Annotated in this window: 45 protein-coding genes (2 of these 45 only partly in view); 22 read left to right on the top strand and 23 right to left on the bottom strand. The window is 72.3% G+C overall.

From position 1 onward, the window contains the following. From ACGFW6_RS03080 to ACGFW6_RS03065, 4 genes are all read left to right on the top strand, one after another. Positions 1–1,564: the 3' portion of an acyl-CoA synthetase gene (locus tag ACGFW6_RS03080; RefSeq protein WP_393504062.1), read on the top strand. Its footprint begins 338 nt before the window's first position; only the last 1,564 of its 1,902 coding nucleotides appear in the window; its start codon lies beyond the left edge, outside the window; the stop codon is at positions 1,562–1,564. Between the two features lie 345 nt (positions 1,565–1,909). Next, the gene (locus tag ACGFW6_RS03075) at positions 1,910–3,181 is read left to right on the top strand and encodes an MFS transporter (RefSeq protein WP_393504060.1); all 1,272 of its coding nucleotides are present in this window, start codon (positions 1,910–1,912) and stop codon (positions 3,179–3,181) included. Positions 3,182–3,294: 113 nt separating this feature from the next. Continuing rightward, positions 3,295–6,567: a type I polyketide synthase gene (locus ACGFW6_RS03070; protein ID WP_393504059.1), complete on the top strand. Its 3,273-nt coding sequence runs from the start codon at positions 3,295–3,297 to the stop codon at positions 6,565–6,567. Positions 6,568–6,614: 47 nt separating this feature from the next. Further along, positions 6,615–13,826: a MupA/Atu3671 family FMN-dependent luciferase-like monooxygenase gene (locus tag ACGFW6_RS03065; protein WP_393505061.1), complete on the top strand. Its 7,212-nt coding sequence runs from the start codon at positions 6,615–6,617 to the stop codon at positions 13,824–13,826. A gap of 73 nt (positions 13,827–13,899) precedes the next feature. Here ACGFW6_RS03065 and ACGFW6_RS03060 read toward each other — a convergent pair whose 3' ends face one another. Together ACGFW6_RS03060 and ACGFW6_RS03055 are read right to left on the bottom strand one after the other, a co-directional pair. Beyond that, positions 13,900–14,250 carry a hypothetical protein gene (locus ACGFW6_RS03060; RefSeq protein WP_393504057.1) on the bottom strand — a complete coding sequence of 117 codons (351 nt, stop codon included), beginning with the start codon at positions 14,248–14,250 and terminating at the stop codon, positions 13,900–13,902. Between the two features lie 73 nt (positions 14,251–14,323). After that, entirely contained in the window at positions 14,324–15,331 is a 1,008-nt protein-coding gene (locus ACGFW6_RS03055; RefSeq protein ID WP_393504055.1) for a GlxA family transcriptional regulator, read from the bottom strand. Positions 15,332–15,545: 214 nt separating this feature from the next. Here ACGFW6_RS03055 and ACGFW6_RS03050 point away from each other — a divergent pair, with 214 nt between their 5' ends. Further along, a complete protein-coding gene (locus ACGFW6_RS03050; protein ID WP_393504054.1) occupies positions 15,546–16,007 on the top strand; it encodes a DUF2269 family protein in 462 nt (153 codons plus the stop codon). Positions 16,008–16,176: 169 nt separating this feature from the next. After that, a complete protein-coding gene (locus ACGFW6_RS03045; protein WP_393504052.1) occupies positions 16,177–16,392 on the top strand; it encodes a hypothetical protein in 216 nt (71 codons plus the stop codon). Positions 16,393–16,398: 6 nt separating this feature from the next. On the opposite strand, the gene tgmB is transcribed toward ACGFW6_RS03045, so the two are convergent. From tgmB to ACGFW6_RS02995, 10 genes are all read right to left on the bottom strand, one after another. After that, the gene (tgmB, locus tag ACGFW6_RS03040) at positions 16,399–17,373 is read right to left on the bottom strand and encodes an ATP-grasp ribosomal peptide maturase (RefSeq protein ID WP_393504050.1); all 975 of its coding nucleotides are present in this window, start codon (positions 17,371–17,373) and stop codon (positions 16,399–16,401) included. A 16-nt stretch (positions 17,374–17,389) separates the two neighbouring features. Next, positions 17,390–17,581: a putative ATP-grasp-modified RiPP gene (gene tgmA / locus ACGFW6_RS03035; protein WP_393504048.1), complete on the bottom strand. Its 192-nt coding sequence runs from the start codon at positions 17,579–17,581 to the stop codon at positions 17,390–17,392. Between the two features lie 117 nt (positions 17,582–17,698). Then, entirely contained in the window at positions 17,699–17,995 is a 297-nt protein-coding gene (locus tag ACGFW6_RS03030; RefSeq protein WP_393504046.1) for a DUF1232 domain-containing protein, read from the bottom strand. Between the two features lie 343 nt (positions 17,996–18,338). Next, complete coding sequence (locus ACGFW6_RS03025; RefSeq protein WP_393504044.1) at positions 18,339–19,502, bottom strand: hypothetical protein; 1,164 nt, start codon at positions 19,500–19,502, stop codon at positions 18,339–18,341. 220 nt (positions 19,503–19,722) lie between these two features. Beyond that, on the bottom strand, positions 19,723–20,217 hold the full coding sequence (locus tag ACGFW6_RS03020) for a lamin tail domain-containing protein (protein WP_393504043.1): 495 nt from the start codon (positions 20,215–20,217) through the stop codon (positions 19,723–19,725). Positions 20,218–20,319: 102 nt separating this feature from the next. Beyond that, a complete protein-coding gene (locus ACGFW6_RS03015) occupies positions 20,320–21,285 on the bottom strand; it encodes a DUF1152 domain-containing protein (RefSeq protein ID WP_393504041.1) in 966 nt (321 codons plus the stop codon). Between the two features lie 98 nt (positions 21,286–21,383). Next, on the bottom strand, positions 21,384–22,748 hold the full coding sequence (locus tag ACGFW6_RS03010; protein ID WP_393504039.1) for an FAD-dependent oxidoreductase: 1,365 nt from the start codon (positions 22,746–22,748) through the stop codon (positions 21,384–21,386). A 182-nt stretch (positions 22,749–22,930) separates the two neighbouring features. Then, positions 22,931–23,752, bottom strand: coding sequence for a chitosanase (locus tag ACGFW6_RS03005; RefSeq protein WP_393504037.1), 822 nt, complete (start codon positions 23,750–23,752; stop codon positions 22,931–22,933). A 143-nt stretch (positions 23,753–23,895) separates the two neighbouring features. Continuing rightward, entirely contained in the window at positions 23,896–26,592 is a 2,697-nt protein-coding gene (locus ACGFW6_RS03000; RefSeq protein ID WP_393504035.1) for a SpoIIE family protein phosphatase, read from the bottom strand. A gap of 278 nt (positions 26,593–26,870) precedes the next feature. After that, positions 26,871–29,396: a SpoIIE family protein phosphatase gene (locus ACGFW6_RS02995; RefSeq protein ID WP_393504033.1), complete on the bottom strand. Its 2,526-nt coding sequence runs from the start codon at positions 29,394–29,396 to the stop codon at positions 26,871–26,873. A gap of 344 nt (positions 29,397–29,740) precedes the next feature. Here ACGFW6_RS02995 and ACGFW6_RS02990 point away from each other — a divergent pair, with 344 nt between their 5' ends. Then, a complete protein-coding gene (locus ACGFW6_RS02990) occupies positions 29,741–31,423 on the top strand; it encodes a hypothetical protein (RefSeq protein WP_393504031.1) in 1,683 nt (560 codons plus the stop codon). Between the two features lie 31 nt (positions 31,424–31,454). Here ACGFW6_RS02990 and ACGFW6_RS02985 read toward each other — a convergent pair whose 3' ends face one another. The 3 genes from ACGFW6_RS02985 to ACGFW6_RS02975 form a co-directional block, all read right to left on the bottom strand. Beyond that, on the bottom strand, positions 31,455–33,320 hold the full coding sequence (locus ACGFW6_RS02985) for a SpoIIE family protein phosphatase (protein WP_393504029.1): 1,866 nt from the start codon (positions 33,318–33,320) through the stop codon (positions 31,455–31,457). Positions 33,321–33,375: 55 nt separating this feature from the next. After that, complete coding sequence (locus tag ACGFW6_RS02980; protein ID WP_393504027.1) at positions 33,376–34,065, bottom strand: class I SAM-dependent DNA methyltransferase; 690 nt, start codon at positions 34,063–34,065, stop codon at positions 33,376–33,378. A gap of 145 nt (positions 34,066–34,210) precedes the next feature. Next, positions 34,211–35,614, bottom strand: a complete 1,404-nt coding sequence (locus ACGFW6_RS02975; RefSeq protein ID WP_393504025.1) for an MFS transporter — start codon at positions 35,612–35,614, stop codon at positions 34,211–34,213. Between the two features lie 299 nt (positions 35,615–35,913). Here ACGFW6_RS02975 and ACGFW6_RS02970 point away from each other — a divergent pair, with 299 nt between their 5' ends. The 11 genes from ACGFW6_RS02970 to ACGFW6_RS02920 are packed head-to-tail and all read left to right on the top strand — an operon-like array spanning position 35,914 to position 45,939. After that, on the top strand, positions 35,914–37,401 hold the full coding sequence (locus tag ACGFW6_RS02970; RefSeq protein WP_393504022.1) for an aldehyde dehydrogenase family protein: 1,488 nt from the start codon (positions 35,914–35,916) through the stop codon (positions 37,399–37,401). Positions 37,402–37,425: 24 nt separating this feature from the next. Then, positions 37,426–38,370 carry a VOC family protein gene (locus ACGFW6_RS02965; RefSeq protein WP_393504019.1) on the top strand — a complete coding sequence of 315 codons (945 nt, stop codon included), beginning with the start codon at positions 37,426–37,428 and terminating at the stop codon, positions 38,368–38,370. Then, a complete protein-coding gene (locus ACGFW6_RS02960) occupies positions 38,367–39,170 on the top strand; it encodes an aspartate dehydrogenase domain-containing protein (RefSeq protein ID WP_393504016.1) in 804 nt (267 codons plus the stop codon). The genes ACGFW6_RS02965 and ACGFW6_RS02960 overlap by 4 nt, the downstream gene beginning before the upstream one ends. After that, positions 39,167–39,955, top strand: a complete 789-nt coding sequence (locus tag ACGFW6_RS02955) for an alpha/beta fold hydrolase (RefSeq protein ID WP_393504013.1) — start codon at positions 39,167–39,169, stop codon at positions 39,953–39,955. The genes ACGFW6_RS02960 and ACGFW6_RS02955 overlap by 4 nt, the downstream gene beginning before the upstream one ends. A 15-nt stretch (positions 39,956–39,970) precedes the next feature. Next, positions 39,971–40,492, top strand: a complete 522-nt coding sequence (locus ACGFW6_RS02950) for a cupin domain-containing protein (protein ID WP_393504010.1) — start codon at positions 39,971–39,973, stop codon at positions 40,490–40,492. Beyond that, positions 40,485–41,219 (top strand): SDR family oxidoreductase, encoded by a 735-nt coding sequence (locus ACGFW6_RS02945; protein ID WP_393504007.1) that lies wholly within the window; start codon positions 40,485–40,487, stop codon positions 41,217–41,219. Before ACGFW6_RS02950 ends, ACGFW6_RS02945 begins: the two co-directional genes overlap by 8 nt. A 50-nt stretch (positions 41,220–41,269) precedes the next feature. Beyond that, the gene (locus ACGFW6_RS02940; RefSeq protein ID WP_393504004.1) at positions 41,270–42,061 is read left to right on the top strand and encodes an SDR family oxidoreductase; all 792 of its coding nucleotides are present in this window, start codon (positions 41,270–41,272) and stop codon (positions 42,059–42,061) included. A gap of 11 nt (positions 42,062–42,072) precedes the next feature. Next, positions 42,073–43,698 (top strand): thiamine pyrophosphate-binding protein, encoded by a 1,626-nt coding sequence (locus ACGFW6_RS02935; RefSeq protein WP_393504001.1) that lies wholly within the window; start codon positions 42,073–42,075, stop codon positions 43,696–43,698. A 13-nt stretch (positions 43,699–43,711) separates the two neighbouring features. Further along, positions 43,712–44,656 carry a PDR/VanB family oxidoreductase gene (locus ACGFW6_RS02930; RefSeq protein WP_393503998.1) on the top strand — a complete coding sequence of 315 codons (945 nt, stop codon included), beginning with the start codon at positions 43,712–43,714 and terminating at the stop codon, positions 44,654–44,656. Positions 44,657–44,681: 25 nt separating this feature from the next. After that, the gene (locus ACGFW6_RS02925) at positions 44,682–44,912 is read left to right on the top strand and encodes a recombinase-like helix-turn-helix domain-containing protein (protein WP_393503995.1); all 231 of its coding nucleotides are present in this window, start codon (positions 44,682–44,684) and stop codon (positions 44,910–44,912) included. Position 44,913: 1 nt separating this feature from the next. Beyond that, positions 44,914–45,939, top strand: coding sequence for a Rieske 2Fe-2S domain-containing protein (locus ACGFW6_RS02920; RefSeq protein WP_393503992.1), 1,026 nt, complete (start codon positions 44,914–44,916; stop codon positions 45,937–45,939). Positions 45,940–45,964: 25 nt separating this feature from the next. On the opposite strand, the gene ACGFW6_RS02915 is transcribed toward ACGFW6_RS02920, so the two are convergent. The 3 genes from ACGFW6_RS02915 to ACGFW6_RS02905 form a co-directional block, all read right to left on the bottom strand. After that, a complete protein-coding gene (locus ACGFW6_RS02915; RefSeq protein WP_393503989.1) occupies positions 45,965–46,504 on the bottom strand; it encodes a MarR family winged helix-turn-helix transcriptional regulator in 540 nt (179 codons plus the stop codon). 134 nt (positions 46,505–46,638) lie between these two features. Further along, positions 46,639–48,111 carry an FAD-binding protein gene (locus ACGFW6_RS02910; protein WP_393503986.1) on the bottom strand — a complete coding sequence of 491 codons (1,473 nt, stop codon included), beginning with the start codon at positions 48,109–48,111 and terminating at the stop codon, positions 46,639–46,641. A gap of 247 nt (positions 48,112–48,358) precedes the next feature. Beyond that, complete coding sequence (locus ACGFW6_RS02905) at positions 48,359–50,173, bottom strand: ABC transporter ATP-binding protein (protein ID WP_393503983.1); 1,815 nt, start codon at positions 50,171–50,173, stop codon at positions 48,359–48,361. Between the two features lie 241 nt (positions 50,174–50,414). On the opposite strand from ACGFW6_RS02905, the gene ACGFW6_RS02900 reads away from it, so the two are divergent. Together ACGFW6_RS02900 and ACGFW6_RS02895 are read left to right on the top strand one after the other, a co-directional pair. Beyond that, positions 50,415–50,588, top strand: coding sequence for a hypothetical protein (locus ACGFW6_RS02900; protein ID WP_393503980.1), 174 nt, complete (start codon positions 50,415–50,417; stop codon positions 50,586–50,588). A gap of 114 nt (positions 50,589–50,702) precedes the next feature. Further along, on the top strand, positions 50,703–51,110 hold the full coding sequence (locus ACGFW6_RS02895; RefSeq protein ID WP_393505059.1) for a hypothetical protein: 408 nt from the start codon (positions 50,703–50,705) through the stop codon (positions 51,108–51,110). Between the two features lie 31 nt (positions 51,111–51,141). Here the strand turns inward: ACGFW6_RS02895 and ACGFW6_RS02890 are convergent, their stop codons facing one another. Together ACGFW6_RS02890 and ACGFW6_RS02885 are read right to left on the bottom strand one after the other, a co-directional pair. Next, on the bottom strand, positions 51,142–52,068 hold the full coding sequence (locus tag ACGFW6_RS02890; RefSeq protein WP_393503977.1) for a GNAT family N-acetyltransferase: 927 nt from the start codon (positions 52,066–52,068) through the stop codon (positions 51,142–51,144). An 85-nt stretch (positions 52,069–52,153) separates the two neighbouring features. Then, complete coding sequence (locus ACGFW6_RS02885; RefSeq protein ID WP_393503974.1) at positions 52,154–52,291, bottom strand: hypothetical protein; 138 nt, start codon at positions 52,289–52,291, stop codon at positions 52,154–52,156. Positions 52,292–52,469: 178 nt separating this feature from the next. Between ACGFW6_RS02885 and ACGFW6_RS02880 the strand changes: the two genes are divergently transcribed. Next, positions 52,470–53,288, top strand: a complete 819-nt coding sequence (locus tag ACGFW6_RS02880; RefSeq protein WP_393503971.1) for a DUF817 domain-containing protein — start codon at positions 52,470–52,472, stop codon at positions 53,286–53,288. 44 nt (positions 53,289–53,332) lie between these two features. On the opposite strand, the gene ACGFW6_RS02875 is transcribed toward ACGFW6_RS02880, so the two are convergent. The 3 genes from ACGFW6_RS02875 to mgrA all read right to left on the bottom strand — a co-directional run bounded on the left by ACGFW6_RS02875 (position 53,333) and on the right by mgrA (position 56,266). Further along, the gene (locus ACGFW6_RS02875; protein ID WP_030948149.1) at positions 53,333–53,659 is read right to left on the bottom strand and encodes an antibiotic biosynthesis monooxygenase; all 327 of its coding nucleotides are present in this window, start codon (positions 53,657–53,659) and stop codon (positions 53,333–53,335) included. Positions 53,660–53,785: 126 nt separating this feature from the next. Continuing rightward, the gene (locus ACGFW6_RS02870) at positions 53,786–54,946 is read right to left on the bottom strand and encodes a S1 family peptidase (RefSeq protein ID WP_393503968.1); all 1,161 of its coding nucleotides are present in this window, start codon (positions 54,944–54,946) and stop codon (positions 53,786–53,788) included. A gap of 276 nt (positions 54,947–55,222) precedes the next feature. Then, positions 55,223–56,266, bottom strand: a complete 1,044-nt coding sequence (gene mgrA, locus ACGFW6_RS02865) for an L-glyceraldehyde 3-phosphate reductase (RefSeq protein ID WP_393503965.1) — start codon at positions 56,264–56,266, stop codon at positions 55,223–55,225. A 375-nt stretch (positions 56,267–56,641) separates the two neighbouring features. Here mgrA and ACGFW6_RS02860 point away from each other — a divergent pair, with 375 nt between their 5' ends. Beyond that, positions 56,642–57,671 carry the 5' end (the start) of a glycoside hydrolase family 27 protein gene (locus ACGFW6_RS02860; protein WP_393503962.1) on the top strand. 1,088 nt of this gene lie beyond the right edge of the window, so only the first 1,030 of its 2,118 coding nucleotides appear in the window; the start codon lies at positions 56,642–56,644; its stop codon lies off the right edge, out of view.

Below are 57,671 nucleotides of genomic sequence, written 5' to 3'. Positions count from 1 at the left end.
CGCCGGTATCGCCACCCCCGTCAACCCGGCGCTCGCCCGTGACCACGTCGCCGAGCTGGTACGCCGCGCCGGCGCCCGCGTCGTCGTCACCGCCGCCCCGGAGCTGGACCCCGAGGCGTTCGCCACCGGTGCCGAACTGGCCCGGCGGGGCCTGGTGGACCATGTGCTCCTGCTGAGCCCCACCGGGGGCCCGGCCGCGCCGCTGCCGTCGGTGGAGAACGCCACCGTGGCCCGCCTCGCCGACATCGCGGCAGAGCGCCCGGCCGACCGCTTCCTCGGCGAGCCGCCCACGAGCACCGACCTCGCCGCGTTCTTCCACACGGGCGGCACCACCGGAGCGCCGAAACTCGCCGCGCACACGCATGCCAACGAGGTGTCCGACGCGTGGATGATCGCGGCCGACTCGGTACTGGACGACGACTCGGTCGTGTTCGCCGCGCTGCCGCTGTTCCACGTCAACGCCCTCGTCGTCACCCTGCTCGCACCGCTGTTCCGAGGCCGGCGAGTGGTGTGGGCGGGTCCGGCGGGCTACCGGGACATCACGCTGTACGCCGAGTTCTGGCGCATCGTCGAGCACTACCGGATCGCCACCATGAGCGCCGTACCCACGGTGTACGCCGTCCTGGCCGGGTGTCCCGTCGACGGGACGGACATCGCCTCGATGCGGTGCGCGATGGTCGGCGCCTCCGCCCTGCCCGACGGGGTGCGCGCCAACTTCGAGACGGCGACCGGGATTCCGCTGCTGGAGGGGTACGGCCTGACCGAGGCGACCTGCGCCAGCGTCCGCGGTTTCCTCGACGTGCGCCGGCCCGGCTCGGTCGGCCGGCGGCTGCCGTACCAGAACATCAGGATCGCCGATCCGGACACCGGCGCCGAGCTGCCGGCCGGCGAAACCGGCACCGTCCTCATCAGCGGCCCGACCGTCTTCCCCGGCTACGTCCAGGGCCGCACCGCGGACGGCCATCTGATCAGCGGTCAGGGCACGGTGACCGACGGCTGGCTCGACACCGGCGACCTCGGCCACCTCGACGCGGACGGCTTCCTCCACCTCACCGGCCGCGCGAAGGACCTCATCATCCGCGGCGGCCACAACATCGACCCCCGCGGCATCGAGGACGCCCTGCTCTCGCACCCCGCGGTCACCGGGGCCCAGGCCGTCGGGCAGCCGGACGAACGGGCGGGCGAGGTGCCGGTCGCCTACGTGACGCTCTCCGACGGCACGGTGGGCGAGGACGACCTGCGCGCCTGGGCCGCCGCGCACGTCGGCGAGGCGGCCGCCGCCCCCAAGGCCGTCCGTGTCCTCGACGCCCTCCCCGTCACCGCGGTCGGCAAGCCGTACAAGCTCGCCCTGCGCGCCGACGCCACGCGCCGGGTGCTCGGCGAAGTCCTCGACGACGTCGAGCACGTGGCGGAAATCCGCGCCGACACGGACTCCGGGTCGGTGACGGTCACCGTGACGCTGCGGACCCCGGCCCCGGCCGGTACCGCGGAGGAGGTGGCACGCCGGGTCGCCGGCTTCGCCCTGACCTGCCATGTCGTCGAGCAGCAGCCGGGTGACGCCTGACGCACCCCCGCAGGTGACGCCCGCCGCGCGGGCCGGTGCCGGACCGCGGAGCGCGTCGAAATCGCCAAATCCGGACCGGAAGTCGTCCAGACCTCTCTGGAGTCTTGAACCCGCCGGTCCGGGTCTGCTTGGGTGACGAACCAATGCCGCCGTCCGGCGGCGTTTAGGGGGAATGGTTTCTGTGCTGGGCCGGCCATGGGGGCTTGAACACGCCGTGCGACAGCGGTGGGCGACGCCGTACCGGCGTCCGCCGTCCGTCTGGGGTCCGACCCGCGACTGAGCGGGCGGGCAGGGCACTCCGGCCGCACATCACTCACACCCTTCATGCAGACCAGGGGAAGGTGCATGAGGTACTTCCGTCTGCTCGTGCTGGGCAACGGCATCTCCGCGTACGGCAGTTACCTGAACATGGTGGCGCTGAACGTCTTCGTCTACGACGCCACCGGCAGCGCGCTGGCCGCCGGACTCTTCATGGCCGTCCGCCTCGCGACGAGCGTCGTGTCCGGCTGGGTCAGCGGCCGGCTCGTGACGGCGTACGACCGCAAGCGGCTGATGGTCGGCGCCGACCTGTGCCAGGCCGTGGCGCTGCTGACGCTGCTGCTCGCCCCGGACGGCATGCGGGTGGGGCTGCTCTACGCCCTCGCCGTGATCACCGGCGGCTGCTCGACGCTCTCCCAGGTGTCCCTGCGCAGCAGCATCCCGGAGATCGTCGGGGCCGAGCACCGGGTGCGGGCCAACGGGCTGCTGGTGACGGGGCGTTCGCTCGCCATGATCGCCGGGTTCGCCTCGTCGGGTGTCGTGGTGGCGGAGTTCGGGTACTCCGCCGCCTTCGCGCTGGACGCCACGACCTTCCTGGTCTCCGCCACGGTGCTGTTCCTGCTGCCCGTGCGCACCAAGGCCGTCACCGGCGCAGGATCCGCCCGGTCCTCCGACGTGGCCCGCTGGACCGCGCGGATGCTGCTCGGCACGGCACCGGTGCTGATGGCGATGATCGCCGTCCGGGCGGTCGACGGCCTCGGCTCCTCGTCCCACAACGTCGCCCTGCCCCTCTACTCCAGCGGCCTCGACCCCGACCATCCGGCCACGTTCATCAGCCAGTTCTGGGCCACCTGGGCCATCGGCAACATCGTCGCCCAGCAGATCGTCGGCCGGATCACCAAGAAGAGCGGTCGGACGCCGGGGGAGCGGGCCTTCGCGCTGGGCGCCTGTGTGATGTCGGCCGGGTTCATCGTGGTGTTCTGCGGACTGCCCACCGTGCCCGCCGTCATCGCCGCGCTCGTCGCCGGAGCCGCCGACGGATTCACCGAGATCGTCTACGTGTCGAGGCTCCAGACCGCTCCCGACGAGCAGCGCGGCCGTCTCTTCGGGCTCTCCGCCTCGGCCGAGAACACCGGATTCGGCCTCGGCATGCTCGTGAGCGGGGCCCTGCTGGAGACCTTCTCGCCGCTCCAGGTGGTCGCCGCCTTCCACGGCCTCGCGATCGTCCTGTGCCTGGCCCTGCTGCTGGTGCTCATCGGCCGCGGCGGCACCCGCGACCCCGCAGACGGGGACGACCCCGGCAGCGGCGACGAACCGGCCGACCGTGACACGTCGACGGTGACGGAGGGACGCGGCTGATGACCAGGAACGACGCGGACCCCCGCAGATCCGTTCCGGACTCCCGAACCGCTGCTCCGGCCGCAGGAACCGGGCCTGAGGACGCACGGACGACCGGGCTCGCGGACCCACGTATGGCTGTCATCGGCATGGCGTTCCGCCTGCCCGGCGCCGACACCCCCGAGGACCTCTGGCGCATTGTCCACGACGGCACGGACCGCATCACCCGGTTCACGGACGAGGAACTCGCCGCCGCCGGCGTCCCCGCCGAGGAGTACGGCGCGGCGGACTTCGTCGGCGCCTCAGGTGTGGTCGACGACATCGCCGGATTCGACGCCCAGCACTTCGGTATGAGCGCCCGCGAGGCCCGCATCACCGACCCCCAGCACCGCATGTTCCTGGAGTGCGCCCAGCACGCCCTGGAGAACGCCGGCTACCCCGACGAACGCGACGGCACCCGCATCGGCGTCTACGCCAGCACCGGCTACCACCTGTACACGCTCCAGAACTACCTCCTCAACAACGTCCTGCCCACCGAGCCCGTCACCGACTGGATGGCCGGCATCCAGATCACGGTCGGCAACTACGCCGACTTCACCGCCACCCGGGTCGCCCACCGGCTGGGCCTGACCGGCCCCGCCGTCAACGTCCAGACCGGCTGCTCCAGTTCGCTCGTCGGAGTGCAGGTCGCCGCCCAGTCCCTGCTCATGGACGACTGCGACATCGCCCTCGTCGGCGCCACCGCCGTCCATGTGCCGCAGATCCTCGGCTACCGGTACGTCAAGGGGTCGATCCTCTCCAGGTCGGGCCGGCTGCGGGCCTTCGACGCGGGCGCCGACGGCACCGTGGGCGGGACCGGCGTCCTGGCCGTCGTACTGAAGCGGCTGGCCCGGGCCGTCGCCGACGGCGACACGATCCACGGCGTCGTCCGAGGCTGGGGCATCAGCAACGACGGGGCGGACAAGAAGGCGTTCACCGCCCCCAGCGCACAGGGCCAGCGCGTCGCCATCCGGCAGGCCCTGCGGCGGGCCGGCGTAGGAGCGGACAGCATCGGCTACCTGGAGACCCACGGCACCGGCACCCTGAAGGGCGACCCCATCGAGTTCGCCGGCGCCGCCGGCGCCTACCGCGAGGACACCGACCGCACCGGCTACTGCGCCCTCGGCTCCACCAAGGCCAACATCGGCCACCTCGACGCGGCCTCGGGCCTGGCCGGCCTGGTGAAGACCCTGCTGGTGCTCCAGCACGGCGTCATCCCGCCGATGGCCAACTTCGACACGCCCAACCCCGCCCTGGACCTCGACCGCAGCCCCTTCTACATCCCCCGCACCGCCCGCCCCTGGCCCGAGACCGACGTGCCCCGCCGGGCGGGCCTCACCTCGCTCGGCGTCGGCGGCACCAACGTCCACCTGATCCTGGAGCAGGCCCCCGGGCCCACGCCCCGCACGGACGCCGCCGCACCGCCGGACGTACTCCTGGTCTCCGCGAGCAGCGCCGACGCCCTTGCGGACAACGCCCGTGCCCTGAGCGAGCGGTTACGGCAGCCGCCCGCACCGCAGCGGGCGGACCTCGTCCTCACCGCCGCCCTCGGCCGCACCCACGGCCGCCACCGGCTCGCGGTCCGCGGCACCACCCCCGCCGCGCTCGCCGACGCCCTGGACGGCTGGCTCGCCGGGAACGCGGGAGCGGCGGTGCACACCGGGACGGCACCGCGGGACGGGCACACGCGCGTGGCGTTCCAGTTCACCGGGCAGGGCAGCGGACACCCGGACACCGCCACCGCCCTGCGCGAGCGCTTCCCCGTCGTCCGTGCGGTGCTGGACGCCTGCGAACACCGCTACCGCGAACTGACCGGCGACACGCTGTTCGCCGCCCGCGACCCGTCGGACGGCGCGCCCCAGGACACCGACGTCGCGCAGCCCGCGCTGTTCGCCCTGCAATGCGCCCTCGTCCGGCTCTGGCGCGAACTGGGCGTCGAGCCGTCCGCCGTCACCGGGCACAGCGTCGGCGAGTACGCGGCCCTGTACGCGGCCGGAGCCCTCACCCTCGACGACGGTCTGCGTCTCACCGTCGAACGCGGCAGGCTGATGCAGCGGCGCTGCGCACCCGGCGCGATGGTGGCGGCACCGCTCGACCGGTCCACCGCGCTCGCCCTGGCCGCCGAAGTACCCGGCCTGGAGACGGCCGTGACCAACGGGCGGCGTGCCCAGGTGCTCGCCGGGACGGTCGAGGCCGTCGAGCGGGCATGCGTCCTGCTGGAGGAACGCGGCACCCCGGGGCGGCGGCTGCCGGTGACCCGCGCCTTCCACACCGCCCTGATGGAACCGATGCTGGAGGAGTTCCGGAAGGTCCTCGCCGATGTCGCCCTGCGCCCGGTGAACGTCCCGTTCGTCAGCGCGCTGGACGGGGTGACCCGCCCGCCCGGCTGGATCCCGGACGCCGACCACCTCGTACGCCACACCCGCGAGCCCGTCCGCTTCGACCTGGCGCTGCACGCCATCGGGGACCGGCGGCCCGACGCCCTGCTGGAGATCGGGCCGCACACCACGCTCAGCGGTCTGTCCCGCCGGGCCCTGCCCGCCGTCCTCTCCCTGCCGTCCCTGCGCCGGGGCGCGGGGCTCGGCGCCCTGTGGGGCGCGGCGGCGGGGCTGCACTGCGCGGGGGCGGACGTCGACTGGCGGGTGACCCTGGCCGGCAGCGGGGGCCGGCGTGTGCCCCTGCCCGGATACCGGTTCCAGCACAGGGACCACTGGACGGGGCCGCGGTCGACGGCTTTGAGCACGGGATCAGCAGCGAGAGAGGGAGCCGAAGTGGTACAGCAAGACGCAGAGGTCGCGCACGTCCTCCACAGCATCGTCCGGGCCACCGCCCGGCATCTCGGGGAGGAGCCGTCGGCGATCCCCGGTGACGCGTCCTTCTTCGACCTCGGCGCCGACTCGCTGCAGATGATCAGCGTGCTGCGGGAGCTGGAGCAGGAGCACCGGGTCAAGGTGACGATGCGGCAGCTGTTCGAGGAGACGGGTACGCCGCGCCGGCTGGCGGAGTTCATGGTGGCGCGGATGCCGGCGCCGGCGGGGCAGCAGCCGCCGCAGCCACCGGCCGCGCGGGAACCGGAGCCGCTGCCCCTTGCGGGGCCGGAACCCGTGTCCCCGCCGGCGGTCACCGCACCGGCGAGGGCTCCCGAGCCCGCCCGGGCCGCGTCCACCGTCCCCGCGACGGCCCCCGAGCCCGCGCGGGCCGCGCCCACCGCCCCCGCGTACGCCACCCGCGAGGAACTGGAGGACCTCGCTCGCAAGATCCAGCAGATGTCGCAGATCCAGCTCCAGATGATGTCCCAGCTCTCCCAGTTGCTGGCCCTCCAGACCGCCGCCGTCTCCGACCGGCTCCACGGCACGGTGGCGAAGTGACCGGCCTGGACGGCATATCCGCCGCACTCGATCACGACCTGGCGGCGATGACCGCGCTCTCGCGGCGCATCGCCGAGCAGATGGGCACGGGCGCTGCGGTACCGGAGCCGCCGCGCGTGCACGGCCCCCGCGTTACGGTCGCGCGGAGCTCCGGCATGGTGCGGGACGCCTCCCCGCAGGCCCAGCAGGAGCACCTGGCCGACCTCGTACGCCGCTACACCGCGAGGACCCCGACCTCCAAGGCCATCGCCCGGCGTTACCGCCGCGTCCTGGCCGACAGCCGGGCCGTGGTCGGCTTCCGCAGCGCCACCAAGGAGATGCTGTACCCCATCGCGGGCCGCCGGGCGAGCGGAGCACGCCTGGAGGACGTGGACGGCAACGAGTACGTCGACATCACCATGGGCTTCGGCGTGCTCCTCTTCGGCCACGAGCCGGAGTTCGTGACGGAGGCCGTGCGCGAGCACCTCTCCCGCGGCATCCAGCTCGGCCCGCGCACCACCGAGACCGGCGAGGCGGCCGAGCTCCTCGCCGAACTCACCGGCCTGGAACGGGTCGCCTTCGCCAACTCCGGCACCGAGGCCAACTCCGCCGCCATCCGTCTCGCCCGCGCCGCCACCGGCCGCGACAAGATCGTCACCTTCCTGGGCGCGTACCACGGACACGCCGACAACGTTCTCGGCCGGGCCTCCGCGGCGGGCACCGACCCGGTCACCGTGCCGGTCTCCCGCGGCATCCCGCAGTCCGCCGTCGCCGATCTGCTGGTCCTGGACTACGGCAGCGACAGCGCCCTCGAAGCCATCGAACGGCAGGCCGGTGAGATCGCCGCGGTCGTCGTGGAGCCGGTGCAGAGCAGACACCCCGCGCTCCAGCCGGTGGAGTTCGTGCGCAGGCTGCGGGAGCTGACCCGCCGCCACGGCATCGTCCTGCTCTTCGACGAGATGCTCACCGGCTTCCGCCCCGCCCTGCGCGGCGCTCAGGAGCTGTACGGCGTCACCCCCGACCTCGCCACCTACGGCAAGCTCCTCGGCGGCGGCTTCCCCATCGGGGCCATCGCCGGCCGCGCCGACATCATGGACGGCGTCGACGGCGGCCACTGGTCCTACGGCGACGACAGCTACCCGCCCGCCGACACCACCTTCTTCGGCGGCACGTACATCCAGCACCCGGTCTCGATGGTCGCCGCGCGCGCCGTGCTCACCCACCTCAAGGAGCACAGCCCGGACCTCCAGGACCGGCTCACCGCCCGCACCGCCGAACTCGCCGCGACGCTCAACGGCTTCTTCGAGGCCGAGGAGTACCCGCTGCGGATGACGCACTTCGGCTCGCAGTTCCGCTTCGAGCACCGCGCCGACCTGGAACTCCTCTACCACCACCTGATGCTGCGCGGTGTGCACGTCTGGGAGTGGCGCAACTTCTTCCTGTCCACCGCCCACTCCGACGGCGACATCGAGTTCGTGGCGGACGCCGTACGCGACTCGCTGCGCGAACTGCGGTCCGCGGGGTTCTTCCCCGGCGGGCGACCCGTGGCGCCCAAGCCGGCACCGGCCCCGGCGCGACCCGTGGAGCCGAAGCCGGTGGCGGTCCCGGCGCCGGTCGAGGCGACGGTCGCCGAGGCCGCGGCCCCCGCACCCGTGGCGTCCATGGCCTGGAACGCGGCGGCGGTCGCCGGATCCCGCACGGCCCCGGCGCGTGCGCAGGCCCCGCGCACCCCCGACTTCAGCGTCTACTTCTTCGGCGACTACCCGCAAGGCGCGGCCACGCCCCGCGACGGCCAGTACGAACTGCTCATGGACGTCGCCCGGTTCGCCGACCGCCACGGGTTCCACGCGCTGTGGATGCCCGAACGCCACTTCCACTCCTTCGGCGGCCTGTTCCCCAACCCGGCGGTGCTCGCCGCCGCGCTGTCCCGCGAGACCGAACGCATCAGGCTCAACGCGGGCTCCGTCGTCCTGCCCCTGCACGACCCCGTCCGGGTCGCCGAGGAGTGGTCGATGGTCGACAACCTCTCCGGCGGACGCGTCGGCATCGGCGTCGCCGCCGGCTGGAGCGCCAAGGACTTCGTCTTCTTCCCCGAACGTTTCGGCCGGCACAAGGAGCTGATGTACGAACAGCTCGCAGAGGTACGCGGGTTCTGGCGCGGCGACCCCCTGCGCCGGACCGGCGGGGACGGCGAGACCGAGGTGCGGCTGTTCCCACGACCCGTGCAGGACGCCCCGCCCCTGTACACGGCGGTGGTCGGCAACCCCGCCTCGTACGAGCTCGCCGCCCGCCACGACCTCGGCATCGTCACCAACCTGATGACGCAGAGCGTGGAGCAGCTCGGTGAGAACATCGCCCGTTACCGCCGCACCCGGGCCCGGCACGGCCTGGACCCGGACGCCGGACGCGTGGCGGTCCTGCTGCACACCTACCTCGCGGACGACCACGACACCGCGAGGAAGGAGGCGTACGAGCCGCTGTCCCGGTACATGCGCGCGTCGCTGTCCGTCTTCAGCGGCGTCACCAACAGCCTCGGCCACAGCATCGACCTGGCCGAACTCAGCGAGGACGACCTGGACGCGGTGTTCCGCCGGGCCTACGGCCGCTACTGCGACCAGCGCGCCCTGATCGGCACGGCGGACAGCGTCCGGCCGGTGGTGGACGCGGTGACCTCGGCGGGCGCCGACGAGATCGTCGCCCTCGTCGACTTCGGTGTCGCGGAGGAGGCGCTGCGTGCGGGCCTGCCGCGGCTGGACGCCCTGCGGCGACGCCACGACCGCCGGGGCAGGGGGACCGGCCGGGCACCCGAGGCCGTCGAGGCCGCCCCGGCCGACGCGCCCCTGTCACCCGGACAGGAACGGATCTGGTTCCTGGAGCGCCTGCTCCCGGGCCGTACCGCGTACAACGAGGTCAAGGCGATCCGCCTCGACGGTCCGCTCGACGTGCCCGCCCTGCACGCCGCACTGCGCGGCCTCGTCGCCCGTCACGAGGGCCTGCGCACCGTCTTCCGGGAGATCGGGGGCGCACCACGCCAGGTGGTACTGCCGTCCGCCGACCCGGACTTCGAGGTCGTGGACGGCACGGACACCGGCAGCCTGCAGGACGTGCTGGCCGCCGAGAGCGCACGCCGTTTCGACCTCGCGGACGGACCGCTGTTCGTCACCCGGCTCGTCAGGCTCGCCGCTGCGGAGCACGTGCTCGTGCTGTCCCTGCACCACATCGTGGTCGACGCCGCCTCCGCCACCGTCCTCGCCCGCGACCTCTCGGCCCTCTACCGAGCCGAACGCGACGGAACAGCCGTCGACCTCCCCGCGCTGACCTGGACGTACGCCGACCACGCCAGGGAACAGGCGGCGTCCGCGCGCCGCCCCGAGGCGGACGAGGACCTGGCCTACTGGCGCCGCACCCTCGGCGGGGAACTGCCCGTCCTCGCCCTGCCGGCCGACCGGCCGCGCCCGCAGACGATGACGTCCGACGGCCGTGCCGTCTTCCACACCCTCGACCCCGAACTCTCGCGGCGACTGCGCGAGTTGAGCCGAACCCGCCGCAGCACCCTGTTCATGACCCTGCTCGCCGGCTACGCGGCGATGCTGCACCGGGTCACCGGGCAGACGGACCTCGTCGTCGGCACCCCGATCTCGGACCGGCCCGAGCGGGCCGAGAACCTGCTCGGGTTCTTCGTGAACACCCTCGCGCTGCGCCTGGACCTGTCCGGCGACCCGGCGTTCGCCACACTGCTCGACCGCGTGCGCACGGTCGCACTCGACGCGTACGACCACGCGCGCGTCCCGTTCGAAACAGTGGTGCGTGACCTCGCCCCGCCCAGGACGGTGGACCGGACGCCGGTGTTCCAGGCGTTCGCCGAGTTCCAGCGCGCCGAGCCGTTCCGCTTCGACCTGCCCGGCGTCGAAGCCACCCCGCTGGATGCCGGACCGGACAAGTCCCTGACGGACCTGACCGTGTACTTCACCGACCAGCCGCAGGGCATTCGCTGCCATCTGGAGTACAACACCGACCTGTTCGACCCGCGGACCGTCGACGGGTTCTTCACCGCCTTCCGCGACCTGCTCACCGCCGCCGTCGAGACCCCCGACGCGCCGCTGTCCCGGCTCGCCCCGGCGCTCGCCGACGGCGACCCGGTGCCGCTCGCATGGCAGCACGGCCCCTCGCGGCCGGTACCGGACACGACGCTCCACGACCTCGTCGCCCGGCGAGCCACCGAGCGGCCCGGCAGCATCGCCGTGATCAGCGGCGACACGCGACTGACGTACCGCCAACTCGACGAGCGGGCGGAGCGGCTGGCGAGCGCGCTCGCGGAACGGCACCCCGAGGGCGGTGCGGAAATCGTCCTGTGGCTGCCGCGCTCCGCCGACCTCGTCGTCGCCATGCTCGCCGTCCTCAAGGCGGGCTGCTCCTGTGTCCCGCTCGATCCGTCCCTCGGGCGGGCCCGTGCCGAGCAGATCGTGACCGAGTGCGGGGCCCGGGTCGTGGTGTCGACGCGGGAGCGGGCGGCCGGTCTCGACCTGCCCGCGGGCGTCACCGTCGTACCCCCCGACGCGACCGCTCCGTCCACGTCCCGCGCCACCGGACACGGACCGTGCTGCGTGCTCTACACCTCCGGCAGCACCGGCACGCCCAAGGGCGTCGTGGTGGCGCACCGGGCCGTCGTCGACCTGTGCGAGTGGCAGCACCGGCGCTTCGCCCTCACCCCCGCCGACCGCAGCGCTGTCGTGTGCAGCCAGAGCTTCGACGCCTCGCTCCTGGAGATCTGGCCGGCGCTGACCGCGGGCGCGTCGGTCACGATCGCCGACGAGGAGGTCCGCAAAGACCCGCTCGCCCTCGCCCGCTGGTACCGGGAGCAGGGCGTCACCTTCTCCATCCTGCCCACCGCCCTCGGCGAACAGGTACTGCGGCTGCCGCCCGGCGACCAGCCGCCGCTACGCCATCTGCTGCTGGGCGGCGACGTGCTGCGCACCCGGCCGCGCCCCGAAGCGCCGTACGAGACGGTCAACGTGTACGGGCCCACCGAGATCACCGTCCTGTGCACCACGGACACCGTCACCCCGGGGGACTCCACGGCACCGATCCCCATCGGACGGCCCGTCGACAACGTACGCCTGAGCGTGCTGGACGAGTCGGGCGATCCCGTCCCGGTGGGCACGGTGGGGGAGCTGTACGTCGGCGGCCCGGGCGTGGCCCTCGGCTATCTGCACCGCCCCGAGCTCGCCGCGGAGCGGTTCCTGCCGGACCCGGACGCCGGCCCGGACGCCCGCCGGTACCGCACCGGCGATCTCGTCCGCTGGACCCGCGACGGGAGCCTGGAGTTCTGCGGCCGGGCCGACGACCAGGTCAAGATCCGGGGGTTCCGGGTCGAGCCGGAGGAGGTCTCGCGCGTCCTCAACGCCCTCGACGGGGTGCGGGAGGCGGCGGTGCTGGCCCGGCGCAACGACCGCGGCGAGGCATACCTCGCCGCCTATGCCGTCCCGGCCGGGCCGGTCGGCGCCACGGCCGACGACCGGCAGGCCCACGCCGACCTGCTGACCGCGGAACTGGCGGTCAGGCTGCCGGAGTACCTCGTGCCGCGCGCCTGGCGCGTGCTGCCCGCCCTGCCCGTCTCGGGCAACGGCAAACTGGACCGCTCCGCGCTGCCGGCACCCGATCTGGTCTCCACGGCACCGAGCCGCGGCAACACCGTCGACGCCGGACCGGCCGCCGGCCGCGGAGGCGACATCGGGCGGCGGGTGCGGGAGCTGTGGGCCGACGAGTTCGGGACCGACCCCCACGGCATCGCGGACGACGCCTCCTTCTTCGACCTGGGCGGGCACTCGATCACCGCGATGCGGTTGGTCAACCGTGTCCGCGAAGAGTTCGGCACCGAGTATCCGATGCTGGGCTTCTACCAGGACCCGACACCACGGGCCATGACGGCCCGACTGGCCCACGAGAAGGGGGAGGAGAGCGGGGCCCGCGACGGGGACGACATCGAGCGCCGCGCACCGGCCACGGCACAGCAGTCCCGCTTCGCCACCGTCCACGCCGACCACCTCCTGCCCCAGGTGTTCAACGTGGCCCTGCGCATCACCCTCTCCGGCGCGCTGGACGTGACGGCGCTGGAGACCGCCCTCACCCGGCTGGTCGAGCGGCACGAGGGCCTGCGGACCCGGCTGGCCCGCGGCGGGGACGGCTGGGAGCAGCACGTGCTGCGGCCCGGACCGGTCGAGGTGCCGGTCGAAGACCTCACCGCGCGACGGGAAGAGGAGCGGCGGGCCGCCGTGGAGCGGGCGGGCGCCGAGGCCGCCGAGACACCGCTGGATCCCACCCGCGGCACACCGATGACGGCGCGCCTGCTGCGCACCGGCGGGAGCTCCTGGGTTCTGCTCCTCGTCCTGCACCACTCCGCCTGCGACGGCTGGTCCGTCAGCCTGCTGCTGAAGGAACTGGCCGCGCTGTACGGGGCCGCCGCGAAGGGCGAACCCGACAGTCTCCCGCCCGTGGGGTGCCAGCCCGTGGACTACGCACAGTGGCAGCAGGAGCAGGCCGACGACGCCGCCGACGGGCGGAAGCTGGAGTTCTGGCTGCGCGAGCTCGACGGGGTCCCGTTCGTCGTCGGCCTGCCGTTGGACCGGCCGCGGCCGCAGACGGCGAGCGGACGCGGCGGCGCCGTGGTGTTCACGGTGCCGGCCGAGGTGCGCACCGGTATCGACCGGCTGGCGAGACAGCGGGGGACGACGCCCTTCGCGGTCACCGCCGCCGCCCTCGGCCGGATGCTCGCCCGCAAGGCCGGGCAGTCCGACGTCCTGTTCAACGTCTCCTACGCCAACCGGGAGCGCCGCGCGTTCGAGTCGATGCTCGCCTGCACGATCACCGGCTTCGCGCTGCCGGTGCGCGACGGCGCCGCCGATTCCTTCGCCGCCCTGACCGACCAGGTCGCCCGTACCGCGGTGGAGTGCATGGACCGGGCGATGCCGGTGCGCCGGATCGCCCCGGCGATGCGGGAGCGGTACGGCGTCGACGTACCGGACAAACTGGACGTCGGCTTCGCGTACCAGAGTTCGCTGGACGCGGAGGTCGAACTGCCCGGACTGACCACGGCCGTCGAGGACCTGGCGCCCGCCGCGGCACGCACCGAACTCACCTTCGGGCTCGTCCCGGCCGGGAACGAACTGCGGGGCTTCGTCGAGTACTCGTCGGACCTCTGGGACCACGCCACGATCGAAGGGTGGGCCCGCGACTACGTCACCCTGCTGCGCGAGGAGGTCGACCGGGCCCTGCACGGCTGAGTCCCGTCCGCGACGCCGTTCCTTCGAGCGCCGATGCCGGCGCGTCGCAGGGGACGGCGTCGCGGACGCAGGCTCACGCCGCGCTGCTGCTGTGCGGCATCCAATGCCGGCACGTCATCTCGTGCTCGGTGCCCAGGCTCGTCCACCAGCGCTCGCAGCACGCCGAGTCGAGCTCCGCCCGGACGATCGCCTCGGCGGCGTCCCCGCCTCCGCGCGAGGCCCGAGCGATCAGATCCAGCAGGATCCGGCGCTGTTCACCGATCACCGTCTCCCGCACGACGGCGATGACCGGTACGAGACTGGCGGCCGCGAACAGACAGGCGGCCCACATGGGGCCGTACCGCACTTCGAGGATCGAGGTCCAGGCGAGCCCCCCGCTCGTGGCGACGTAGAGGACACACAGCAGGCGGCTGGAGCAGTTCATGGGCGTACACCGTCCTTGGGGCGGATCGAATCGCCCTGTCCAACTGCAGACAGCCCTCGTGGATTCGGGTGAATTATCCCACCGTGACTGACCGGGTGCGGTCCGCCGGATTCGAGGGGGTCCCGAGCGGGGTCTTCCCCTGGAACGCGGACCGGTAGGAGTGCGGCGTCGTGCCCACCACCCGGCGGAAGCGCTCACGGAACGCCGTCGGCGATCCGAACCCGGCCTGCCGCGCGATCCGTTCGACCGGATGGTCGCTGTTCTCCAGCAGGTACTGGGCCCGCCGCACCCGCGCCCGCAGCAGCCACTGCAGCGGAGTGGTGCCGGTCTGCTCGCGGAACCGGCGGCTGAAGGTGCGCTCGCTCATCCCCGAGCGCTCGGCCAGCGCCCCCAGGGTGATCTCCCCGGCGAGGTTGTCCTCGATCCACTCCAGCAACGGTTCGAGCGCGGAGCCGCGCGGCACCGGCGGATGCTCGTGCACGATGAACTGCGCCTGCCCGCCCTCGCGTTCGAGGGGTACGACGGACATGCGAGCGGTGTGCGCGGCCACCGCCGAGCCGAGGTCGCGCCGGATCATGTGCAGGCACATGTCCAGTCCGGCGGCGGCCCCGGCCGAGGTGAGGATCTGCCCGTTGTCGACGTACAGCACGTCCGGCTCGACCTCGACGGCCGGGAAGCGCCGTGCCATCTCGCCGGTCGCCATCCAGTGGGTGGTGGCGCGCAGCCCGTCCAGCAGTCCGGCCTCGGCCAGGACGAAGGCGCCCACGCACACGGACGCGATCCGTGTGCCGGCCTCGGCTGCCTCGCGCAGCGCCGCCACCACGGCCGGGGACGGCGGACCGGTCTCGTCGCAGCCCGGCACGATGATCGTGTCCGCGTCCGCCAGGCCGTCGAGCCCCCGCTCGATCCGCAGGGCGAAGCCCTCGGTGCGCACCTCGGGCGACTCGGCGCACAGCCGGACCCGGTAGGGGCGCCGGCCGTCCGGGAGCCGTGTCCAGCCGAACATCTGGAACGGTGTCGCCATGTCGAACGGCACCACGTTGTCGAGAACCAGGATCGCCACGGTGTGCATGACCGTCACCTTAGGCGGATTCCCGCCACGACCAGAAGCCCAGGTCGAGACAGTGATACCGGGCACAGTGCAGGTCCGGAGGGTGGCGGGAACCCGTTGGATCCTGTCGTTTCAGCCCCTGTGCGGTGGGCCCGAAGATCCCTAACGTGGGCGGGGCCGCCGCGCCGCGCACGCCGGGGCCGCGGACTCGATGCCACGCCGACCCGGAGACCCACAGCACCCGATGACCAAGATCCTGCTCATCCTTCACGTCCTTGCCGCCATCGTCGCCGTCGGACCCGTGACCGTCGCGGCCAGCATGTTCCCGCCCGCCGCACGCCGCGTCCCGGCGACGGACGGCGCCGTGGCGGTGGGTACCGTCCGCCTCCTGCACCGCATCTGCCGCGTCTACGCGACCATCGGAGTGTCGGTCCCCGTCCTCGGCCTCGCCACCGCCCTCGCGATGGGGGTCCTGGGCAGCGGATGGCTCATCACGTCCATCGCCCTGACCGCCGCGGCCGCCGGCCTGCTGATCGCGTTCGTGCTGCCCCGCCAGGAGGAAGTCCTGGAGCAACTGGACGCCGAGAAGCCCGTCGAGCGCTCGGCCACCGTGCAACTGGCCATGGTCACCGGCATCTTCAACCTGCTGTGGGCGACCGTCACCATCCTGATGATCGTGCGGCCCGGTTCGACGACCGGTGCCTGAACCGGGCAGGTCGGCGGCCCGCGACCGTGCGTCGAGGGCCGCCATAGCACCCGTTCGTCGCCCGTGAAGCGCTCTGGCAGAATTCGCACTTCAGTGTGCGTCGGCGCCTAGACTCGACAGCCGTGCCCATATGCACACAAGGGCCACGACATGAAAGGCGCGTTGACGGGTGTTTCAGGATTCCCCCATTTACGACCGGCTGATCGCGGAACGCGGCGACATCCCCACCCAGGTGCGCAGGGAGGCCGAACGCGTCAGCCGGGACCTGGAGTTCGTGATGCAGCCGGGGCCGCCCCTCGGCCACGCGCCCGCTCCGGTACGTCCGGCGCCCCCCGCCCCGGCCTGGCAGCGCAGCGCCCTGCCGCCCGGTCAGCACGGCGGCTGAGGACGGTCAGACCACCTTCGCGCTCGCCCCGTTGACGTGCGGCTCCGGCCCGGCGACGGGCTGCGCGAGCCACTCGGCTATGGTGCGGGCGATCGGCTGGCCGGTGTCCACCTCCACGAAGCCGAACTGGCCCGACTGGTTGCACTCCAGGAACCACCACACGCCGTCGGCGTCCTCGACGAAGTCGAAGGCGCCGTAGGCCAGTTCTGCGCCCCGCAGGTAGGCGAGGACCGCCTCGGCGACGCGCGGCGCGACATCGACCGCCTGCCACGGAGCGTCGGAGACGGCGAAACGGACGTCCACCTCCGCCTCCGCACCGGTCGCCTTGCGGGCGGCCAGCAGCCGGTCGCCGACCACGGTGAGACGGATGTCGGCCCGCTTGTCGACGCGGCGTTGCAGCAGGGTCGGTCCGAACGCGACGGCGGAGAAGTCGGTGTCCGGCGCGACTCTGCTGGTCGGCACCGCCCGGGGCGGGTCCTGCGGGTGCGCGCCCGACACCGGCTTGACCACCAGATCCGGATAGCGCTCGGCGAACTCGCGGGCGGCCCGCGGGAACGTCGTGATCAGCGTGGCGGGCACCGGCAGTCCGCACTGCTGGGCCAGACGCAGCTGCCAGGGCTTGTGCCGGGCTCGGCGGGCCGCGTCGGGATGGTTCATCCAGCGGGCGTCGCTGCCACGCAACATGCCGTACAGCGCCTGCCCGGCCTCCTCCGTCAACCAGGTCGACGGGCTGGCCGCCCGCTGCGCCGCCGCTCCCGGCCTGCGCAGCCAGACCGAGCGCAGCCCGGTGATGCTCACCAGACGTCCCCCGGCCGAGAGATGGCCGCGGAACCTGCCGTGCACGAACTCGCCCGACAGGGACACCCCGCCGGTCAGGTCGGCGGGGTCGAGCCGGAACACCGGAACGCCGGACGCGTTCAGATGCACCACCACCATGTCCGCCGTCACGTCTTCTTCGCTCGTCAGAACCAAGACGGTCATCTTCGCCGGCCTGTGTTCAGTCGTCGAAGTGAGTCTTGGAGCCCGCTGTGGACGTCGTGGTGCCCAACTCCCGCATCAAGGCGTGATCACAGGCGGCTATGCGGCCGTCACGGAGCACGTTCAACTGCATACCGGAGTCGTAGACGTACGGAGTGGTGACCTCCAACTCCGCGGCCGGCCGTGCATAGTTGAGCGCGAACGGTTGCATCGTCTCTCCCTTACAGGTGCTGCTCCGATCGAGCCTGGTCACCCGGCGGCGGCCCTCGGTCACCGACGCCCTTTGGTTTCCACTTACTTAAACGAATCGAACGGGTGATTGGTTTCCTTACTTTCTGTAATCAACGGCGTCCGGCGGTCCCGCCTCGGGAGAGCGGCGCAGGGTACGCAGTGCCAGCAAGAGCACGCCGATGTCGTCCAGATACACCGGATCGGGGACCAGATCGGCCGGCAGCACGAAGTACAGGACGGCACCCCAGAACACCCATCGCGGGCCGGTCGGCAGCCCCGAGCGCCGCAGCAGCCGCCGCGTGCGCACGAGCCGCACCAGCACCCCGACGGCCACGGCGAGCACGACGGCCGCGAGGGCCACGGCGCAGACGATCACCGTGGTGGTCGACTCCACTGACCCTCCTCCTGCCGGTGTCGCGTGTCACACGCACTGCTCTTCGAATGCCCGCTTCGGTCACGCACATTGCATGACGACGGTCACCCGGCCGCATCGCATCACCCATCAGGACGGAAGACGCACAAACGAGGCGGTCACCTGCCTCCCCCGCCCCACCCGCGCACCGAATGCCCCCCGCCCGACGCAGTAGCGGGCGCCCACGAAAGCGCCGCATCCCCAGTACGTCGTGGTGTCCCGCTCGCAGCCGACCCAGGGGCACGGGGAACCGCGCGAGAGGCCGTCCGCCACCCGCGGTCGCCCGTGAACCCGCGGCCCGAGTCCTCGGGCCGCCGGCTCGCCCCTACCGGTCCGACGTCTCCCGCTGGGCGACGACGGCCTCGGGCTCCTGCTCGGTGCCCGTCTCAGGAGTGGCCCTGCGGGGCCGGGTCGAGCTCTTGAGGCGTTCGAAGGTGCGGGTCAGCTGCTGGAGGGGCGACGGTGCCGGGACGGAAACGGGCTGCGGCTGCCGTTCGGGTGCGGCCTCGGCGGACTCGCGGAACGCGGCCAGCGCCGCATGCGCCTGCTCGGCCGCCTCGCGGTACAGGTCGCGGGACTTCGTCATCGCCTCCAGGGCGTCCGCGTACATCGCCACGAGCGCGCGCTCGCGCGTGAGCTCCTCCTGAAGGGTCAGCAGCCGCCATTCCTCCCGCAGGGCGGTGAGGGCCTCCTCGCCGCCCTCCGGGAGCGGCCGCGGCAGCGCGGCGAAGCGCGTCACGGCATGGATGAGTTCGGCCGGCTCGGAGCCGTCGAGGAAGACGCTCCGGACCGAGAAGCTCTCGGCGTCGTAGTCGGCCGGGGCGGGCGCGCCGGGCAGCACCACGGCTCCGCCGCGCGGCACCTGCACGTCGAGGTCCCGCAGGGCCCAGTTCACGACGCGCAGCTGGCTGGGCGCGGCGCGGTGCTCGACCACGCGGTGCCGCAGGCTCTCCGGCAGCATCCCGGCCAGCGGCACCTGCCCGCGCTGGTCGGTCGTCATGGCCTCGTGGACGACGACATGGATGCTCCAGCCGTCCCGAGCCGCGTCGCGCAGTATGCGCCGTACGGCCTTGTCGTCCGAGGGAAGGGGGTTGATGTCCCGCAACCGCAGGCCCGTGACCGTGTCGTGGTCCCAGGCCGTCTCCGGCTCCTGCGGCCAGAACATCGCGGCGGGCGACGGCCACCGGGGGTCCCAGGGCGCCTCGGCCTCGGCGACCAGCACCCACTCCTGTCCGCTGCCCAAGTCGCGCCGGACGGTCAGCCGGGCCCGCACGGTCACCGAGCCGGCGACCCGCCATCGGGCCTCGAAGACCCAGTCCTGGGCGGCCTCGGCCTCGGGTACTTCCAGGAAGTCGTCGATGGTGCGGCGGTCCTTGAGCTGCCGCAGGCCGGTGCGGACCGCGTCCTGAGCCGCGGGACCCGGGTGGTGGCCGCGGGCCGACCACACCGTGGGAGGAGTCATGGGGCGGGTGCTGGAGGAGCTGGGCATGGGTCCATCTGTGGGCGGGGGCGCGTGCTTCTTACAAGTATCGTCGTCGCAGATGCCTGCCCAGCGGGCGGGGTCCGCACACGGGGTGTGCGTGATCCGCACCGGACGGGGGTCGCTCACTCGTGGTCCGCGCCGCGTCCCGTCACGACAATGACTCGTTGAGCGGGACCCGCCCACCATCCGCATTGGGGCGGGTCCCGCTCATCCGTCCACGTCCGCTCTAGTTGTGGTACGTGATGTAGCCGTTGCCGTCCCGGTCGTTCTGGCTCTTGGTGTAGGCGTGCGAGTCCGCCCCGGCGCCCGAGGGCTTGTAGAGGTAGATCGTGTCCTTGTCGTTGTTCCACATGAAGTTGCAGTTGTCGCGGTAGACGACGTTGTTCGTGTCGGAGTCCGTGCCGTTGCCGCCGCGCAGCTTCACGTAGTCACCGGGCTGGAGGTGGTGGTTCGCCGTGAACGTGAACCTGTTGCCGGCCTTGTCCTTCACGACGTAGCCCTTGAGGTTGACCGTCGTGCCGGACGAGTAGTTCTTGATCGTCAGGTATTCCTCGTCGGTGTTGCCGGTCCGGCAGTTGTTGGAGTCGCTGCCGGGCGCGTCGTACTGGATCCCGCGGATCTTCAGCGCGGACGAGTACTCGGTGGCCTGGGCGGGCGCGGCGGCGAGGGCCGCGAGCGTGCCGGCCGTGACGGCGGTCGTGGCGAGAATGCGTATGCGCATGGAGAAATATCCCCCCTGTGTGGAGCTTTGGTGAAGATCAGGAGTGTATCCGGGGGGTGCGAGTGCTGTGCGGGCTTCCCCGAAATGCGGGACACGGGTACGTCAGTGCGGATAAGCCCGCGGTGGGCGCTGACGGGGGAGCTCGTCGCGGAAGTCGGAAATGACCGAACTGATCTGACGCATGAGCGCGGTGTCCCCGAGCCGGTCGAGATACAGGTTGTGCCGGGCCAGGGCCGGCGCGTCCACGCAGAAGTACAGCGCCATGAGCGGATTGACGAACAGTTCGCCGCCCTTGGTGCGCTCGGTGAACCGTACGTCGCCGAAGTCGCCGCGCACCGCGGCGGCGACCGAGCCCTGGACGATGCTCGGATGGTCCGGCGTGCAGCGCTGTGCGTGCGCCACGGCGTCGAGGTAGAGGCGCCCCTCGGTGCTGTCGCGCGGCAACGAGAACGCGCCCAGGTAGCCGCCCGCGCGGTCCAGCGCCGCGAGATTCTCCAGCACCAGCGAGTGGTTGACCCCGTGATAGGCGTCCACCCCGAACCCGAGGCACGCCACCAGCCGTACGGCGACCTCGTCGAGCCCGGCCACCGCGGCGAGGCTCGCCATGTCCTCCTCCGGCGTGCCGAGCCCGTTCTCGTCGCCGCGCATGAGGATGTCGGTGCCGCCGTCCACCAGTACGACGGCGTCGACGCCGCCCAGATGGGCCAGCAGGGTGCGGTAGGCGGCCCTGAGCGGCCGCACGCCCGTCCGGGGAAACGCGTACACCGTGTCGGGCAGGTCCTGCTCGGCCAGCCAGCGTGCGAGGGTCCGCTCGGGGAAGTAGTCGCCGCGCGCCGCGGTGTCCGGGCGTATCGCGGCGACGTCGTGGTCCACCCAGACGTCCAGGTCCAGCCCGTACAGGTCCGCGAAGGACAGGTTGGCGAGATGGACCTCCTTGCCGGCCGCGCGCAGGGCGAGGGCCAGGGGAAGTCCGGCGTACACGTCGAAACCGCCGCCCGCGCCGGCGATGAGCACCCGGCGCGCGTCGTGCAGCCGGGTGAGGAAAGGGGGTTCGAGGAGTGAGAACACCGGGGGACGCTAACAGGCGGCGATCTTCGGGGTGAGGGAGAAAGCCGGGAGGGCCGGGGTGCGAAGCCCCGGCCCTCCCGCCCTGCGTCGTCGGCGGACTACGCGCCGCTCTCGCGGAGCATGTCCTCGCGCTCGACGAGCTTCACGCGCTCACGGCCCTGCGGCTCGCCCAGCGCCTTCTCGGCGGCGTCGAGCTTGTACCAGCCCTCCCAGGTGGTGTGGCGGAGCTCGCGCTCGGCGAGGAAGGCGTCCACGGCCTCGGGCTCGGGAGAGGCCGGGGTCTGCAGACGGTCGTTCGCGAAGTCGTCCAGCAGGTTGGCGACCGTCTCGTTGGCGTCGCCCTTGGTGTGGCCGATGAGGCCGACCGGGCCGCGCCGGATCCAGCCGGTGACGTACGTGGACTGGAGGTGCTCGCCGGACTCCTGGAGGACCCGGCCGCCCGCGTCCGGGACCGTGCCCGACTCGATGTCCCACGGCAGCTTGGGGAGCTTGTCGGAGAGGTAGCCGACGGCCCGGTAGACCGCGTCGACGTCCCAGTCCGTGAAGGCGCCCGTGCCCTTGACGTTGCCGGTGCCGTCCAGCTCCGTGCGCTCGGTGCGCAGGCCGACGACCCTGCCGTCCTCGCCCAGGATCTCCACCGGCGACTCGAAGAAGTGCAGGAAGAGCTTGTGCGGGCGGTCGCCGACGTCGCGGATGGCCCAGTTCTCCAGGGTCTTCGCGACCATGTCGACCTGCTTGTTGCCGCGCCGCTCGGCGATCGAGCCCTCGTCGTAGTCGATGTCCTCGGGGTTGACGATGACCTCGATGTTGGGGGAGTGGTCCAGCTCGCGCAGCTCCATCGGGCTGAACTTCGCCTGCGCCGGGCCCCGGCGGCCGAAGACGTGGATCTCGACGGCCTTGTTCGCCTTGAGGCCCTCGTAGACGTTCGGCGGGATCTCGGTCGGCAGCAGCTCGTCCGCCGTCTTCGCCAGGATGCGGGAGATGTCGAGCGCCACGTTGCCCACGCCCAGGACGGCGACCTTCTCCGCCTCCAGCGGCCAGGTGCGCGGCACGTCCGGGTGGCCGTCGTACCAGGACGCGAAGTCGGCGGCGCCGTAGGAGCCGTCCAGCTCGACGCCGGGGATGCGCAGCTCACGGTCGGCCATCGCGCCGGTCGAGAAGATCACACCGTCGTAGAAGGCGCGCAGGTCGTCCAGGTGGACGTCCGTGCCGTAGTCGATGTTGCCGAAGAGGCGGACCTGCGGCTTGTCGAGGACCTGGTGCAGGGCCTTGATGATGCCCTTGATGCGGGGGTGGTCGGGGGCGACGCCGTAACGGATCAGACCGAACGGGGCCGGCATCCGCTCGAAGATGTCGATGGACACACCGGGCTCGGTGGCCACGTCGGACTTGAGCAGAGCGTCGGCGGCGTAGATCCCGGCGGGGCCGGCTCCGACGATGGCTACCCGCAGGGGGCGGGGCATGATCAGGTTCCCTTCGAGAGGCGATAGATCGACTCGAACGGGAAGCCTAAACTAAGGCAAGCCTAAGTCGGTACGCGGGTCCGACCTATGAGCTCATAAACCAATTCTATGACCTGGAACCGGGCCGACGGGAGCGGCGGGTTGCCGTGCGGAAGGGAACCGTACGGCAACCCGCGTCCCGGTCAGTCGATGTGGAAGCTGTCCCCGTAGACCTTCCAGTTCAGCGGGGTGGTGAGGTCGAGGTTGCCCGCGCGGAGGAAGACCCGCTGGGCCGTGTCGACCCGGCTGGTGTCGCTGTGGGCCTCCTCCTGCTTCATGGCCCACACCCGCGCGTCCAGGAAGGCGTTGAGATACGTGACCTCGTCACCGCCCTGCGCCGGCGGCCGCGCCCGGTTCAGGGCGCGCTTGCGTATGTTGCCGAAGCTGGTCGGGTCCGAGCCGTCGCCGTGCATGACGATGGCGTCGTAGTACGCGAACTGGCCGAGCACGCGCAGCCCGTCGGCCTTGCCCTGCCGCACGGCCGGGTTGAAGTACACCCGGTCGCGCTCGTCGTTCTGGGCCTGCTTGAACGCCTGGTCCTGAGCGGCCCGGCCCCAGTCGCGGGGGTAGTTCGGGTCGAGCCCGTCGTGCGAGTCGGTGCCGTCGACCCGGCGCAGCGCCGGCAGGTACGGGGCGAGGACGTTGCCGGGGCGGCGCTGGGTGTACAGCTCCACGAGGTCGAGCATGTCGCCGGTGCCGGAGCAGAAGCCGATGATGCCGGCGGTGTAGCCGCGGCCGTCGCCGATGTCCTCGATGTACTTGTACTGCGCCTTCCAGTCGAGCGAGGAGTTCTCCGCGCTCGACACCAGCTTCATGGCGATCTCCTTCTTCGCCGGGTCGTCGAGTCCCACCGCGGCGGACTGCGCGGCGGCGGCACGGGGGGAGCTGAGGAGCGGGGCTGACGCCAGGGACGCGCCGATCAAGGTGAGAAGCGTACGGCGCGACGTGTGCGTGGGGTGCTTCACGGCGGCTCCAAAGGGAGGTGGGGGGTGGGGAGTTGGCCGTTCCCTACACTGATAGGAAGGTTTCCTATCAGAAGTGGAGCGCGCGGGGCACCGGTCGCGTCAAAGGTTCGTACCTATCTACAAGCCCGCTCGGCGTCCGCCGGTCACGGCAGCAGGTGCGCCCCGGGCTGCGGCAGCGGCTGCTCCGCCCAGATCACCTTGCCGCCCGGCAGATACCGCGTGCCCCAGCGCTCGGCGAGCTGCGCGACCAGGAACAGACCGCGCCCGCCCTCGTCCGTCATCGCGGCGTAGCGCAGATGCGGCGACGTGCTGCTGGCGTCGAAGACCTCGCAGATCAGGCTCCGGTCACGCAGCATGCGCACCCGGATCGGGTCGCCGCCGTACCGGATGGCGTTGGTGACCAGCTCGCTCAGCATCAGCTCCGTGCTGAACGACAGCTCCTCCAGGCCCCAGCGCTCCAGCGTCTCCGTCACGGCGGCGCGGACCTGGGCCACGGCCGCCGGGTCGGACGGCACGTCCCACTCGGCGACCAGATCGGGTCCGAGCGCCCGCGTGCGCGCCACGATCAGCGCGATGTCGTCGCTCTGGCGGCCCGCCAGCCGGGCCTCCAGGACGGCCTGGCAGGTCTCCTCCGGCGTGCGGCCGGTCCCGGCGAGTGCCGCGCGCAGCTGCTCCAGACCCTCGTCGATGTCGTGCTCCCGGTCCTCCACCAGCCCGTCCGTGTAGAGCACGAGCCGGCTGTCCTCCGCGAGCTCCAGCTCCACCGTCTCGAACGGCAGCCCGCCCAGGCCCAGCGGGGGCCCGGCGGGCACGTCCGGGAACTCGACGGTGCCGTCCGGCCGGACCAGGGCCGGCGGCGGATGCCCCGCGCGGGCGATCGTGCACAGCCGGGAGACCGGGTCGTAGACCGCGTACAGACAGGTCGCGCCGGTCACCGCGGCGCTGTCGCCCTCCTGGGCCTCGTCCTGGTCGATCCGGGCGACCAGCTCGTCCAGGAGTGCGAGGAGTTCGTCGGGCGGCAGATCCAGCGCGGAGAAGTTGTGCACGGCCGTGCGCAGCCGGCCCATGGTGGCCGCCGCGTGCAGCCCGTGGCCCACGACGTCCCCGACGACCAGCGCCACCCGGGCGCCGGACAGCGGCAGGACGTCGAACCAGTCGCCGCCGACCCCCGCCTGCGCCGGCAGATACCGGTAGGCGATGTCCAGGGCGTTCTGCTCGGGCAGACTGCGCGGCAGCAGGCTGCGCTGGAGCGTCACCGCCATGCTGTGCTCGCGCGTGTAGCGGCGGGCGTTGTCGATGGACACCGCCGCCCGGGCGACCAGCTCCTCGGCGAGCGCCACCTCGTCGGTGTCGAACGGCTCGCCCTTCTGCGACCGCCAGAAGCTCACCACGCCCAGCAGCAGCGACCCCGCCCTGAGCGGCACCGCGATCAGCGAGTGGATGCCGAAGTCCACCACCTGCGCCGAGCGCTCCAGATCCTGGGCCCGCCAGCCCGGCGCCTCCCGCAGCCGCGGCTCGATGACGGCATGACCGCCGCTCAGCGCCCGGGCCTGCGGCGAGGAGTCGACGAACCGGATCTGCTCGCCCACCGGATACAGCGGCGCGTCCTTGCGTATCCCGCCGCACGCCGTGCGCCGCAGCCGGGTCGCCGCCTCCGGCTGTCCGCCGCCCAGCACGGCGTCGAACAGGTCGACGGTGGCGAAGTCCGCGAACCGGGGCACCGCCAGCTCCGCCAGTTCCTCGGCGGTGCGTGTGACGTCCAGGCTGGTGCCGATGCCCACCCCGGCGTCGTACAGCATGTTCAGGCGCTCACGGGCCTCCTCGGCACGGCCGGACAGGGCGCGCAGCTCCGTCGAGTCACGCAGGGTGGCGACGCTCCCGGAGGGGCGGCCCCTGAGGTGGGTGGGGCGCTGGTTGACCGCGAGGAGCCGGTCCTTGACCAGGTGCACCTCGTCGGTGGCCATCCGGCCGGAGTCCAGCAGCTCGGCGGTGTCGGGGGCGAGTCCGAGGTCGAGCACCCTGCGTCCCTCGGCGTCCTCGGGCAGATCGAGCAGGCGGTGCGCCTCGTCGTTGGCCAGGAGCATCCGGCCCTCGTCGCCGACGATGATGACGCCCTCGCGCACGGCGTGCAGAACGGCGTCGTGGTGCTCGTACATCCGGGTCATCTCGTCCGGCCCGAGACCGTGCGTCTGCCGCAGCAGCCTTCTGCTGACGAGGGCCGTGCCGGCCGTGGACAGGGCGAGCGCGGCCGCGGCGGCGATCAGGACGAGCGGCAGCTGCCGGTCCGCCGTGCCGCCCACGGTGTCCGTCGTGATCCCCGCGGACACCAGGCCGACGACCTTGCCGTCGGGATCCTTGATCGGGACCACGGCCTGCACGAGCGGCCCGATGGTGCCCGTGATCTGCTCGACCACCACCCTGCCCTCGAGCGCGGGCTCCAGATTCCCGACGAAGTGCTTGCCGATCCGGTCCGGCTTGGGGTGGGTGTACCGGATGCCGTCCGTGTTCATGACGACGATGAAGTCGACCTCGGTGGCCTTGCGCGCGGCCTCGGCCTTCGGCTGGAGCACGGCCGTCGGGTCGGGGCTGTTCAGCGCCTCCCGGGTGCCCGGCGCGTTCGCGAACGCCTCGGCCACCGCGACCGAGCGGTTACGGGCCTCCTGCGTGGTGTCGTACCGCACCTGCAGCACCAGGGCCACCACCGCGGCGACGACCAGCAGCAGCACGATCACGACCTGGAGCAGGAACACCTGCCCGGCGACGCTGCGCCCGCCCACGGCGGACCGCAGACGGCCGAGCCGGCCCTTGCGAGGCTCCCGGTCGTCGGGGTCGAAGGGCATTCCCCGTTCGGGCACCACGGTGCCGCGGTCCGGCGCACGCCAGGTGCGCGGACCGCTGGGACGACGGGCCGACCGGGCCCCGGAACGACCCGTTAGTCGGACCATGTGCCCATGTCTACACTGCCGCGCCTCCAGAGGCGAGACACGTCACGGACCGTGACGGGAGCTGTTTCGTTCCTCACATGACGATCACCGCGTCGATCCACCGAAAGCGGGCAACTCCCGCCCCCGCCACAGCAGTACGCCCCGGGCGCCGGCGGCATCCGGATGCTCGTCCCTCACTTGCGGCGCAGGGGTGTGGCGCGTCGGGTGGCGAGCAGCAGCGCGATGTCGTCGGGGCGGTCCGTCATGTGCCGGGCCGTCGCGGTGAGCCGGTCGGCCAGGCTCGCCAGGGAGCGGCCGCCGGGCCGGGCACCGGGGCCGCCGGCCCTGGCCAGCGCGACCCGCAGCGCGCTGATGCCGTCGTCGATGTCGACACCGGGCCGCTCCACCAGCCCGTCGGTGTACAGCGCCAGCACGGCCCCGGGGTCCATCCGCAGCTCCGTCACCGGGTACTGGGCCTGCGGGTCCACGCCGAGCACGACCCCGCCCGGCAGGTCCAGGAGCTGCGTACGCCCGTCGGGGCGGCGCAGCAGCGGGCGCGGATGCCCGGCCACGGCCGCCCGCGCGACGCCGGTCGCCGGGTCGAGGCGGATGTAGCAGCAGCTCGCGAACAGTCCGGCGTCGAGGTCGATGAGCAGGTGGTTGGTGCCGCTCATGACCTCGTCAGGCGGCCGGTCGCCGAGGGCGAAGGCCCGCACGGCGCTGCGGAGCTGGCCCATGGTGGCCGCCGCCTGCACACCGTGACCCTGCACATCGCCGATGACCAGCGCCAGCGCGTCCCCGGCGGTCACGACGTCGTACCAGTCGCCGCCCACCTCCATGCCCTGGGTGCCCGGCAGATAGCGCCCCGCGGTCTCCAGCAGCGGATGCTCCGACAGCCGCCGCGGCAGCAGCGCCTGCTGGAGCCCGCGGGCCAGCGCGGCCTCGCTCTCGTAGCGCTGCGCCTTCTCCAGGGCGTGCGCGATCAGCCCGGCCATGGCCGTGAGCACCGCGCGCTCCTCGCTGCTGAAGCTGCGCGGCCGGTCGAAGCCGAGGATGCAGGAGCCGACGGGACGGCCGGAGGCGATCAGCGGCAGGAAGGCGCGGGCGCCCTCGGTCGCGTCCAGCGCGATGCCCGGGTAGGCGTCGGAGAGCTGCTGCATCGAGTCGAAGAACAGCGGGCGCCCGTTCGTCAGCGTCTCCACGCCCGGCAGCCCCTCGTCGAGCCCCACACCGTCGAACGGGGCGAGGAACCCCTTGGGGAAGCCCGTCTCCCAGGCCAGGTACAGATGCCGCTCCTGCAGCAGGTAGATGGCCAGACGCCGGCCGCCGAACACCGGCAGCAGCTCCCGCATCACCACGGCGGACACCTGACGGGGCGTGACCGCCTCCGTCAGCGCGATGGCGAGGACGATCGGCCGGTACAGGGGGGCGAGCGAAGAGGCCCCGGCGGGCTCCGGCGTTCCGTGCGTCTCCAGGAGGTCGCGGGGAGTGTCCGCCGCCGCGTGCCCCGGACGGATCGTGCAGGTCAGCAGGTCGGGGCCGGGGTACAGCGACAGGGCGAGCAGCTCCTCGCTGAAGGTGCGGGCGGCGGTCTCGCGCTCGGGATCGGGCGGTCTGCGGACGTGGAAGTGCACCGGATCCGGAGACAGCAGGGCGACCCGCAGATGGTCCTCGACGGCGGGCTGGTTCAGCCACGGCACGCTCTCCCACAAGGTCCGGCCCAGCAGCTCGCCGCGCGGCCGGCGCAGCAGTTTCGCCGCGTGCGGGTTGGCGTAGACGACCGAGCCCAGCCGGTCCAGGCAGAACACCCCGTCGGGAAGCTGATCGGCCGCGACGTCCGCCACCGCGCTCGCCCCCGGGTCCAGGACGACCCCGCGCACGGGCGCCGGGAAGAAGGGCGCCGATTCCTCGTACGGCCCCCAGACCTCGACCAGACGCAGCGCGCCGTTGGCCGCGCGGACGTACAGCGGCAGGGCAGGCGGCCGGCCGCCGGCCGCCTCCCGCAGCGCGGCGAGGATCCGCTCCGCGTCGCCGGGGGCGACGGCCTCCGCGAAGTCCTCCACGGTGGCGTGCGCCTCACCCGGAGCTGCCCCGAGGACGACGTTCAGCCGCTCCTCCGCGGTCACGACGTTCGTCTCCGGATCCCAGGCGAACCGGCCGAGGTAACCGGAGGGCCGACGCCTGGCCGGCGGGCGCACACACAGCGGTACGCCGTCCCAGTTCACCGCCGCCGCGTCCCCGTCCTCCAGGGTCCGCAGCGCCGAGCCGAGCTCCTTCGCCAACTGGGACATGCGCTCGCGCACCGGTAGCAACTCGGTGGCGTCGCCCGCCGAGGGCCGCAGCACGGTCAGCACGCCGAAGACCGACGACCCGCCGACGACGGGCACGTACAGGGACCCGAACTGGAACGGCAGGCCGGCGGCGAACTGCGGATAGCGGCGCATCGTCTCCGTCGCGTTCGGCAGCACCACCTCGACGCCCAGCCGGTAGGCGTCCGCGACGGGGAACGGCCGGTCGACGTGCAACCGCCACCACGGCCGGAACAGGGGGCCCGGCAGCCCCTCCAGCACCGCGAGCCGGAGGAGTCCGGGCGTGCCGGAGCGCAGATATACCCCTCCCGCGTGCCCGCCGGCCGCGCTGATCGCCTCCGCCGAGGCATCGATCAGCAGCGCGGCAAGCCCGCCGGGCGTCCGCTCTGCGCCCTCGGCGCTCCCAGTCATCGGCCCTACCTCGTCCGTACGCCGTCACGCGCGCGACACAGCAAGAATGCGCCACTACGCCCCCCGCTCGCACCTGGGCGGCCAAATCCGTCGCACTCGACCGCCGGACGGACGAGGCCCCGGCGCCGCCGTCCCCGGTGGCCACGGGGCAGGAACGGGCCCCGGACCGGCTTCCGTGCCCGGCGATTCGACGGGCGTCGACTTCCGGCCAGGCAGTTCCCCGCCACCGGGGCGGGAGCCGAAACCGTGGAACGGACCCTCCCGTTGTCCGTGCGAGACCCGAGGCTGTCCGGAAGACTCGGGAACGGGCTCCGCGGGCTCGGTACAGGCAGGAGATCAGACGCATGGAGTACTACGACCTCGGCACGCACACCCGCTCCGTCACCGCGTCCTCCGCCCGGGCACAGCTCTGGTTCGACCGCGGACTGGTCTGGACGTACGCCTTCCATCACGAGGAGGCCGTCGCCTGCTTCGAGGCTGCCGCCGAGGCCGACCCCGACTGCGCGATGGCCCACTGGGGCATCGCCTACGCGCTCGGGCCGAACTACAACAAACCCTGGGAGTTCTTCGACGACCAGGACCTCAAGCGCACCGTCGACCGCACCCACGCCGCCGTGGAGCTGGCCCACGACAAGGCGGTGCACGCCACTCCCGTCGAGCGGGCCCTGATCGCCGCCCTGCGCGCCCGCTACCCGCAGGCCAAGGCGGTGGAGGACTGCTCGATCTGGAACGCCCCCTACGCCGACAGGATGCGGGTGGTCTACGAGCTCGCGCCGGACGACCTCGACGTCGCCACCCTGTACGCCGACGCCCTGATGAACCTCACGCCCTGGCAGCTGTGGGACCTGAGGACCGGCGAACCGGCCGAGGGGGCCCGCACCCGGGAGGCCGAGGCGGTGCTGGACCGGGCCCTCGCCACCGCCGCCGGGCGCGATCACCCGGGCGTGGTCCACATGTACGTCCACCTGATGGAGATGTCCCCGACCCCGGAGGCGGCGCTGACCGTCGCCGACCGGCTGCGCGGACTGGTGCCCGACGCCGGGCACCTCAATCACATGCCCTCGCACCTGGAGGTGCTGTGCGGTGACTACCGCCGGGTGGTCTCCGACAACACCGCCGCGATCGCGGCCGACGAGAAGTACCACGCCCGGGCCGGGGCGATGAACTTCTACACGCTGTACCGCTCGCACAACTACCACTTCAAGATCTACGGCGCGATGTTCCTCGGCCGGTCCGAGGTGGCCCTCGAGACCGCCGCACAGCTCGAGGCGTCCATCCCCGAGGACCTGCTCAGGGTGCCGAGTCCGCCCATGGCCGACTGGCTGGAGGGCTTCCTCGCCATGCGCGTCCACGTCCTGATCCGCTTCGGACGCTGGGACGACATCCTGGCCCTGCCGCTGCCCGCCGACCCGGAGCTGTACTGCACGACGACCGCGATGCTGCACTACGCGCGCGGCGTCGCCCTCTCCGCCACCCACCGCGTGCCGGAGGCGGAGGCGGAACGCGAGCTCTTCCGGGCGGCGGTCGCCCGGGTCCCCGAGACCCGCATGCTGTTCAACAACACCTGCGCCGACATCCTCGCCATCGCCTCGGCGATGCTCGACGGCGAGCTGGAGTACCGCAAGGGCCACCACGACGCCGCCTTCGCCGCGCTGGAACGCTCCATCGAACTGGACGACAACCTGCCCTACGACGAACCGTGGGGCTGGATGCAGCCCACCCGGCACGCCTACGGCGCCCTGCTGCTGGAGCAGGGACGCGTCGAGGAGGCCGAGGCCGTCTACCGCGCCGACCTCGGTCTGGACGGCACCCTCCCGCGGGCTCTGCAGCACCCCGGCAACGTCTGGTCCCTGCACGGCCTGCACGAGTGCCTGACCCGGCTCGGCCGGACCGGGGAGGCACAGATGCTGTCCGGGCAGCTGCGTCTGGCCACGGCGCTGGCGGACGTCCCCATCGAGGCGTCCTGCTTCTGCCGGCTCGACACGAGCGCCCGGGACATGGTGGAGGACGGCTGCTGCGCGCCGTGAGGGAGCCGGGCGTCCCCCGAGTGCGTGGGGCTCAGCGGTCCCCGGAGGTCCGCGGCAGGGGCTGCTCGAACCAGACCACCTTGCCGGTGCTCACCCGCGTCGCGCCCCAGCGCCGAGCGAGCTGGTCGACCAGGAACAGGCCCCGGCCGCCCTCGTCGCTCAGCCGGGCCTGCCGCATCCGCGGCACCACCGTGGAGTCGTCGCCCACCTCGCAGCGCAGCACGTCCGTGTGGATCAGCCGCAGGGTGATCGGCCGGGTGGCGAACCGCACCGCGTTCGCCACCACCTCGCTGACCAGCAGTTCGGTGGTCTCCACCAGGGAGTCCAGGCCCCACTCGGCGAGCGTGCGGCGGGTCAGCCGGCGGGCCTGGCCGGCGGTCTGCGGGCGAGGAGCCATGTACCAGTACGCGACGGTCTCCGGCAGGAGGCCCTCGAACCGGGCGGCGAGCAGCGCGATGTCGTCGTCACGCTCACCCGGTCCCAGCGTGCCCAGGGCCTCGTCGCACAGGTCCTCCAACGACAGGGGAGCGGACCCGAGGGCGGCCGTGCGCAACCGGTCGCACAGCAGCTCCATCCCGGTCACGACGTCCGAGTCACGGGACTCGACCAGGCCGTCGGTGTACATCAGCAACGTCGCCCCGGCCGGGGCGTGCGTCTCGACGGACTCGAAGCCACCGCCGCCGACGCCGATCGGCGCTCCGGGCGGGGCGTGGAGCACCTCGACGCCGCCGTCGGGACGCAGCAGCACCGGCGGCAGATGGCCGGCGTTGGACACCAGCAGCCTCTGCAGCACGGGGTCGTACAGGGCGTACAGGCAGGTGGCGGTGTGGTCGCTGCCCAGCCGGCCGGCCTGGTCGTCGAGGTGGTGCAGCACCTCGGACGGGGGCAGGTCGAGCCCGGCCAGGGTCTGCACGCTGGTGCGCAGCTGGCCCATGATCGCGGCCGACGTCATGGAGTGGCCCATGACGTCGCCGATGACCAGGGCGACCCGGTTGCCGGGCAGCGGGATGGCGTCGTACCAGTCGCCGCCGACCCGTGCGGTGCGCGAGGACGGCAGATAGCGGCTGGCCAGCCGGACGCCGGGCGGTTCCGGAAGCGACGGCGGGAGCATCGTGCGCTGCAGGGTGTCGGCGACGGCGGCCTCACGCTCGTACAGCATCGCCTTCTCCAGTCCGAGCGCGGTGTGCGTGGCGAGCTGGGAGGCCACGAGGAGGTCGTCGGCGGTGAACTCCTCCCGGTCGGGTTCCCGGGTGAGGAGGACGCTGCCCAGGGCGTGGGTGCGGCCGTGCAGCGGCGCGAGGATCAGCCGTGGCCCGGGGGCGGGCGGCGGGGGAGTGTCCGCCGTGCCCAGCAGTTCGGCCGCCGCGGAGGCGACGTCCGGGGTGTCGCCCAGTGCCGGACGTCCGTCGCGGAGCAGTTCGGCCAGCGGGCTGCCGGGAGCCGGGCGCAGGCTCTCCGCGGCCGGGAGGTCCCGCGGGTCGGCCGGCGGCGGCTCGGCGGCCGTGGCGCCGGGTTCCCGGCGCCGGGAGCGGTCCGTGCAGTGCAGCCGCAGGACGCCCGGACCGGGGGCGTTCTCGTCGCCGACCGGCAGCGGTGCGTAGAGGTGGATGAACACCCGGTCGGCGAAGGCCGGGACGGCCGCCCGGCACAGTTCCCACAGCGTCTCGTCGAGGGTCATGCCGCGGGCGATCCGGCGGGTCGCGGCGTCGAGGTAGCGCAGCCGGTCGGTGAGCGGCTCGGCGAGGTCCGGTCCGTCGCCGGGCGGGGCCGGGGGCGGTGTCCGCGCGGAAGGGCGTGACGGGTCGGGGTGCTGCGGCCGGTGGGGGAGCGCAGCACGTTCACGCATGCCGGGTTTCTGCTCCCGGATGCCGTCACCACCTCCGAGGTGCTTCGCCATGCCCGTCCTTGTGCCTGCCCTTCCGGCTGTGCCGTCCGCCCGGGAGCCGGGGGGTTCAGAAGTCGTCGGCCCGCCGTGCGCAGCGCAGGAAAATCTGCACCTCGGGCTGGATGTCGGCGGCCGCCGGCGCGTAGGTGTACGAGGACTCCCCGGCGATCGCGAAGCCCGCCGTCTCGACGACCTCGCGCAGTTCGTCGTGCAGATAGCCGGAGACGCGGATGCTGCGTCCGATGAACGGGATCATGAAGTCGTCCACGTCGGCCTCCACCATCGACAGCGCGAACAGGCCCCCGGGCACCAACAGGTGCCGGACGGTGCGCAGAGCGAGCGGTATCTCGGCGCGCGGCAGCATGAGCAGGGAGAAGAAGGCCGTCACCGCGTGGAAGCGGCCCACGTCCAGGGGACCACCGGGCCGCAGATCCGCGATGTCCGCCCGATGGAACACCCCGCCGGGCACATGGCTGCGGGCCAGCTCGACCATCCGGTCCGACAGGTCCACACCGACGACCTCGAACCCCGCCAGAGCCAGCTGGCGCGCGGTCGGGAGCCCGGTGCCGCAGCCCAGGTCCAGGACCCGGGAGCCGGTCCGCAGGGAGCCCATCAGCCAGTCGGCGGCGGCGATCTGGCCCTCCTTGTGCGGGAAGGCCTCGTCGTAGCGGTCGCCGATCGCGTCGAAGGCCTCGGCCTGACCTGTGCGGTCGAGCCGGAGGGTCCCGTAGTCGAGCTCGTCGGCAGGGTTGCTCACAAGGACTCACCTCGAGGGCACGGTGGTCAAGAATCCCCGACTTCACATGCGCAGGAAGCTGTTCGTGCCGTCGTGACCAATGATGCCCGACTTCTACCCGTTTTCTCGTGCCGGGATCCCTTGATCCCGGCACGAGAACCGTCGCCTACGGCGCCACGTCCTCCAGCGGCCGTCCGCTCGTCTCCTCCGCGGCCACCCCTGCCGTGAGCGACCCGAGGAGGGCGACCACGGCGAGCGTCACGAAGACGGTGCCGAGGGCGCCGCCCGCGTACACCGCACCGACGACGATCGGGCCGAGGATCACGCCGAGGCGGTTGACCGCGCCGCCGAGGCTCGTGCCGAGGGCCCGCATCCGGGTCGGGAACAGCTCGGGCGTGTACAGGTACAGGCAGATGTTGGCGCCGAAGAAGAACACCGCCGACAGGGACGTCCAGATCAGCACGCTGCTCGCCGAGCCGCCGGCGAAGAGGCCGAGGAGCAGCAGGCACAGGGCGGCGCCGCCCAGGCACCACGTGACGGTGTGCCGCCGTCCGACGCGGTCGACGGTCAGGGCGACGGCGAGACAGCCGAGGAAGCCCGCACAGGACGTCACCGTCGAGTACAGCAGCGCGTCGGACAGGCTCAGGTGGAAGCGGGAGCCGTAGATGGTGGGCAGCCAGGACGAGATGCCGTAGTTGACGAAGTAACCGCAGAACCACAGGGCGCAGACGACCAGGGTGCGCTTGCGGTAGCGGCCGGTGAGGAGCTCGCGCAGTCCGCTCCCGGTGTGGGACTCGCGCACGACGGGCTTCGCGGGCGCCGGCTGCGGCAGCGGTGCGCCGGTGACCTTCTCCACCTTCGCCTCGATCGAGGCCATCGTGGCCAGCGCCTCCTCGTGCCGGCCGTGGTCGGCGAGCCAGCGCGGCGACTCGGGCACGCAGCGCATGACCAGCACGCACAGCACCCCGGGGATCGCGGCGAGGCCGAACATCCAGCGCCAGCCGAGCAGCGGCATCAGCCACCAGGCCAGCACGGCGCACGCGGTCAGACCGGCGGGGAAGACCAGCTCGTACAGCAGGACGAAGCGACCCCGTTTGTGGGCGCGGGTGATCTCGGCGATGAAGGTGGCCGCGACCGGCACCTCACCGCCGATGGCGAGGCCCTGCACGAAGCGGAGCCCCATGAACGGGCCCGGCGAGGCGCACAGCGTCAGCAGCAGGCTGCACACGCCCGACAGCGCGATGCACGCCGCGATCACCTTGACCCGGCCGATCCGGTCGGCCAGCCGGCCCGACAGCAGCGCGCCGGCGAGCATGCCCACGGAACCGACCGTGATCAGGGACGTGGTCTGCCCGGTGGTCAGGTGCCACTCGGCGCGCAGCTCGGGCAGCGCGTAGGCGATGAGCAACTGGTCGAAGGCCTCGAAGAACGTCACCGCGCCGATGATGAGCCGGACGGTGACGTGCCAGCGGCACAGGGGCAGGCGTTCGAAGCGGGCGCCGATGGCGGCCACGAGCGCCGCCGTGTCCGCGGGGCGGCCCGCGGTGGCATGGGGAGTGTCGGTCGTCATGGAGGGGTCCTCCGGACCCGCGCACTGGTGCTGTGAAAGGCACAGGATACGCACGGGAGGGTTCGGGCCGGCCCGGCGACGGCAGGAGGGCCGTGCGCCGGCTCGGCGAAAGAGGGGGACGAGGCCAGCTGGCTAAGCGCTAAATCTCTCAGCGCTCAAGTTTTATCCCGTCTGTGAAGCGGGTCGTCAAGGGTTCATCCCCACGTCGCTCAAAAAACTTTGCCGGGTCCCCTTGCGGCAAAAATAGTTAAGCCCTTAGATGTTCAGCACTTCGATACATGCCCAACGGAGGTCCTGCCATGTCGCGCACACCGGTCGACGAGATCCTCATCGGGGGGTGCTTCAGGCGCGGCACGGGCACGCCGATCGTGACCGTGAACCCGGCCGACGGCCGCCCGATCACCACCGTCCACGCCGCTTCGCCCGCCGACGTCGACGAGGCGGCCCGCGCCGCTGCGGACGCCGTGGCGACGCCCGCCTGGCGTGACCTGCTCCCGCACCGGCGCGCCCGCGTCCTGCACCGGATCGGCGACCTGATCGAGGAGCACGCCGACGACCTGTCCGCCCTGCAGACCGCCGACACCGGCAAGACGCTCACCGAGACCCGAGCGCTCGCGCTGAGCGCCGCGGCGACCTTCCGGTACACGGCCGCCGCGCTGGAGACCGCCGAGGACTCGCTCACCCCCTCCCGGGGGCCGTACGTCACGATGAGCGTCCACGAGCCGATCGGCGTCGTCGGCGCAATCAACCCCTGGAACTCACCGATCGCCTCCGACGCCCAGAAGGTCGCCCCGGCCCTCGCCGGCGGCAACGCGGTCCTGCTCAAGCCCGCCGAGTGGACCCCGCTCGTCTCCCTCGCCTTCGGACGCCTGGTCCACCGGGTGCTCACCGAGGAGGACCTGCCGACCGCGCTGCTCTCGGTGCTGCCCGGCAAGGGGCGCGTCGTCGGGGACGCGATCGCCACCCACCCGCTCGTCGGGCGCATCGGCTTCACCGGCGGCACCACCACCGGCCGCGCCATCGCCCGCACCGCGGCAGGCCAGCTCGTCCCGGCCTCCCTGGAGCTCGGCGGCAAGTCACCGACGATCGTCCGCGAGGACGCCGACATCGAGCAGGCCCTCGCGGGCGTGATGTACGGGGTCTTCTCCTCCAGCGGACAGTCCTGCATCGCCGGCTCCCGGCTCTTCGTGCACCACGCGCTGTACGACTCCTTCGTCGGCGAGCTCGTCGCACGGGTGCGCAAGCTCCGCGTCGGCCCCGGGACCGACCCGGACACCCAGGTCGCCCCCCTCGTCCACCACCGGCACCGCGAGACGGTCGCCGCATACGTGGACCTCGCCCGCGCCGAGGGCGGCCGCATCCTGTGCGGCGGCGCGATCCCGGACGGCGAGCGGTACACCGACGGCGCCTACTACCTGCCGACGGTCATCGAAGGACTGCCGAACTCGGCGCGCACCTGCCAGGAGGAGATCTTCGGCCCGGTCCTCGTCGCGCTGCCCTACCACGACGAGGAGGACCTGGTCCGGCAGGCCAACGACAGCGTCTACGGGCTCGCCTGCGGCATCTGGACCCGCGACGCGCACGCCGCCTGGCGGCTCGCCCGGCGCATCGACGCCGGGACCGTCTGGATCAACACCTACAAGCAGTTCTCCATCTCCACCCCCTTCGGCGCGATGAAGGACAGCGGCCTCGGCACCGAGAAGGGCCGCGACCTCATCCGCTCCTACCAGCGGCAGAAGTCCCTGTACTGGGGCACCGACGCGACGCCCCTGCCCTGGGCCGGCTGACACCCGCAACCGGGAGACCACACCATGAACCACCCCCCGATAGCCCGGCTGCGCGCCCTGCGCTCCGTCGAGCTGCTCACCCCCGAGTTCACCCAGGCCACCGACTTCTACGAGGAGGTCTGGGGACTGGAGGTCATCGAGGCCGAGGCCGGCACGAGCTGGCTGCGCGGCACCGGCGAGGAGCACCACGCCCTCCAGCTCACCCGCGCCGACCGCATCGGCCTGGGCCGCCTCGCCTTCGCCGTGGCCACACCCGCCGAGATCGACGAGGCCGCACGACGCCTTCAGGCCCGCGGCATCACGCCCGTCACCGGACCCGGCCCGCTCGACCAGGTCGGCGGCGGCTACGGCCTGCGCTTCCACGACCTCGACGGACGACTGATCGAACTCTCCGCCGACACCTGGGCCGTCACCGCCCGCGGACGCGACGCCGCCGTGCCGGTCGGCGTCACCCACGCCGTCCTCAACACCCCCGACATCGACGCCTCCGTCGCCTTCTACCGGGACGTCCTCGGCATGCGGGTCTCGGACTGGTCCGAGCACCAGATGGCGTTCCTGCGCTGCAACGCCGACCACCACTGCATCGCCTTCAACCAGGCGCCGTGGGTGTCGCTCAACCACGTTGCCTACGAGATGACGTCGGTCGACCACTTCATGCGCGGCCTCGGCCGGCTCCGCCACCACGGCGTCACCCCCGAATGGGGCCCCGGCCGGCACGGGCCCGGCAACAACACCTTCTCCTACTTCACCGACCCCACCGGCCTCGTCTGCGAGTACACCTCCGAGGTCGCCCAGGTCGTCGAGGACGCCTGGATCTGCAAGGTGTGGCGCCGCACCCCCGAACTCTCCGACGTCTGGGGCACCGCAGGACCGCCCTCCCCGCACATCCGCGCCCACATGGCCGGCACGCCCGACGGCAGCCCCGTCGTGCCGCCCGTCGACGTCGCAGCCGAAGGAGTCCCCGCATGACCCGCCCCACCACCCGCCGCGTCGGCCTCATCGGCTGGGGCGCCATCGGCCGCGTGGTCGGCGGCGCGCTCGCCGCGGGCGACATCCCCGGCGCCGAACTGGTCTGCGTGGTCGACAACCGGCCGCTCGGCGACACGGTCCCCGCCCCCCAGCACACCCTCGAACAGGCCCTGGAGACCTGCGACCTGATCGTCGAGGCCGCCGGGCAGGGTGTCGTACGCGCATGGGGCACGACGATCCTCGCGAACGGCACGGACCTGCTCGTCGCGTCCACCGGGGCGCTCACGGACGAGCGACTCGCGAAGGAACTCCTGAACACCGGGCCGGGCCGCGTGTACTTCACCGGCGGCGCGGTCGGCGGACTCGACCTGCTCCAGGCCGTACGCGCCATGGGCCCGCTGGACGAGGTGCGCCTGACCACGACCAAACTGCCGTCCACCCTCGAACAGCCCTGGATGGACGAGGAGTTGCTCGGCCGCATGCGGTCGGCCACCGCGCCGGTCGAGGTGATGGCCGGCACCGCCCGGGACGTCCCCGTGAAGTTCCCGAAGTCCACCAACGTCGCCGCGTCCGTCGCCCTCGCCGTCGGCGACCCGGACACGGTACGGGTCAGCGTCGTCGCCGACCCCGCCGCCCGGCACACCTCCCACGTGGTGGAGGCGAGCGGCGCGCACGGCAGCTACCGCTTCGAGGTACGGCACCTGCCCGACACCGCCAACCCGGCGACCAGCCAGGTCGTCCCGTACGCGGTGCTGCGCTCGCTCGCCGCGCTCGCCGGCCGGACGGGACAGATCCTGTGACGGCCCGCGATCCGGCGGGGCTGCACCTGGAGGAGGCCGGCGACTCCGGCCCGCTGGTCCTGTGCCTGCACGGCATCGGCTCGTCCTCGGCGGCGTTCGCCCCGCAGTTCGCCGCGCTCGGCGGGTCGTACCGCATGCTGGCCTGGGACGCGCCGGGGTACGCCAAGTCGGCTGATCCGACCGGCCCGTTGACGCTGGACGACTACGCCGACCTGGCGGCGGACCTGATCCGCGCCCGTGACGGCGGCGCCCACGTCCTCGGCGTCTCCTGGGGCGGCGTGATCGCGCTGCGCCTGGCCACCCGCCACCCCGGCCTGGTCGAGTCGCTGATGGTCGTCGCCTCGACGCCCGGCTCCGGCACCGACCCCGACAAGGCCGCCGCGATGCGCGACCGCGCCGGAGAACTCGCCCGGCTCGGACCGGAGGGCTTCGCCGCCGCCCGCGGCCCCCGCCTGCTGTCCCCGGACGCGCCCGCCGACCTCGTCGCACGCGTCACCACCACCATGGCCGCCTCCGTCCGCCTGCCCGGCTACGCCCTCGCCGCCGAGGCGATGGCCGCCACCGACCTGCGCGGCGAACTGCACCTCGTCACCGCGCCCACCCTCGTCCTGTGCGGCGACCAGGACCGGATCACCGGTCCCGACGCCTCACAGGTCCTGGCCGGCGGTCTGCACCGGACCGCGTACGTGATCGTCAAGGACGCCGGTCACCTGGCCAACCAGGAGCAGCCCGAGCGCGTCAACGCCTGGCTCGCCTCCCATCTGCACATCGTCACCCACCGCTAGAAAGGCCCCAGCACCATGCCGCTGACCACCGACGAGTACGACAACAACGGCGACCTCGCCAAGTACACCGACTCCCTCATCGCCACCAAGGACTCCCGCGACCCCGACTGGGGCACCCTGTCCTTCCAGGAGAAGGCCGGCCCGCAGTTCAAGCGCGCCCAGATCCGCTACGTCGGCTCCGGCGCCACCGGCAACCACGAGAACGACAACCGGATCCTGCCCTCCGGCGGCTTCACCTTCTCCAACATGCTGCTGCCGCCCGGCGCCGAGGGCCCCGCCCACACCCACCACGACGTCGAGGAGGCGTTCTTCGTCCTGGAGGGCCGGGTCCGCGTCGGCATCCACCGCGGCCCCGACGAGGTCGAGTACCGCACCCTCGGCTACCGCGACATGATCGTGGTCCCGGCCGGCGTCACCCGCTCCCTGAAGAACGAGGGCGACACCGACGCGCTGTTCTGCGTGATCATCGGCACGCGGAAGCCGCAGGTGCCCACCTACCCCGAGTACTCGCCGCTGTACGGCGTCACCCGTGACTGAGCAGGTCGTGGTGACCGGCGCGGGACGTGGCCTGGGGGAGGCCATGGCCCGCCGGCTGGCGGCCGACGGACACCGGGTCGTGGTCGCCGAGCTCGACCCCGAACGGGGTCGGCGCGTCGCCACGGGGATCCAACAGGACGGCGGCAGGGCGGAGTTCCTACCGCTCGACGTCGCCGACCCGGCCTCGGTCGCCGCGCTCGCGGAGCGGCTCGCCGCCACCGGCGCCGTCTACGGCCTGGTCAACAACGCGGCGCTCGCCAACGGCGTGGGCGGCAAGGAGTTCCAGGACATCGACGTCGAGACCTGGGACCGGCTCATGGCGGTCAACGCCCGCGGGCCCTGGCTCGTCGCCAAGCATCTGCTGCCGCTGATGACCGGTCCGGGCCGCATCGTCAACATCGCCTCCGACGCGGCCCTGAACGGTTCCCCGCGCCTCGCCCACTACATCGCCTCCAAAGGCGCGGTCATCTCCCTCACCCGGGCCATGGCCCGCGAACTGGGGGAGCGGGGCATCACCGTCAACGCCCTCGCCCCCGGCCTCACGGAGGTCGAGGCCACCGAGAGCGTCCCGCCCGAGCGGCACGCGCTCTACGCCGAGCGCCGCGCCATCCGCCGGCCGCAGCAGCCCGACGACCTCACCGGCCTCGTCTCCTTCCTGCTGGGTGAGGAGTCCCGCTACCTCACCGGCCAGGTGATCGCCGTCAACGGCGGCTTCACCATGCACTGAACCCCACCCGAACCGCGCACCTGAACCGCCCCACCTGCAAGGAGTACGTCATGGATCTCGGCCTCGCCGGCCGCACCGTCCTGGTCACCGGCGGCAGTTCGGGCGTCGGCCTGGCCACGGTCCGCGCCCTGCTCGACGAGGGCGCCCGCGTCGCCACCTGCGGACGCGACCCGGATCGCCTCGCCAAGGCCGCCGCCCGCCTCGGCGCCGGACCCGACCGGCTGTTCACGGGCACCTGCGACGTCCGCGACGCGGATGCCGTACGGCACTTCACGGACGCGGCCGCGAAGCACTTCGGCGGGCGGCTCGACGGACTCGTCACCAACGCGGGCCAGTCCCGGATGAAACGCCTCGACGAGACCACCGCCGAGGACTGGCGCGACGAACTGGAGCTGAAGTTCGCCGGGGTGCTCCACCCGCTGTCCGCCGCCCGCGGTCACCTCCGTGCCTCGGACGCCGCCGCCGTCGTCAACGTCAACGCGGTCCTCGCCAAGCAGCCCGAGACCCGCCTCATCACCACCAGCGCGGCCCGCGCGGGCATCCTCAACCTCTCCAGGTCCCTCGCCACCGAACTCGCCGCCGAGGGCATCCGCGTCAACTCCGTGTGCCTCGGCCTCGTCGACACCGGCCAGTGGACCCGCCGCCACGCCGCCGCGGACAGCGGCCTCACCTACGAGGAGTGGCAGGCCGAACTCGCCGCCGACCGCGGCATCGCGCTCGGCCGCCTCGGACGCGCGGAGGAGGTCGCCTACGCGATCGTCGCGCTGCTCTCGCCGCGCGCCTCGTACATCACCGGAACCAGCATCGACGTCTGCGGCGGAGTCGGCCGCGGCATCCTCTGAGGAGTCTGCCCATGCAGTACGACAACGGGGGCGAGCTCCTCGTGGCCCATCTCGAATCCCTCGGCATCGACACCGTGTTCGGCATCGTGTCCGTGCACAACCTGCCCCTGGTGGAGGCCGTCGACCGCCGTCTGCGCTTCGTCCCCGTCCGGCACGAGGCCACCGCCGTCAACGCCGCCGACGGCTACGGCCGCGCCCGGGGCTCGATCGGCTGCGCCCTCACCTCCACCGGCACCGGCGCCGGCAACGCGGCCGGCTCGCTGATCGAGGCCCTGTCCGCCGGGACCGCCGTCCTGCACGTCACGGGGCAGGTCGAGTCGCGGTACCTGGGCAGCGGGCGCGGCTTCATCCACGAGACCAAGGACCAACTCGGCATGCTGGACGCGGTGTCGGCGTACGCCGCCACCGTCACCTCCGCCCGTGACGCCGGACGCGTCCTGCGCGAGGCGAGCGCGGCGGCACTCGCCACGCCCGGCGGCCCCGCCAGCGTCGAGTGGCCGATCGACCTCCAGTACGCGGCTCAGGAGGACGCCGGCCAGGCCGCCCCCCTCCGGGCGGCTCCCTCTCCGGACCCCGATGAACTCACGGCAGCGCAAGCACTGCTGGGCGAGGCCCGGCGCCCCCTGATCTGGGCCGGCGGCGGCGCCTGCCACGCCCGCCCGGAGCTCGCCGCACTCCTGGAGGCGACCGGCGCCGGACTGCTCAGCTCCAACTCCGGGCGGGGCTCCGTCCCCGAGGACCACCCCCTCGTCATCGGCAACTTCGCCACCACTCCCGCCGCGCGCGCCCTGCTCGCCGACGCCGACGTCCTCGTCACGATCGGCACCCACTTCCGCTCGAACGAGACCGCCGACTACAGGCTGAAGCTCCCCGACGCCCACATCCAGATCGACGCCGACGCGGCGGCACTCGGCCGGGTCCACCCGGCCCGCCACGCCCTGCACGCCGAGGCCGCCGCCGTGCTGCCCACGCTGACCGGGGCCGCCGCCCGTGCCGACACCGACTGGACCGCCCGGGTCACCGCCGTACGCGACGAGGTCCGGGCAGCCCTGCACGACGACATCGGGCCCCAGGCCGCCCTCTGCGACGCCCTCGCCGCAGCCCTGCCGCGCGGCGCCGTGGTCGCCCGCGACGTCACCATCCCGTCGTCGTCCTGGGGCCACCGGCTCCTGCCGATCCACGACCCGCGTGCCAACGTCTTCCCGCGCGGCGGGGGCATAGGGCAGGGCCTCGGTATGGGCATCGGCGCCGCACTGGCCCGCCCCGACGAGCCGACCGTGGTGATCGCCGGCGACGGCGGCCTCGCCGTGCACTTCGGCGAACTGCTCACTCTCGCCCAGGAACGCCCCCGCCTCACCCTCGTCGTCTTCAACGACGGCGGCTACGGCGTGCTGCGCAACATGCAGGACAAGTACGGCGAACGCCGCTCCGGAGTCGACCTGTTCACCCCTGACTTCGGCCCGCTGGCCGCCGCCTGCGCCCTGCCGTACGCCCGCATCGCCGCCCCGGAGGAGGCGGCGCCCGTCCTGGAGACGGCCCTCGCCTCCGACGGCCCCACCCTTGTCGAGGTCGACCTCACCGCTCTCGGCCCGATGAAGAACCCGTTCACCCCACCCGTCAAGATCCCCACCGCGTAGGGAGGCCACCGTCATGACCACTGCCGACGAGCACGAACTCGACCTCCTCGTCCGCCGGATGACCTGGGAGGCGGACGGCGTCCTCTCCGTCGAACTGGCCCGCCCGGACGGCAAGCCGCTGCCGGCCTGGACGCCGGGCGCCCATCTCGACCTGCACGTGGGCGGGTTCGTCCGCCAGTACAGCCTGTGCGGCGACCCGGCCGACCCGGCCTCCTACCGAGTCGGCGTCCTCAACGAGCCCTCCTCGCGGGGTGGTTCACGGCACGTGCACACCAAGCTGCGCCCCGGCCAGACGGTCCGCGCGGTCGGCCCGCGCAACCACTTCGCGCTGGAGCCCGCCGCGTCGTACGTCTTCCTCGCGGGCGGCATCGGCATCACCCCGATCCTCGCGATGGCCCGCGGGGCCGAGCGGGACGGCGTCCCGTACCGCTTGATCCACGGTGGCCGGACCCGGGCCTCGATGGCCTTCGGCGCCGAGCTGTCCGCGCTCACCGGCGACGTGACCCTCGTACCGCAGGACGAGCGCGGCCACCCCGATCTCGGCGCCGCCCTCCAGGACCTGCCGGCCGACGCGCTGGTGTACTGCTGCGGGCCCGAACCGCTCCTCAAGGCAGTCGAAGAGGTGTGTCCCGCAGGCCAGTTGCGGGTGGAACGGTTCGCCGCGCCCGCCGTCGAGCGCGACGGTGACGACACCGCCTTCGAGGTCGAGTGCCGCAGGTCCGGCGTGACCCTGACCGTCGACGCCGGCACCTCCGTGCTGGAGGCCGTCGAGAACGCGGGCCTGTCCGTCGGCTCCTCCTGCCGGGACGGCATCTGCGGCTCCTGCGAGACCCGGGTGCTGGCCGGCACCCCCGACCACCGCGACTTCCTGCTCAGCGAGGCGGAACGCGCCACCGGCGAGACGATGATGCTGTGCGTCTCCCGGTGCGCCTCCGACCGCCTCGTCCTGGACCTGTGACCCGTACGAAGACCCGGAGACCCGCATGACCACCGACACCGCCTGGCCGTACCTCGAACCGCACCAGACACGCGGACACGAGCCCACCTCCTACGAACTGAAGCTGGCCCGCACCCTGGAGGAGATCTTCACCCACGACGGGCACGAACTCGCCGACGTCGTCACCGGGCTCAACGCCCGTCAGGTCCGCACGCCGTCCGGCGCGCCCTGGACCGAGGAGACCTTCCGTACCGAGATGCAGCGCCTGGGAGCCTGAGATGCCACTTTCCGTATCCGACACAGCGGCCCACATCTACGCCCACGGTCTGCGCAACCAGTGGCACCCGGTCGTCCCCTCCGACTTCGTCGCTCCCGGCGGACTGCGCAAGGTGACCGCGCTCGGCGAGAACTGGCTGCTGTTCCGCAGGGCCGACGGCACCCTGGCGATGCTCGCCGACCGCTGCCCGCACCGCGGAGCCCCGCTCTCCCTCGGCAAACACCTGGGGGACCGGGTGGCGTGCTGGTACCACGGCGTCGAGGTCGACGGCTCGGGCACGGTCACCTCCGTGCCCGGTCTGCCCGGCTGCAACCTGGAGGGGAAGACCCTCGTCACCTCCCTGCCGGTCCGCGAGGTCGGCGGCGCGATCCTCGCCTGGTTCGGCGACGAGGAGCACCCGGAACCGGCCGAACTGACCCTCCCGGAGCCGCTCACCGACCCCGGGGTGTCCGCCTTCCTGTGCTACGCCGAATGGAACGTGCCGTGGCGGTACGCCATGGAGAACCTCCTCGACCCGATGCACGGCGCGTTCCTGCACCACGAGTCGCACACCATGTACGACGGCGACACCCAGGCCAAGTTCCGCATCCGGGAGACCGAGCGCGGCTACTTCTTCGAGAAGACCGACCAGCGGGGCGTCAACTTCGACTGGGTGGAGCTGTGCCGCACCGGCGTCGACTGGGTGGACCTGTCCATCCCGTATCCGCCGTCGGCGGGACCGGGCGGACCGTTCGGCATCGTCGGCATGGCCTGCCCGGTGGACGCCGGACGCACCGGCGTCTTCTTCTGGCGCTACCGCGGGGTGACCGGCTGGCAGCGCGACACCTGGCGCTTCCTGTACAAGACCCTCATCGAGGAACGCCACTGGCAGGTCCTCGAACAGGACCGCGTCATGCTGGAGGCCATGCCCGCCGACGCCGACCAGCGGGAGAACCTGTACCAGCACGACCTGGGCGTGGTGCGCCTGCGGCGGCTCTACCAGGCCCGGGCGGCGGACCAGTCCGGGGCGGCGGCCGCGGCCCTCTGACGCCGGGGGAGGGGCGGGCCGCTCGTCAGCCCGCCGCGTCCTCCTGCGCCGAGTCGGACTCGACGATGGAGTGCTCCAGACCGGACAGCAGCCGGGCGAGCTGACGGCGCTCGGTCAGGGAGAGCCCGTCGAGCATCCGTCGCTCGTTGTCCAGATGCTCGGTGAACACCTCGTCCACCTTCCTCAACCCGGCGTCGGTGAGCCGCGAGTAGACCACGCGCCGGTCGACCGCGTCGCGCTCGCGCACCAGCAGCCCGTCGTTCTCCAGCCGGTCCAGACGCAGCGTCACGCCCGCCGAGGAGATCAGACCGGAGGCGGCCAGCTGACCGGCCGTGAGCCGGTAGGGCGCGCCGGACCGGCGCAGCGCCGTGAGGACGTCGAAGCCGGCGACCGACAGCCCGTGCTTCTCGATCTGGGCGGTGAGACGCGACTGGTACTGGAGGTAGGCGCGGTGCAGCCGGGCGAGCACCTCCAACGGTGACGTGTCCAGCCCGGGGCGCTCGCGTGCCCAGTCCTCCACGATGCGCGCCACGGCGTCCGGCCGCCTCGCCCTGCGCTGAGCCATGTCGTCCCTTCACGGCTGGTCCTGTCGTGAAACGCGGTCTCAGTGGCCCCGCGCTCCCCCGGAGAAATCTTAGCCCTGAGACAACCCCGTCGAACATCCACCGTGGTTCGACGGGGCGCAGGCGCCGCGTGGGCTCAGAAGATGCCCTGGCCGGGGACGAGGATCCCGCGCGGGTCGTAGGTGCGCTTGGCGCGCGCCAGGCGCGGCCAGGCCGGGCCGAAGTGGGTGCGCCAGTCCGCGCGGGTGAACGGGATGCTGCCCACCGGGTACTGGGTGCCGCCCGCCGACGCGGCGAGCTCGTAGGCGGTTCGGTTGGCCGCGAGCAGCCGGTCGACCGTGGCCGTGTCCTCGGGCGGGGTCGCGCGCAGCACCGCGAAGAGGTACGGCGTCGCGTCGTCGGGCGCCCGCATCAGGGGGGTGGTGAGGCGGTCGCGCCTGATCGGGTAGACGAGGACGACGCCGGGCCCCAGATCGGCCGGGGTCAGGTCGTCCAGCATCCGGGAGACGAGGGCGCCGGTCGGCCTGCCGGGAAGCAGCAGGTTGAGCCAGGGGTGCGCCCAGTCCCAGAGCCCGGCCTCCTTCAGCGCGGCGACGGAGGGGGCCAGCCGGTCCAGGAAGTCGTAGTAGGAGAGGTCGGCGATCTGGACGCCGGAGGGGTCGTGGCGCAGGCCGCGCAGCAGGACCGTGTCGTCCGGTGCGGGGCCGGCCGGTGGGCCGTACGCCACCGCTTCCAGGGTGTGGACGCGGAACTCGCCTCCGGGGTCCGCCGAGATCTGGCCCTCGACGTAGTCGAAGCGTCCCTCGCGCACCAGGGCGCGCTGGTCTTCGAGAAAGGTCTCCAGGTCGTCGTACGGCAGCAGGTAGTGGCGTACGGTCCGCGGCGCGCGCACCAGGCGGACGGTGGCGGCGACGATGACGGCGCACTGTCCGAGGCCGGCCAGGACGGCGTGGAAGAGATCGGGGCGCCGGGATGCGGAGCAGCGCACGAACTCGCCGGCGCCGGTGACGACCTGGAGCTCGGTGACGTTGTCGACCTGGGCGCCCTGCCGATGGGTCTGGCCGCCGATGCCGCCGACGGAGAGCGTGCCGCCGACGGACAGTTCGAGATAGTCGGTGAAGACCGGCGGGGTGAGGCCGTGGGCGAGCGTGGCCTTCGCCAGTTCGCTCCATCTGATGCCGGCGCCGACGGTGACCGTCGTGCTGTGCGGCCCCAGGGGGCCGATGCGGGTGAGCGGCGCGGTCTCGATGACCAGGCCGCCCGAGACCTGGGCCTGGCCCTGGGTGGCGTGCCCCTGCCCGCGCGGTGCCACCGGCAGCCGGTGGGCGTTGCAGAACCGGACCATGGTCACCACGTCACGGACCGACCCCGGGCGCAGTACGGCGACCGGGCGGTGGTGCACGATGTGGCCGAAGTCGTCGGAGGCGGCCGCCAGCGACGCCTCGTCCGTGCTCAGCGTGCCGTCGAGCGGCGGGATCCCCACCAGCTCCGGACCGTCCGCCGTCGTGGTGGTGGCCCAGGTGCGGGTGGCGGGCGCGAAGCCGATCACGGCCGCGCCGGTGACCGTGAGTCCGCGCAGCAGCGTACGGCGCGACGGCGTGTGGGACATGCGAGGCCACCTCACGAACAATCGGGAGTCACCAAGTCCGGGTCATCCTAGGTGAGTTGTATTCGCGTGGCAGGAGTGAAACGCCGGGTCCCGGGACGTCAGCCGGATGCGCCTCCGTGCGCCTCCAGCGTGCGCCGCGCCTGGGCGAGACCGGTTGCACCCAGGGCCGACCGGTCCGACGAGTGCGGCGCCGCCCGTGTCCCGGGCGGCGCCGCACGCCGTCAAGGGGCGGACGTCCGTGGCGGGTTCAGGGCAGCTCGGCCCGTTCCGGGCTGTCGTCGAGGAAACCGCCCGACTGGTGCTGCCACAGCTTGGCGTAGGCCCCGTCCGTCGCGAGCAGTTCGTCGTGGCTGCCCTGCTCGACGATCTGTCCGTGGTCGAGCACGACGAGCCGGTCCATGGTGGCGACCGTGCTCAGCCGATGCGCCACCACGAGCGCCGTCCGCCCCTCCATGAGCCGCCACAGCGCCTCCTGGACGAGGATCTCGCTCTCCGAGTCCAGGGCGCTGGTCGCCTCGTCGAGCAGCAGGATCGGCGCGTCACGCAGGATCGCCCGGGCCAGGGCCACCCGCTGGCGCTGACCGCCCGACAGCTTGATGCCGCGCTCGCCCACCATGGTGTCGAAGCCGAGCGGCAGCGAGTCGGCGAACTCGGTGACATGCGCCGCCTCCGCCGCGCGCCGGATCTCGGCGTCGTCCGCGTCCGGGCGGCCGAACGCGATGTTGTCCCGCAGCGTGCGGTGGAACATCGCGGGGTCCTGCGGAACGTAGGCGATCTGGCCCCGCAGGTCCCTCTGGCGCAACCGGCTGATGTCCTGACCGCCGATCAGGATCCGCCCGGAGTCGATGTCGGTCATCCGCAGCAGCAGCCTGGTCAGTGTGGTCTTGCCGCCGCCCGACCGGCCCACGAGGCCGATCTTCGCGCCGGCGGGGACGGCCAGGTCGAGCCCGTCGAACAGCGGCCGGCCCGCGGTGTGGGCGAAGGTCACCTTCTCGAAGCGGACGTCGGAGGAATCGGTCAGCAGCGGCTCCGGCGCCGGCGGGTCGAGCACGGTCGGCGGGGTCAGCAGCAGCTCGGTGAACTGCGCGGCCTCCGTCATCGAGCTCTCCAGCCGACGGTAGATCTGGTTGAACTCGAACATGATCCGTGTCGCGTTGCTGTAGTAGGTGAAGGCCACCACGATCGCCTCCACGCCGTGCGCGCCGCCGCCGAGCGTGACCGCGAGCAGCAGGCCGAGCGCGTTGGTCAGCACCGACATCGGGGCGACGAAGGTGTCGATGCGCAGATTGCCGTAGTCCCACGACCGCAGGGTGAGCCGGCGGGACGTGGCGACGCGGGAGCGGTGCTCGGCGGCCTCGCGCTCCTCGGCGGCGAACGCCCGCACCGTGTCCATGTTCATCAGGCTGTCGGCGACGTGCCCCGACACCCGCGCGATCGCCTCCTCACGCTGGTCGACGAGTGCCTGGCGGCGCCGGATGAGCGGCACCACGCACACCGCCGTCACCGCGATCATCGCCAGGAGGCCGACCACCAGCAGCGGTTCGTAGCGCCACAGCACCACCGCGCCGAACGCCAGCGGCACGAACATCCCCACGATCTGGAACGTCAGCGTGTCCACGAACTGCTCGAAGCGGGAGGCGAAACTGAGGACCCGCTTCGTCAGCGAGCCGGCGAAGTTGTCGTGGAAGAACGCGGCGTCCTTGGCGAACAACTCGTCCATCCCGACCACGTACAGATGCTCGATGCCCAGGGCGTCCAGCCGGTTCAGGCAGTGCAGCGCGACCCGCCACAGCGCCTCCGAGACGAGGAGCACACCGACGAAGCCGAGGACGTACGGCAGTGTCGAGGCGACGGTGACGTCCGCGTCTGCGGCGATCTCGCCGATGAGCTTGGCGACGATCAGCGGCGCCACATAGTTGATTCCGATGTTGCCGACGGCCGACAGCAGCATCGTCGGCACCGCCATCCACTTCAGACGGGCCAACTCCCGCCCGTAGTGGCGAAGTGCGAGAAGCACCGACCTCTTGCCCGGTAAAGCCCTGCGCGGTTCAGGCGTTCCCATCCCACCCCTGTGTTTCGATTACGTAGAGTCGCTGGTCGAATACGCAGTGTCCCGCGACGGTGGCGGCGCAGTCCAAGCGTTTTTAGGGCCGACGGGAGCGCATGGGGGGCGTACGGGGCAGGCGGAGCCGCGACTTCCCTCTACCACAAGTAACATGATCCACTTTTGTCTCAGGTGCCCTGCACGGTCACCGCGGCACCCGCTCGGCCGCCCCCTTTCTTCGATCACCCAGAGGACTTCCATGTCGTCTCAAGGCGATGCCCTCCAGCGGGCACATACCGACTACGAGCAGCACATGCGGACCTGCCGGCAGTGCCATGCGGACAACGTGCCGTGCGCGGTGGCGAAGCATCTGCTGCGGCTGTACAACAACGCCCGAAGAGGCAGCGCGCGAGCGGGTGTGGCGGGCCGCTGACCGGCCTCGACGGCGGGCGGGGGCGCACGGTATGCAAGGGGTGCCGGAACTCGACTCCCCTGGTCCCTGGAGGACTTCGTGCGACTCCTGCCCCGCTCACCGTCCGGCTGGACCATGGCCGTCTTCGGCGTCCTCGCCGCCGGACTGGGCGTCGTGGGGCTCGTCGCCCCGGACGCCCTGCTCACGCTGATGGGCTTCACGCCCGTCGCGGACTCCCGGCGGGCCGAGGGCGACCACACGACGGTCTTCCTGACGGCGTCGTCCATGGCGGCGCTCAACATGGGCGTCTACTACGTACTGGCCGCGCTCTCCGACTGGAAGGCGTTCTTCCGCTGGACGGTGCCCTTCCGCCTGCTGACCTGCGCGGTCTTCACCCTCGCGGTCATCGGCGGCCGGGCACCGTCCGGCTTCCTCGGCGTGGGGCTGTGGGAGGGGGTCGGCGCGATCGTCACCGGCGCCGCCCTCCGCCACGAGCAAAGGCGCGCGCCCGCAAGGGAGATGGACAGGGATCCAGCCGTCTGACGCAGGAGCACGGCGCGGTGGCGCCGGCCCGTCACTTCAGGACCGTCTCCCAGGTGTCGACGGCGTAGTGCACGGCCATCCCGTGCCGTGCGTACAGCGCCGGAGCCCCCGTGGCGTTGGAGGTGTCCACCCCGAGCCCCACCGTCTCCCGGCCGCGCGCGGCGAACGCGGCGAAGGCGTGCCGCAGCAGCAGGCCGCCCAGACCCGTGCCCCGGGCCGCACGCAGCACACCTATGCTCCGGATCCAGCCCATGGCCTCACGGTCGTCGCGCGCCATGAGGAACCCGGCGTCGCCCAGCTCCGCGGTACCGGCGATCCACACCATGGACCAGTCGAGAGTGTCCGCGTCGACGTCGTGCAGCCACTGCTCGTAGGTGCGCGGCTGGAAGTCGAAATGCTCGGCGAAGCTCGCCTGGTACAGCGCGTGGACGCGCACGCGGTCCGCCTCGTCGGCGCACGACCGCAGCCGCACACCGTTCGCAGGCTGCGGCACGAGGTCCTCGGCGCCGTTCAGGGGCCGTTGCAGCACGTGGTAGCGGCGCACGGCGGACCAGCCGCGGCGGGTGATCAGGTCCGTGTCGAGGGTCGGCTCGGTGTTGAGATGCAGATGTACCACCGCCCTGGTCGCACCGTTCTCACGGGCCTTGTCCAGGGCCCGGGCCTCCATCGCGTCCAGGATCAGCTCACCGGCCCCCTGGTGATCGGGGAGCACGTAGTGGTCGACGTCGACGCGCTCGCCGCCCGACTCGTCCCACAGCAGGCCGTACGCCACCAGCCGGTCGCCGTCGAAGGCCAGCCAGGAATCGCGTCCCAGGTCGATGTCGGGCCGTTTCAGATCGGCCTCGACGGTGTGCAGGTCGGTCTCGGGACGGCCGATCTCGATCCGGTCGACTTCGTTGAGGAGCTCGGTGACGGCGGCCGCGTCGGCGAGGCCGGCCGGACGAAGGGCGTAAGGCATGGCCTCAGGGTCGGGGGAAGGCGGGGCGGCCGCAACGGCTTTTCGACGGCCTCCGCCCCGCCTTCACTCGCCTCGCGCCGTACCGTCAGCAGTCCGGAACGCCGGCGATCCTCTCGCCGCCCCGGATGTAGAGGTTGTTGACCCACACGATGTCGCTGCCGCCGCGCGGCTGGCTGGCCGCGACGACGCCGACCTTGTCGTCAGCGGGTCGTTCACACGGCACCGGGCCGACGTCCCGAACCCCAGGGAGCCAAGCCGCGCGGGGGACCCTGACATTTCTCAGGTACCGCTCCCACGGCGCCGGCTCCTATGGTCGTGACCACCGGACGGCGCCGCGGCGCCTGCACGGCCCGGTCGGGAACGGGGGCAACCGACCGGGCCGTGTGTTCGTCCTACGGATCATGGTCACCGTCAGCATCACCGGCCCCCTCGGCGCGTCCGTGCGCCAGCTGCTCGAGTTCGCGTGGATCCAGACCCGGTCCTGTGCCTTCGCCATCGCCCTGATGTCCGGCGTGGCGGCGTCGACCCTGCTGCCGGGCCTGCCCGTGGCCCGTTACGACCTGCTCGTCGTCTACGGCGTGCTGCTGACGCTGCTGTTCTGGCTGCGGGGCTGGGAGAACGGCCGGGACATCGGCGTCATCGCCGTCTGCCATGTCATCGGCCTGGCGTTCGAGCTGGTGAAGGTGTCCCTCGGATCATGGAGCTATCCGGAGCCGGCCGTGCTGAAGTTCGCGGGCGTCCCGCTGTACGGCGGGTTCCTGTACGCCGCCGTCGGCAGCTACGTCTGCCGGGCCTGGCAGCTGTTCGACCTGGAGCTGGTCCGCTACCGGCCGCGCTCGACGGCCCTGGTCGCCGCGGCGATCTACGTCAACTTCTTCAGCCACCACTGGCTGCCCGACGCGCGCTGGCTGCTGGCCGCCGTGCTGCTGGCCGTCACCGCCGGCACGTCCGTGCGCTACACCGTGCGCGGTGTGCGACGCCGGATGCCGCTCGCGCTGTCGTTCGTGCTGATCGGCTTCTTCCTGTGGGTCGCGGAGAACCTCGCCACCTACGTGGGAGCCTGGCGCTACCCGTACCAGATGGACGGCTGGCAGCCCGTGGGCGTGGAGAAGTTCGGCGCCTGGTCCCTGCTGATCAGCGTCACCTTCGTACTGGCCGCGGTCACCCGCTCGAGCAGTGCCGCGGCGAGGACCGGCGCCCCGGAGGCCGCACAGCGGTGATGGCGGGGGCCCCGCCCCCCCCCACCACCGCTGTGCGCCAGGCGCTACTCGCCCTTCGGGCCAGCCTGCTGCACGACCTCGAAGGACCACAGCGTGGACCCGCTCGCCGCCGGCTTGGGACGCTCGCCCTCCGTGGCACCGCCCTGGTGGGCCGACTTCATGGGGCCCTCCATCCAGGCCTGGAAGGACTCCTCGTCCCGCCAGCGCGTGTACACGAGGTAGGTGTCGGTGCCCTCGACCGGCCGCAGGAGCTCGAACCACTCGAACCCGTCCGAGCCCTCCACGGCGTGCGCACGGGAGGCGAAGCGCTTCTCCAGCGTCTCGCGCTGCTCGGCGGGGACGGTCAGTACGTTGATCTTGACTACGCTCATGGTGCTCATCCTGCCGCACGGCCGCCGGGGGAGACGCGGCGGCTCGTGCATCGGGGCACCGGGGTCACCCGGCGGGGAGGGGCGGTCCGGCGGGGGAGCGCCGGCCACACCCCTCCCCGCTGTAGGTCACGCCGTGTGCAGGGTCAGGCCGTAGCGGCCGAGGATCTCGTTGACGGGCTGGAACCAGGTCTCCCCGCCGCCGGAGCAGTTGCCCCAGCCGCCCGAGGTGACCCCTTGGGCCTGGTCGCCGCTGATGAAGGAGCCGCCGGAGTCACCGGGTTCGGCGCAGACGCTGGTCTTGGTCATCTGGTGCACCGCGCCCTGGCTGTAGTTGACGGTCTCGTTCTTGGCCAGTACGGCGCCGCAGTGCCAGTGCGTCGTGGAGCCGGACCGGCAGATGGAGGCCCCGACGGGTGCCTCGGCCGAGCCCCGCACGAGCTGGTCGGAGACCGTGCCCCAGCCGAGCACGACCGGTACGGTCCACCAGCCGCTGCCGACGTTCACCCAGGCGTAGTCGTTGTCCGGGAACGAGGAGCCCTGGAAGTTCCCGATGTAGCTGCCGTCCCAGCCCCGGACGCCGGCGCCCGCCTGTCCGCAGTGGCCGGCGGTGATGAAGCCGCCGTGCACCGAGAAGCCTATGGAGCAGCGGACGTTGCCGGTGTAGTACGGGTCGCCGCCGACGGTACCGGCCGCGAAGGTGCGCGGGGCGTCCGCGACCGTCTTGACGGTGACCGGGCCGGTCGCGCGAGCACGGGAGACGAAGGCGCGGACATCGTTGTCAGCGCGGGCGTCGTCGACGACGTTCACGACCACGGTGTTGGCCATCGGGTCGACGTGCCAGCCACTGACGCCCGAGGGTGCGGCGAGGCGGTCGATGCGTGCCTTGGCCGCGTCCAGTTCGCGAGCGCTGTGCGTGACGGTGCGCACGGCCGCTCCGGTGGCCCGGACCTCCCGCAGCGTCGTGGCGGGCGCGTCCGCCGTCACGGCCACCGTGAGCCGTTCGCTCTTCGCGTCGAACCACGAGCCGCCGTAGGCGGATCCGGCCGCCTTGCGTGCCTTCGGTGTGAGGTCCGTGGCGGTGCGTTCCGCCGCGAGCCGCGTCCTGGCCTGTTCCTTCGACAGGCCGAGGTCGCGCTGCATGGCCTGGAGCAGTCCTGCGGAGGCGGGTGCGGCCTCGGCCGCCGTGGGGGAGTCGTCGGCCGCGGCCTGTCCGGTGCCGCCCGCGGTCAGGCCGCCGAACAGCAGGATCGCGGCCAGGCCGGCGTACTTGAGTCTGCTGCGTCTCAAGGGAGTTGCCCTTCGTCGTTCCAGCAAGGTGGGGTGGAACAACCGCAAGCTGAGAGCGCTCTCAATCGGGGTCGGGCCGAGCATAGCCAGGGTGCCGTGTCAGGTCCATACCAAAATTCGGACCGAAATTCCGGGTCGAAATCCCGGGCCGTGGCCCGTTTCCCGGGTGGGCGCCGCACCGAAACGCGGGCGCACCCCGGATGCCGTCGGGCGTCCGGGGTGCGCGAGGGGGCTGCGGCGGCTGTGGCCTCAGCCGAGTTGGCTGCGGCCGGGGCCTCAGCCGAGTTGGCCCGTGCGGGCCTCCCGCCACAGGTCGACGCCGCCGTCGGTGGCGTACTTGTCGATCTCGGCGAGTTCCTCGTCGCTGAAGTCGGCGTTCTCCAGCGCGGCCACGTTCTGCTCCAGCTGCTCGGTGCGCGAGGCGCCGATCACCAGCGAGGTCACACGCCGGTCGCGCAGGGCCCAGGCCAGCGCCATCTGGGCCAGGCTCTGCCCACGCCGGGCCGCGATGTCGTTGAGCGCGCGCAGCCTGCCCAGCATGTCGTCCGTCAGCCAGGTCTCGTCGAACGACTTGCCCTGCGTCGCGCGCGAGTCGGCGGGGACACCGTCGAGATAGCGGCCGGTCAGCAGCCCCTGGGCCAGCGCGGTGAACCCGATCACCCCGAAGCCCTCCTGCTCGGCGGTCTCCAGCAGGCCCTCGGTCTCGATCCAGCGGTTGAGCATGCTGTACGACGGCTGATGGATGAGCAGCGGGGTGCCCATCTCCCGCAGGATGGCCGCCGCCTGCCGGGAGCGCTCCGCGTCGTATGAGGAGATGCCGACGTACAGGGCCTTGCCCTGGCGGACGGCGGTGTCGAGCGCGCCCATCGTCTCCTCCAGCGGCGTGCTCGCGTCGAGCCGGTGGGAGTAGAAGATGTCGACGTAGTCCAGCCCCGTGCGGCGCAGCGACTGGTCGAGGGAGGCGAGCACGTACTTGCGGGAACCGCCGCCCTGGCCGTAGGGGCCGGGCCACATGTCCCAGCCGGCCTTGGTGGAGATGACCAGCTCGTCCCGGTAGGGGGCGAGGTCCTGCTGCATCAGCCGGCCGAAGTTGATCTCGGCGGCGCCGTAGGGCGGGCCGTAGTTGTTGGCCAGGTCGTGGTGGGTGATGCCCAGGTCGAAAGCGCGCAGGGCGATCTCGCGCTGGGTCTCGAAGGGCTTGTCGTCACCGAAGTTGTGCCAGTACCCCAGGGACAGCACGGGCAGGTCGAGTCCTGAGCGTCCGGTGCGCCGGTAGCGCATGGTGCCGTTGTAGCGCTCGGGATCGGCGACGTGGTTCATCGAGTGTTCTCCGCGGGGTGCAGTCGGGGTGGTCCGGTCCGGTGAGGGACGTGTTCACTGTGCTCCAGCCTGATTCTCACGTCCAACGCATCCTTTTCATCGGATTCAGCGACACCGTTTCTGAATGCCCGGTGCCGCTGTCCGTGCGGCGTCACTCGCCCGTGCCGGTCGCCGGCAACGTTGCCGAACCCTGCATCGTCGCCGTGGGCCCGTCAAGGCTTCCGGCGTCCGAGGACCCTTGTTTCTGTAAATTAGTAATTAATATTGACAGGGTTCCGGCCACGCGCCACAGTCTTCGCCGTGACGCCGAAGGCCCCGGCACCCGAGCGGCCCGCGTCACACCTCCTCCTGCTTCCCAACCTCCGGGAGAGGCACGTGACTTCACTCGCCCTCGCGACCGCGATCTCCGTGGTCCTGACCGCTTCGGCCGCCCCAGCGGGCGCCGCGCACCACAGCGCGGACACCGTGGACCAAGGAGCCCCCGCCTACTACGACAGCGGTCTCGCGCCGACTCCGTACATGGGCTGGAACACCTACTACGGGCTCGGCGCGCCCACCGAGAAGGAGGTCCGCGCGGTCGCCGACAAGCTCGTCAGCAGCGGTCTGCGTGACAGCGGCTACGACATCGTGTGGCTGGACGGCGGCTGGCAGGCCGACAACCCCCGTGACGCACAGGGGCGGTTGACGGCCCACCCGGACCGCTTCCCCTCCGGCATCCCGGCCCTGGTCTCCTACCTGCACAAGCGCGGTCTGAAGGCCGGCATCTACACCGACGCCGGCACCTACGACGGCGGCAGGACCTGCGGTCTCGGCAGCCGCGGCCACTACACCGAGGACGCCCGGCAGTTCGCCGACTGGAAGGTCGACGCCATCAAGGTCGACTTCCTGTGCGGCATCGGCGCCAAGCTCGATCCGGGGCCCGCGTTCAAGGAGTTCAGCGACGCCGTCGCCAAGTCGGGGCGCAAGATGCTGCTCAACCTCTGCAACCCGCTCACCGACGACTGGGGCCTGCCGCACACGCCCGAGCAGGACGCGCACAACACCTACGCCTACGCCCCGACGATCGCGGACTCCTGGCGCACCGGCACGGACATCGCGTGGGGCACGCCGAGCCCCGGTCAGTGGCCCAACGTGCTGCGCAACATGGACGCCAACGCCTGGCGCCCCGAGGCGCAGGGGCCCGGCCACTACAACGACCCCGACTACCTCATCCCCATGCGCCGTATGGCCGACGGCTCCCTGGAGCTGACCGAGGAGGAGTCGACCACCCAGTTCGTGATGTGGGCCGAGATGGCCTCGCCGCTCGTCCTCGGCTCCGACCCGCGCACCCTGTCCGCGGCCATGCTCAGGACGCTGCGCAACCCCGAGATCATCGCCGTGAACCAGGACCCGCTCGCCGTCCAGG

Source organism: Streptomyces sp. Y7 (assembly GCF_043195415.1).
In the GTDB taxonomy this organism is placed as follows: domain Bacteria; phylum Actinomycetota; class Actinomycetes; order Streptomycetales; family Streptomycetaceae; genus Streptomyces.
Note: the sequence above shows the minus strand (reverse complement) of the source record. Positions and strands in the feature narration are given on the sequence as shown.

Bases quoted from the DNA above. Each gene is read 5' to 3' on its own strand.
- ACGFW6_RS02905 (WP_393503983.1), bottom strand. From the start codon at position 50,173: ATGGGAACGCCTGAACCGCGCAGGGCTTTACCGGGCAAGAGGTCGGTG.
- ACGFW6_RS02985 (WP_393504029.1), bottom strand. From the start codon at position 33,320: ATGGCGAAGCACCTCGGAGGTGGTGACGGCATCCGGGAGCAGAAACCC.
- tgmA (WP_393504048.1), bottom strand. From the start codon at position 17,581: ATGCAACCGTTCGCGCTCAACTATGCACGGCCGGCCGCGGAGTTGGAG.
- ACGFW6_RS03060 (WP_393504057.1), bottom strand. From the start codon at position 14,250: ATGAACTGCTCCAGCCGCCTGCTGTGTGTCCTCTACGTCGCCACGAGC.
- ACGFW6_RS02930 (WP_393503998.1), top strand. From the start codon at position 43,712: ATGACCACTGCCGACGAGCACGAACTCGACCTCCTCGTCCGCCGGATG.
- ACGFW6_RS02990 (WP_393504031.1), top strand. From the start codon at position 29,741: ATGGAGTACTACGACCTCGGCACGCACACCCGCTCCGTCACCGCGTCC.
- ACGFW6_RS02925 (WP_393503995.1), top strand. From the start codon at position 44,682: ATGACCACCGACACCGCCTGGCCGTACCTCGAACCGCACCAGACACGC.
- ACGFW6_RS02915 (WP_393503989.1), bottom strand. From the start codon at position 46,504: ATGGCTCAGCGCAGGGCGAGGCGGCCGGACGCCGTGGCGCGCATCGTG.
- ACGFW6_RS02920 (WP_393503992.1), top strand. From the start codon at position 44,914: ATGCCACTTTCCGTATCCGACACAGCGGCCCACATCTACGCCCACGGT.
- ACGFW6_RS02950 (WP_393504010.1), top strand. From the start codon at position 39,971: ATGCCGCTGACCACCGACGAGTACGACAACAACGGCGACCTCGCCAAG.
- ACGFW6_RS03070 (WP_393504059.1), top strand. From the start codon at position 3,295: ATGGCTGTCATCGGCATGGCGTTCCGCCTGCCCGGCGCCGACACCCCC.
- ACGFW6_RS03050 (WP_393504054.1), top strand. From the start codon at position 15,546: ATGACCAAGATCCTGCTCATCCTTCACGTCCTTGCCGCCATCGTCGCC.
- ACGFW6_RS02910 (WP_393503986.1), bottom strand. From the start codon at position 48,111: ATGTCCCACACGCCGTCGCGCCGTACGCTGCTGCGCGGACTCACGGTC.
- ACGFW6_RS02940 (WP_393504004.1), top strand. From the start codon at position 41,270: ATGGATCTCGGCCTCGCCGGCCGCACCGTCCTGGTCACCGGCGGCAGT.
- ACGFW6_RS02895 (WP_393505059.1), top strand. From the start codon at position 50,703: ATGGCCGTCTTCGGCGTCCTCGCCGCCGGACTGGGCGTCGTGGGGCTC.
- ACGFW6_RS02875 (WP_030948149.1), bottom strand. From the start codon at position 53,659: ATGAGCGTAGTCAAGATCAACGTACTGACCGTCCCCGCCGAGCAGCGC.
- ACGFW6_RS03025 (WP_393504044.1), bottom strand. From the start codon at position 19,502: ATGCCCAGCTCCTCCAGCACCCGCCCCATGACTCCTCCCACGGTGTGG.
- ACGFW6_RS03010 (WP_393504039.1), bottom strand. From the start codon at position 22,748: ATGCCCCGCCCCCTGCGGGTAGCCATCGTCGGAGCCGGCCCCGCCGGG.
- ACGFW6_RS03000 (WP_393504035.1), bottom strand. From the start codon at position 26,592: ATGCCCTTCGACCCCGACGACCGGGAGCCTCGCAAGGGCCGGCTCGGC.
- ACGFW6_RS02900 (WP_393503980.1), top strand. From the start codon at position 50,415: ATGTCGTCTCAAGGCGATGCCCTCCAGCGGGCACATACCGACTACGAG.
- ACGFW6_RS02880 (WP_393503971.1), top strand. From the start codon at position 52,470: ATGGTCACCGTCAGCATCACCGGCCCCCTCGGCGCGTCCGTGCGCCAG.
- ACGFW6_RS03065 (WP_393505061.1), top strand. From the start codon at position 6,615: ATGACCGCGCTCTCGCGGCGCATCGCCGAGCAGATGGGCACGGGCGCT.
- ACGFW6_RS02965 (WP_393504019.1), top strand. From the start codon at position 37,426: ATGAACCACCCCCCGATAGCCCGGCTGCGCGCCCTGCGCTCCGTCGAG.
- tgmB (WP_393504050.1), bottom strand. From the start codon at position 17,373: ATGACCGTCTTGGTTCTGACGAGCGAAGAAGACGTGACGGCGGACATG.
- ACGFW6_RS02975 (WP_393504025.1), bottom strand. From the start codon at position 35,614: ATGACGACCGACACTCCCCATGCCACCGCGGGCCGCCCCGCGGACACG.
- ACGFW6_RS03020 (WP_393504043.1), bottom strand. From the start codon at position 20,217: ATGCGCATACGCATTCTCGCCACGACCGCCGTCACGGCCGGCACGCTC.
- ACGFW6_RS03075 (WP_393504060.1), top strand. From the start codon at position 1,910: ATGAGGTACTTCCGTCTGCTCGTGCTGGGCAACGGCATCTCCGCGTAC.
- ACGFW6_RS02970 (WP_393504022.1), top strand. From the start codon at position 35,914: ATGTCGCGCACACCGGTCGACGAGATCCTCATCGGGGGGTGCTTCAGG.
- mgrA (WP_393503965.1), bottom strand. From the start codon at position 56,266: ATGAACCACGTCGCCGATCCCGAGCGCTACAACGGCACCATGCGCTAC.
- ACGFW6_RS02935 (WP_393504001.1), top strand. From the start codon at position 42,073: ATGCAGTACGACAACGGGGGCGAGCTCCTCGTGGCCCATCTCGAATCC.
- ACGFW6_RS02890 (WP_393503977.1), bottom strand. From the start codon at position 52,068: ATGCCTTACGCCCTTCGTCCGGCCGGCCTCGCCGACGCGGCCGCCGTC.
- ACGFW6_RS02995 (WP_393504033.1), bottom strand. From the start codon at position 29,396: ATGACTGGGAGCGCCGAGGGCGCAGAGCGGACGCCCGGCGGGCTTGCC.
- ACGFW6_RS02960 (WP_393504016.1), top strand. From the start codon at position 38,367: ATGACCCGCCCCACCACCCGCCGCGTCGGCCTCATCGGCTGGGGCGCC.